The organism is Corynebacterium falsenii (assembly GCF_020099275.1).
GTDB lineage: Bacteria > Actinomycetota > Actinomycetes > Mycobacteriales > Mycobacteriaceae > Corynebacterium > Corynebacterium falsenii.
In genome coordinates this window covers 1671423-1729093 of sequence record NZ_CP083646.1, presented here as the reverse complement: position 1 = coordinate 1729093, position 57671 = coordinate 1671423, and the positions used below count along the sequence as shown (strand labels likewise).

At 63.6% G+C, this 57671-nt stretch carries 49 protein-coding genes (2 of these 49 cut by a window edge); 36 read left to right on the top strand and 13 right to left on the bottom strand.

The features are described 5' to 3' along the window. The 25 genes from pyrF to secG form a co-directional block, all read left to right on the top strand. Nucleotides 1–846 carry the 3' portion of an orotidine-5'-phosphate decarboxylase gene (gene pyrF, locus LA343_RS07600; RefSeq protein WP_025402739.1) on the top strand. Its footprint begins 105 nt before the window's first position, so only the last 846 of its 951 coding nucleotides appear in the window; its start codon lies beyond the left edge, outside the window; its stop codon occupies nucleotides 844–846. A gap of 327 nt (nucleotides 847–1173) precedes the next feature. Next, entirely contained in the window at nucleotides 1174–1494 is a 321-nt protein-coding gene (mihF, locus tag LA343_RS07595; protein ID WP_025402738.1) for an integration host factor, actinobacterial type, read from the top strand. Nucleotides 1495–1497: 3 nt separating this feature from the next. Next, entirely contained in the window at nucleotides 1498–2064 is a 567-nt protein-coding gene (gmk, locus tag LA343_RS07590; RefSeq protein ID WP_025402737.1) for a guanylate kinase, read from the top strand. Between the two features lie 80 nt (nucleotides 2065–2144). Then, entirely contained in the window at nucleotides 2145–2426 is a 282-nt protein-coding gene (gene rpoZ / locus LA343_RS07585) for a DNA-directed RNA polymerase subunit omega (RefSeq protein WP_025402736.1), read from the top strand. 19 nt (nucleotides 2427–2445) lie between these two features. Continuing rightward, on the top strand, nucleotides 2446–3726 hold the full coding sequence (gene coaBC / locus LA343_RS07580; RefSeq protein ID WP_025402735.1) for a bifunctional phosphopantothenoylcysteine decarboxylase/phosphopantothenate--cysteine ligase CoaBC: 1281 nt from the start codon (nucleotides 2446–2448) through the stop codon (nucleotides 3724–3726). Nucleotides 3727–3888: 162 nt separating this feature from the next. Continuing rightward, the gene (gene metK / locus LA343_RS07575) at nucleotides 3889–5115 is read left to right on the top strand and encodes a methionine adenosyltransferase (protein ID WP_025402734.1); all 1227 of its coding nucleotides are present in this window, start codon (nucleotides 3889–3891) and stop codon (nucleotides 5113–5115) included. 20 nt (nucleotides 5116–5135) lie between these two features. Beyond that, nucleotides 5136–7196: a primosomal protein N' gene (locus LA343_RS07570; protein ID WP_025402733.1), complete on the top strand. Its 2061-nt coding sequence runs from the start codon at nucleotides 5136–5138 to the stop codon at nucleotides 7194–7196. Between the two features lie 10 nt (nucleotides 7197–7206). Further along, nucleotides 7207–7713: a peptide deformylase gene (gene def, locus LA343_RS07565; protein ID WP_025402732.1), complete on the top strand. Its 507-nt coding sequence runs from the start codon at nucleotides 7207–7209 to the stop codon at nucleotides 7711–7713. Continuing rightward, on the top strand, nucleotides 7710–8699 hold the full coding sequence (fmt, locus tag LA343_RS07560; protein ID WP_025402731.1) for a methionyl-tRNA formyltransferase: 990 nt from the start codon (nucleotides 7710–7712) through the stop codon (nucleotides 8697–8699). Before def ends, fmt begins: the two co-directional genes overlap by 4 nt. Further along, nucleotides 8699–10276, top strand: a complete 1578-nt coding sequence (gene rsmB, locus LA343_RS07555) for a 16S rRNA (cytosine(967)-C(5))-methyltransferase RsmB (RefSeq protein ID WP_025402730.1) — start codon at nucleotides 8699–8701, stop codon at nucleotides 10274–10276. Before fmt ends, rsmB begins: the two co-directional genes overlap by 1 nt. Before the next feature lie 40 nt (nucleotides 10277–10316). Beyond that, on the top strand, nucleotides 10317–11003 hold the full coding sequence (gene rpe / locus LA343_RS07550; protein ID WP_025402729.1) for a ribulose-phosphate 3-epimerase: 687 nt from the start codon (nucleotides 10317–10319) through the stop codon (nucleotides 11001–11003). Nucleotides 11004–11017: 14 nt separating this feature from the next. Next, a complete protein-coding gene (gene ribD / locus LA343_RS07545; protein WP_025402728.1) occupies nucleotides 11018–12139 on the top strand; it encodes a bifunctional diaminohydroxyphosphoribosylaminopyrimidine deaminase/5-amino-6-(5-phosphoribosylamino)uracil reductase RibD in 1122 nt (373 codons plus the stop codon). A 112-nt stretch (nucleotides 12140–12251) separates the two neighbouring features. Further along, entirely contained in the window at nucleotides 12252–12950 is a 699-nt protein-coding gene (locus LA343_RS07540) for a riboflavin synthase (RefSeq protein ID WP_025402727.1), read from the top strand. 77 nt (nucleotides 12951–13027) lie between these two features. Further along, nucleotides 13028–14260 carry a bifunctional 3,4-dihydroxy-2-butanone-4-phosphate synthase/GTP cyclohydrolase II gene (locus LA343_RS07535; protein WP_025402726.1) on the top strand — a complete coding sequence of 411 codons (1233 nt, stop codon included), beginning with the start codon at nucleotides 13028–13030 and terminating at the stop codon, nucleotides 14258–14260. Nucleotides 14261–14319: 59 nt separating this feature from the next. Then, nucleotides 14320–14832 (top strand): 6,7-dimethyl-8-ribityllumazine synthase, encoded by a 513-nt coding sequence (gene ribH, locus LA343_RS07530; protein WP_025402725.1) that lies wholly within the window; start codon nucleotides 14320–14322, stop codon nucleotides 14830–14832. A 31-nt stretch (nucleotides 14833–14863) separates the two neighbouring features. After that, nucleotides 14864–15352, top strand: coding sequence for a PH domain-containing protein (locus LA343_RS07525; protein ID WP_374957149.1), 489 nt, complete (start codon nucleotides 14864–14866; stop codon nucleotides 15350–15352). Then, the gene (gene uvrC, locus LA343_RS07520) at nucleotides 15345–17459 is read left to right on the top strand and encodes an excinuclease ABC subunit UvrC (RefSeq protein WP_025402723.1); all 2115 of its coding nucleotides are present in this window, start codon (nucleotides 15345–15347) and stop codon (nucleotides 17457–17459) included. Before LA343_RS07525 ends, uvrC begins: the two co-directional genes overlap by 8 nt. Nucleotides 17460–17473: 14 nt before the next feature. Further along, nucleotides 17474–18373, top strand: coding sequence for an RNase adapter RapZ (rapZ, locus tag LA343_RS07515; protein ID WP_025402722.1), 900 nt, complete (start codon nucleotides 17474–17476; stop codon nucleotides 18371–18373). A 127-nt stretch (nucleotides 18374–18500) separates the two neighbouring features. Further along, nucleotides 18501–19469 (top strand): gluconeogenesis factor YvcK family protein, encoded by a 969-nt coding sequence (locus LA343_RS07510; RefSeq protein WP_025402721.1) that lies wholly within the window; start codon nucleotides 18501–18503, stop codon nucleotides 19467–19469. Next, nucleotides 19469–20449: a DNA-binding protein WhiA gene (whiA, locus tag LA343_RS07505; protein WP_025402720.1), complete on the top strand. Its 981-nt coding sequence runs from the start codon at nucleotides 19469–19471 to the stop codon at nucleotides 20447–20449. Before LA343_RS07510 ends, whiA begins: the two co-directional genes overlap by 1 nt. A gap of 207 nt (nucleotides 20450–20656) precedes the next feature. Beyond that, on the top strand, nucleotides 20657–21664 hold the full coding sequence (gene gap, locus LA343_RS07500; protein WP_025402719.1) for a type I glyceraldehyde-3-phosphate dehydrogenase: 1008 nt from the start codon (nucleotides 20657–20659) through the stop codon (nucleotides 21662–21664). A 172-nt stretch (nucleotides 21665–21836) separates the two neighbouring features. Next, complete coding sequence (locus LA343_RS07495) at nucleotides 21837–23048, top strand: phosphoglycerate kinase (RefSeq protein WP_025402718.1); 1212 nt, start codon at nucleotides 21837–21839, stop codon at nucleotides 23046–23048. Between the two features lie 85 nt (nucleotides 23049–23133). Continuing rightward, a complete protein-coding gene (gene tpiA, locus LA343_RS07490) occupies nucleotides 23134–23916 on the top strand; it encodes a triose-phosphate isomerase (protein ID WP_025402717.1) in 783 nt (260 codons plus the stop codon). A 288-nt stretch (nucleotides 23917–24204) separates the two neighbouring features. Next, nucleotides 24205–26973 (top strand): phosphoenolpyruvate carboxylase, encoded by a 2769-nt coding sequence (ppc, locus tag LA343_RS07485; RefSeq protein ID WP_025402716.1) that lies wholly within the window; start codon nucleotides 24205–24207, stop codon nucleotides 26971–26973. Nucleotides 26974–27153: 180 nt separating this feature from the next. Then, nucleotides 27154–27390, top strand: a complete 237-nt coding sequence (gene secG / locus LA343_RS07480; protein ID WP_025402715.1) for a preprotein translocase subunit SecG — start codon at nucleotides 27154–27156, stop codon at nucleotides 27388–27390. Between the two features lie 160 nt (nucleotides 27391–27550). Here the strand turns inward: secG and pgl are convergent, their stop codons facing one another. From pgl to tkt, 5 genes are all read right to left on the bottom strand, one after another. Further along, nucleotides 27551–28381 carry a 6-phosphogluconolactonase gene (pgl, locus tag LA343_RS07475; protein ID WP_025402714.1) on the bottom strand — a complete coding sequence of 277 codons (831 nt, stop codon included), beginning with the start codon at nucleotides 28379–28381 and terminating at the stop codon, nucleotides 27551–27553. Next, entirely contained in the window at nucleotides 28378–29439 is a 1062-nt protein-coding gene (locus tag LA343_RS07470) for a glucose-6-phosphate dehydrogenase assembly protein OpcA (RefSeq protein WP_025402713.1), read from the bottom strand. The genes pgl and LA343_RS07470 overlap by 4 nt, the downstream gene beginning before the upstream one ends. Before the next feature lie 90 nt (nucleotides 29440–29529). After that, a complete protein-coding gene (gene zwf, locus LA343_RS07465; protein WP_025402712.1) occupies nucleotides 29530–31092 on the bottom strand; it encodes a glucose-6-phosphate dehydrogenase in 1563 nt (520 codons plus the stop codon). 92 nt (nucleotides 31093–31184) lie between these two features. Next, a complete protein-coding gene (gene tal / locus LA343_RS07460; RefSeq protein WP_025402711.1) occupies nucleotides 31185–32300 on the bottom strand; it encodes a transaldolase in 1116 nt (371 codons plus the stop codon). Between the two features lie 44 nt (nucleotides 32301–32344). Continuing rightward, nucleotides 32345–34429 carry a transketolase gene (tkt, locus tag LA343_RS07455; protein ID WP_025402710.1) on the bottom strand — a complete coding sequence of 695 codons (2085 nt, stop codon included), beginning with the start codon at nucleotides 34427–34429 and terminating at the stop codon, nucleotides 32345–32347. Nucleotides 34430–34756: 327 nt separating this feature from the next. On the opposite strand from tkt, the gene LA343_RS07450 reads away from it, so the two are divergent. Beyond that, the gene (locus LA343_RS07450; RefSeq protein WP_052337546.1) at nucleotides 34757–35710 is read left to right on the top strand and encodes a heme o synthase; all 954 of its coding nucleotides are present in this window, start codon (nucleotides 34757–34759) and stop codon (nucleotides 35708–35710) included. A gap of 263 nt (nucleotides 35711–35973) precedes the next feature. On the opposite strand, the gene LA343_RS07445 is transcribed toward LA343_RS07450, so the two are convergent. Beyond that, nucleotides 35974–37035 (bottom strand): COX15/CtaA family protein, encoded by a 1062-nt coding sequence (locus LA343_RS07445; protein WP_025402708.1) that lies wholly within the window; start codon nucleotides 37033–37035, stop codon nucleotides 35974–35976. A 142-nt stretch (nucleotides 37036–37177) separates the two neighbouring features. Here LA343_RS07445 and LA343_RS07440 point away from each other — a divergent pair, with 142 nt between their 5' ends. Then, a complete protein-coding gene (locus LA343_RS07440; RefSeq protein WP_025402707.1) occupies nucleotides 37178–38272 on the top strand; it encodes an FUSC family protein in 1095 nt (364 codons plus the stop codon). An 81-nt stretch (nucleotides 38273–38353) separates the two neighbouring features. On the opposite strand, the gene LA343_RS07435 is transcribed toward LA343_RS07440, so the two are convergent. Genes LA343_RS07435 through mptB form a run of 3 tightly spaced genes read right to left on the bottom strand, consistent with a single transcriptional unit; the run spans nucleotide 38354 to nucleotide 41938 of the window. Further along, nucleotides 38354–39175, bottom strand: a complete 822-nt coding sequence (locus LA343_RS07435) for an ABC transporter permease (RefSeq protein WP_025402706.1) — start codon at nucleotides 39173–39175, stop codon at nucleotides 38354–38356. Further along, complete coding sequence (locus tag LA343_RS07430) at nucleotides 39175–40242, bottom strand: ABC transporter ATP-binding protein (RefSeq protein ID WP_025402705.1); 1068 nt, start codon at nucleotides 40240–40242, stop codon at nucleotides 39175–39177. Before LA343_RS07430 ends, LA343_RS07435 begins: the two co-directional genes overlap by 1 nt. Next, on the bottom strand, nucleotides 40235–41938 hold the full coding sequence (mptB, locus tag LA343_RS07425; RefSeq protein WP_025402704.1) for a polyprenol phosphomannose-dependent alpha 1,6 mannosyltransferase MptB: 1704 nt from the start codon (nucleotides 41936–41938) through the stop codon (nucleotides 40235–40237). The genes LA343_RS07430 and mptB overlap by 8 nt, the downstream gene beginning before the upstream one ends. Nucleotides 41939–42242: 304 nt before the next feature. Here mptB and LA343_RS07420 point away from each other — a divergent pair, with 304 nt between their 5' ends. From LA343_RS07420 to LA343_RS07390, 7 genes are all read left to right on the top strand, one after another. Further along, nucleotides 42243–42938, top strand: a complete 696-nt coding sequence (locus tag LA343_RS07420; protein ID WP_025402703.1) for a helix-turn-helix transcriptional regulator — start codon at nucleotides 42243–42245, stop codon at nucleotides 42936–42938. Beyond that, entirely contained in the window at nucleotides 42935–44365 is a 1431-nt protein-coding gene (sufB, locus tag LA343_RS07415) for a Fe-S cluster assembly protein SufB (RefSeq protein ID WP_025402702.1), read from the top strand. Before LA343_RS07420 ends, sufB begins: the two co-directional genes overlap by 4 nt. A gap of 5 nt (nucleotides 44366–44370) precedes the next feature. Then, the gene (gene sufD / locus LA343_RS07410; RefSeq protein ID WP_025402701.1) at nucleotides 44371–45582 is read left to right on the top strand and encodes a Fe-S cluster assembly protein SufD; all 1212 of its coding nucleotides are present in this window, start codon (nucleotides 44371–44373) and stop codon (nucleotides 45580–45582) included. Between the two features lie 92 nt (nucleotides 45583–45674). Continuing rightward, nucleotides 45675–46433 carry a Fe-S cluster assembly ATPase SufC gene (gene sufC, locus LA343_RS07405; RefSeq protein WP_025402700.1) on the top strand — a complete coding sequence of 253 codons (759 nt, stop codon included), beginning with the start codon at nucleotides 45675–45677 and terminating at the stop codon, nucleotides 46431–46433. Nucleotides 46434–46494: 61 nt separating this feature from the next. Then, nucleotides 46495–47742 (top strand): cysteine desulfurase, encoded by a 1248-nt coding sequence (locus LA343_RS07400; protein WP_025402699.1) that lies wholly within the window; start codon nucleotides 46495–46497, stop codon nucleotides 47740–47742. Nucleotides 47743–47852: 110 nt separating this feature from the next. Continuing rightward, the gene (gene sufU, locus LA343_RS07395; RefSeq protein WP_025402698.1) at nucleotides 47853–48365 is read left to right on the top strand and encodes a Fe-S cluster assembly sulfur transfer protein SufU; all 513 of its coding nucleotides are present in this window, start codon (nucleotides 47853–47855) and stop codon (nucleotides 48363–48365) included. After that, nucleotides 48362–48778 (top strand): metal-sulfur cluster assembly factor, encoded by a 417-nt coding sequence (locus LA343_RS07390; protein ID WP_025402697.1) that lies wholly within the window; start codon nucleotides 48362–48364, stop codon nucleotides 48776–48778. The genes sufU and LA343_RS07390 overlap by 4 nt, the downstream gene beginning before the upstream one ends. Here the strand turns inward: LA343_RS07390 and LA343_RS07385 are convergent. After that, entirely contained in the window at nucleotides 48775–49983 is a 1209-nt protein-coding gene (locus LA343_RS07385; protein WP_025402696.1) for a lycopene cyclase family protein, read from the bottom strand. The genes LA343_RS07390 and LA343_RS07385 overlap by 4 nt on opposite strands. Before the next feature lie 329 nt (nucleotides 49984–50312). Here LA343_RS07385 and LA343_RS07380 point away from each other — a divergent pair, with 329 nt between their 5' ends. After that, nucleotides 50313–51944: an ABC-F family ATP-binding cassette domain-containing protein gene (locus LA343_RS07380; protein WP_025402695.1), complete on the top strand. Its 1632-nt coding sequence runs from the start codon at nucleotides 50313–50315 to the stop codon at nucleotides 51942–51944. 24 nt (nucleotides 51945–51968) lie between these two features. On the opposite strand, the gene LA343_RS07375 is transcribed toward LA343_RS07380, so the two are convergent. From LA343_RS07375 to LA343_RS07365, 3 genes are all read right to left on the bottom strand, one after another. Next, nucleotides 51969–52673: an Ltp family lipoprotein gene (locus tag LA343_RS07375; RefSeq protein ID WP_081737310.1), complete on the bottom strand. Its 705-nt coding sequence runs from the start codon at nucleotides 52671–52673 to the stop codon at nucleotides 51969–51971. Between the two features lie 231 nt (nucleotides 52674–52904). Further along, nucleotides 52905–53672 carry a glutamine amidotransferase-related protein gene (locus LA343_RS07370; protein WP_025402694.1) on the bottom strand — a complete coding sequence of 256 codons (768 nt, stop codon included), beginning with the start codon at nucleotides 53670–53672 and terminating at the stop codon, nucleotides 52905–52907. 89 nt (nucleotides 53673–53761) lie between these two features. Further along, a complete protein-coding gene (locus LA343_RS07365) occupies nucleotides 53762–57343 on the bottom strand; it encodes an indolepyruvate ferredoxin oxidoreductase family protein (RefSeq protein ID WP_025402693.1) in 3582 nt (1193 codons plus the stop codon). A 296-nt stretch (nucleotides 57344–57639) separates the two neighbouring features. Between LA343_RS07365 and LA343_RS07360 the strand changes: the two genes are divergently transcribed. Further along, nucleotides 57640–57671, top strand: the start of a protein-coding gene (locus LA343_RS07360) for an Lrp/AsnC family transcriptional regulator (RefSeq protein WP_025402692.1). Its footprint extends 430 nt past the window's final position; only the first 32 of its 462 coding nucleotides appear in the window; its start codon is at nucleotides 57640–57642; its stop codon lies off the right edge, out of view.

Below are 57671 nucleotides of genomic sequence, written 5' to 3'. Positions count from 1 at the left end.
GCCGCATCGTTCGGGCCCGTGTGCGTCGGCATCGACCCGCACGCAAGCCTCCTCGAGCACTGGGGCCTGCCGGTTTCGGTCAAGGGCGTGGAAGCCTTCACCCGCACGTGCGTGGAGGCCTTCCGCGATAGCGCGTGCGTGGTCAAGCCTCAGGTCGCCTTCTACGAGGCTTTTGGCTCGGCCGGCTTCGCGATCCTCGAGCGTGCCATCGCTGATCTGCGCAGCTCAGGGGTGTTGGTCATCGCCGATGCCAAACGCGGTGACATCGGCTCCACCATGGCTGGGTACGCCCGCGCATGGCTCGATGATGAGTCTCCTTTGTGCGTCGACGCCGTTACGGTGAGCCCGTACCTCGGTGTCGGATCGTTGCAACCGGTGTTCGACTTGGCTGAGGAGACCAACAGGGGAGCGATCGTCCTTGCGGCGACGTCCAACCCAGAGGCCCCCGGCCTGCAGTTGGCGACGGTGCCCAGTGAGCCCAGTGAACCCAGTGAACCCAATGATTACGAGAACAGCGATACGGCATCCAGCGATACGCTGACCGTTGCCCAATCCGTGGTCGACGCCGTGGCGCGCACCAACGCCGGGCACGAGGGAGCTGGGAATATGGGCGTCGTCGTGGGAGCGACGGTGCAGCAACCGCCATCGTTGGCGCAGGTGAATGGCCTCATTCTCATGCCGGGCGTGGGCGCCCAAGGCGGCACGATGGCTGATGTGCGGCGCATTGCTGCAGGTGCGGAGCAGCTGGCGTGCCCGAATGTGTCTCGGAGCGTGCTGTCGCACGGCCCCGGCGTGGTTGCGCTGCGGGAGACGCTCGCCACAACAACTGCAGCAATCTTGAACTAGCAGGCAGTGCTAATGATACAATGACCGACAGTTGTTTTGCGCCCGCGCTACAGCGCCGTCTCTCGGGGAGCCTGGGGGATAGGAGTAGCGCGCATATCTTGGGCGCTGAGCTGCTGTGGCCATCAGGAGGCCATTGCTCGGCTGACCGCTGAGCAAATACCTGCCTAGGGTGTGTCGGTTGGCTTTAGCTCAACGAACACCATAGAATCCTTCGTTGCTCGTCTAAGCTTGTCGTATCAATGACAATTACGCCATGACGTGCAATGATGGCGACAACTGCATAGACTCATCCAGATAACTACACCTACGAATAAACGGAGGAACCCCGTGGCACTTCCCCAGTTGACCCCGGAGCAGCGCGCAGAAGCCCTGAAGAAGGCTGCAGAGGCACGCAAGGCTCGTGCAGAGCTTCGCGAGAAGCTGAAGCGTGGCGGCACCGACCTGAAGCAGGTCTTGAAGGACGCTGAGACCGATCCGATCCTCGGCAAGATGAAGGTTTCGGCTCTGCTGGTATCCCTGCCCAAGGTTGGCAAGGTCAAGGCTGAGGAAATCATGAACCAGCTGGAGATCGCTCCGACCCGTCGTCTGCGTGGTCTGGGCGACCGCCAGCGCCGTGCACTGCTGGAGCACTTCGGTTTCGAGGACTAAGAGTTGAGCCAGCTGGGTAACGGGCGTGTTGTTGTACTCGCGGGCCCGTCTGCGGTGGGGAAGTCCACCGTGGTTGCCCGCTTGCGGGACGAAGTTCCGCGCCTCTTTTTCAGTGTGTCGATGACCACCCGCGATCCCCGGCCCGGCGAGGTCGATGGGCGCGATTACATCTACATCACCCGCGAACAGTTCGAAGAGAACATCAATGCGGGCAAGATGCTGGAGTGGGCAGAGATCCACGGCGGCTTGCAGCTGTCGGGCACTCCGCGGGAGCCGGTGGAAAAGGCGATCGCTGAGGATCGCCCGGTTCTTATCGAGGTGGACCTCGAGGGTGCGCGCAACGTCAAGCAGTTGCTGCCGGAATCCACCACTGTGTTCTTGGCTCCTCCGTCATGGGAGGTACTGGTCGATCGTTTGACTGGGCGCGGTACTGAATCCGAAGAGGTCATTCAGCGTAGGCTGGAGACGGCTAAGACGGAGATGGAGGCAACCTCCGAGTTCGACCATGTGGTGGTCAACGAGGATGTCACCGAGGCCGTCAAGGAAATCAGCGATCTACTGCAGAGCTAACCGAGTTTTTGCTCAACTACCGCCTTACATCAACGTCGTCATTGCGACATCAATAGCTACTTCTAGAGAAGGTGCATACCGTGGATAACCAGGACGTTAACTCGAACGACTCTGTCTTCGATCCGCCCGTGGGCATCACCAATCCCCCCATCGACGAGCTGCTGACCAAGGTGTCCTCCAAGTACGCACTGGTCATCTTCGCTGCAAAGCGCGCTCGTCAGATCAACGACTACTTCCAAACCGTGGATGAGGGCGTTTTCGAGTTCGTCGGTCCGTTGGTGACCCCGGACGTTCAGGAAAAGCCCCTGTCTATCGCCCTGCGCGAGATCAATCGGGATCTGCTGGAGCACACCGAAGGGTAAACCCACTAGGCTGTCCAGTGTGACTGATCAAACCAGGGAAACCGCACACACCAAGCCGCTCCGCGTCGTTATCGGCGTAGGGGGCGGCATTGCTGCGTTTAAGGCCGCGCATCTCGTCCGCTTCTTTGCCGAGGCTGGCCACGATGTGCGCGTGATCCCCACGCGCAGCGCCCTGAACTTCGTCGGTGCCGCCACCTTCGAAGCCTTGAGCGGCAATCCGGTGTCCGCGGAAGTCTTCGACCGCATCGACGAGGTGCAGCACGTTCGGCTCGGGCAGGAAGCCGACCTTATCGTCATCGCTCCCGCCACGGCAGACCTTCTGGCGCGTTTGGCGCACGGGCGTGCCGATGATCTACTGACCTCCAGCTGCCTGGTGGCCACCTGCCCGGTGGTCGTGGCTCCGGCTATGCACACCGAGATGTGGAACCACCCCGCCACCCAGGACAACGTGGAGACGTTGCGCCGACACGGCACCGTGGTGATCGAACCGGCGCACGGGCGGCTCACGGGCAAGGATTCCGGCCCCGGTCGATTGCCCGACCCCGATCACATCGGCGAGTTGGCCCTCGCGGCGCTCGATCAGCCCGAAGCCTTCCGGCGCGACCTGGTGGGCAAGAAGGTGCTCATCAGTGCCGGTGGGACGCACGAGCCGTTGGACCCAGTGCGCTTCTTGGGTAATGCCTCGTCTGGGCGTCAAGGCTATGCACTTGCCGATGTGGCGGCACAACGTGGCGCTGAGGTGACCATCGTGTCCGGCTTCACCGAGGAACTACCGGTGCCTTCGGGTGCATCCATCGTGCGGGTCAAGACTGCGCGCGACATGCTCACGGCGATGACCGAGCAGGCCAAGGAGGCGGACGTGGTCATCATGGCGGCAGCCGTGGCGGACTACCGCCCCGCGACGGTGGCGGGTTCCAAGCTGAAGAAGGGCTCGGAGGCGGACCTTACCCGCATCGAGTTGGAGGAAAACCCGGATATCCTCAAATCCATCGTGCAGCAGCGCGAGGCCGGCGATTTGCCTGCCGAGCTGACGATCGTGGGCTTTGCCGCAGAAACCGGCGATGAGGAGCACACACCGTTGGAGCATGCGACCGTGAAGCTGGCGAAGAAGGGCTGCGATGCCCTCGTGGCCAATGCGGTGGGCCAGGACAAGGTGTTCGGGCAGAAAGTGAGTTCCGGGTGGGTGCTCCTGCCACAGGATGAGCAGCCGGAACCGCGCATCATCGAGATTCCGGAAGCATCCAAGTTGGTCGTGTCAGTGGCCATTTGGAATGCGATAGCCGATAACCTATTGAGCTAGTTCGCCCCGGGGCAACCACGCAGCTGTGCTGCAGCGTAGGCTCGCCCGGGGAAGGGGATATGACAAACATAGACAGCTTAGTCTAGTATGACCCCAGTACAATGCTCAGAGCAAACCGTCAGCGTTCCTCGTAACCGAGGTAGTCGAGAAGGATCGAAGAAGTTGTCACACCGTCTATTCACCAGTGAGTCCGTCACTGAAGGGCACCCCGATAAGATCTGCGATGCCATTTCAGACCACATCCTGGATGCGCTCCTGGCGAAGGACCCCGAGTCGCGCGTGGCCGTGGAGACCGTGGTCACCACCGGCCTTGTGCACGTGGTCGGCGAGATCCACACGTCCACCTATGTGGAGATTCGCGACATCGTGCGCTCTACGCTGCTGAAGATCGGCTTCAACAGTTCCGAGATGGGCTTCGATGGCCGCACGTGTGGCGTGTCCGTAGCAGTGGGCGACCAGTCCGAGGAGATCGCCCAGGGCGTCGACGGCTCCCTGGAGACCCGCGACAGCGCCGAGGGTGATTACGACGAGAGCGACCGGCAGGGCGCCGGCGACCAGGGCCTCATGTTCGGCTACGCCACCGACGAGACCCCGGAGTTCATGCCGATTCCCATTGCCATCGCCCACCGCCTCGCACGCCGACTCACCGAGGTTCGCAAGGAGGGCATCGTGCCCCACCTGCGCCCGGACGGCAAGACCCAGGTGACCTTCGCCTACGATGCCGACGGCAAGCCTGTCCGCCTCGACACCGTGGTAGTGTCCACCCAGCACGAAGAGGGCATCACCCAGGCATGGCTGGAGCAGCACATTCGGGAGCACGTGGTGGATTACGTGCTGTCCGAGGCCGAGCTGCCCGCCGATATCGCCACCGACGATTACACCCTGCTCGTTAATCCTTCTGGCTCGTTCACCCTGGGCGGCCCCATGGGCGATGCCGGTCTGACCGGCCGCAAGATCATCGTGGATACCTACGGTGGCATGGCCCGCCACGGCGGCGGCGCGTTCTCCGGCAAGGACCCGAGCAAGGTGGACCGCTCCGGTGCTTACGCCATGCGTTGGGTCGCCAAGAACATCGTCGCCGCCGGCCTGGCCAAGCGCGTGGAGGTGCAGGTCGCCTACGCCATCGGCCGCGCCACCCCGGTCGGCCTGTACGTGGAGACGTTCGGCACGGAGACGGTTCCGGTGGAGCGTATCCAGGACGCCGTGAGCAAGACCTTCGACCTGCGCCCCGCCGCCATCCTGCGGGATCTGGATCTCAAGCGCCCGATCTACGCGCAGACGGCCGCCTACGGTCACTTCGGCCGCACCGACCTGGATCTGCCGTGGGAGCGGACCGACCGTGCCGAGGCCTTGCGGGCCGCGGTAGGGGAAGCCACCGACGCTTCCTAGGGGTCAGTACAATCTGACGTGTGACCGAACTGCAGAATCCCATCGTGCGGGTATTGCCCCTCCTCGGGGTCCCGCATCTGGATAGGCTGTTCGACTATCGGGTATCTGAAGCCGATGATCTCGACGCCCAACCCGGGGCGAAGGTTCGCGTCCGTTTTTCGGGCCGCCTGGTGGATGCTGTCGTCATTGAGCGGCGGAAGCGCTCTGACCACACCGGGGAGCTTAAACCCATCGAGCGGGTCATCAGCCCAGAGATCGTCATGCCCCCGTCCATGTGGCAACTCGCACAACTACTCGCGGATCACTACGCGGGGGTGCGCTCGGATATTCTGCGCAGCGCGATTCCTTCCCGCCACGCCAGCGCCGAGGTCGCGGGCCTGTTCGGCGGAGGCCAACCGTGGGAGGATCTCTACGGCTCCCTGACACCCACGGAGGACCTGCAAAAAGCGAGCCTGGAGGCCGCGCGCGCAACCATGGGGGACTACGTCCATGGCCCGGCGTTTCTGTCTGCCGTACTCGATAGGAAGTCTCCGCGCGCCTCGCTCGTGGCACCTCCGGGCTCGGATGTGGCCGCTATCGCCGCCGCGGTGGCCGCCGCGACTGCGTGGAATACCTCCGGCAGCGCGCTCATCATCGTCCCGAACAAGAAAGAGGTTGACCGAGTGTGTACGGCCCTGCGGGAGTTCGTCTCGGCCGCGCAGATCATCACCCTCACCGCCGCGGAGGGGCCGAGCGCCCGCTACCGCCGCTACCTCTCGATCCTTCACGGGCAGGCCAAGATCGTGGTGGGCACCCGGTCGGCGGCCCTGGCTCCACTGAAGAATCTGCAGCTCATCGCCCTGCTCGGGGAATCCGATGACAGCCTTGTGGACCCACGGGCTCCCTATATGCACGCCCGCTTCATCGCGAAGCTGCGCAGCGAGGTGGAAGGCACCGCGTTGCTCGTCGCGGGAGTGCATCGTTCGGCCGAGGTGCAGCAGTGGATCGCCGAAGGCCACGTGCATCCTCTGCGCCCCACACTGGAGGCTCAGCACGCGGCCATGCCCTGGATCCGCGGGCTGGGGGAGACCGAGCATCAGCGGGAGGTGGAGATCCACAATCCGGGCGCGCGCATACCCTCGATCGGCTTCCAGGCCATTCGTCAAGCGCTCGACAACGGGCACCCGGCCTTGGTGCAGGTGCCTCGGCGCGGTTACGCCCCAGCGCTGGCCTGCGCGGCGTGCCGCCACCCGGCTCGCTGCCGGCACTGCAACGGCCCGCTGGAGCTGCCCGGCTCCCAGGATGCAGCCCCGCCGCGGTGCCGCTGGTGCGGCCGTTCCGCCGGACAGTTCCGCTGCTCGGAATGCGGCAACCGCACGCTGCGGATGCAGGTGATCGGCCAAGACCGCACCGTGGAGGAACTCGGTCGGGCATTCCCCGGCATACCCATCGTGGCCTCCGGTGGGCAGCGAGTGATGGCGTCAGTTCCACACAAACCCTCCGTCATCGTCGCCACCCCGGGGGCGGAACCCCACGTAGATGGTGACCTCTACGGTGCCGCATTGATCTTGGACCCGTGGATGCCACTCGGCCGAGAAGACTTGCGGAGTGGGGAACATGCCCTGCGGCAGTGGATGGAGGCCGCCGCGCTCGTGCGGCCGCGGGAGGAAGGCGGTGCGGTGGTGATCGCGGGCGATGCGAGCCTGCCGGTGATCCAGCAGCTCATCCGCTGGGACCCCACCGGCGCTGCCACCCGCGAGCTCTCCCTACGCGCCGAGGCGGAGTTCCCGCCCGCCGTCACCATGGCCGCCATCGATGGCTCCCAAGTGGCCGTCGACCAATTGCTGGAGTGCTGGGAGCGGCCCGAAGCAGCTGAGTTGCTGGGGCCGGTGGAACTGCCCGCGGGTATTCGCCTGCCCGCCGGGATGGAGAAGCTGGGGGCCCAGGAGGCTCGTCGCCAAGCCCGGCGCCTCATCGTCCGCATCCCGCATGATCAGGCGCACCTGCTGGGCCCCAGCCTCAAGCAGGCGCAATCAGTGCGTTCCACAATGAAGGGCGCTCAGCCCCTCCGGGTGGTCATTGACCCCGTGCGCATCGGTTAGTCTAGCTAGCATGACTGTTCTTTCGATGCGCTACTTCGGCGACCCCGTGCTTCGCACCGTTGCCGATGCCGTTCCCGAGGCATCCGTGGGTGACACTCACCTGCGCACCCTCGTTGCCGACATGGAAGAAACCATGGAGCACTTCGGGGGCGTGGGCCTCGCTGCCAACCAAGTGGGCGTGACCAAGCGCGTGTTCGTGTACAACTGCGATGGGGATGCCGGGCACGTCATCAACCCCGCGTGGGAGGCCATCGGCGAGGAGCAGCAGACGGGCCCAGAGGGCTGCCTGTCCATCCCGGAGATTCGCGGCGACGTCACCCGCGCCCAGCGGGTCCGCCTGCGCGGCGTCACCGTGGACGGCGATCCCGTCGACCGGGAGGTCGAGGGGCTGCTGGCCCGCTGTGTGCAGCACGAAACCGATCACCTCAACGGGGTGCTTTTCCTCACTCACCTGCCCGCCGACCAGCGCAAGCAGGCCATGCAGCAGATTCGCCAATCGGAGTGGTTCAACTCATGAAGATCCTTTTCGCCGGTACACCCGAGCCCGCAGCGGTAGCCCTGCGCCACCTCATCGCCGATGAGCGGCACGAGGTCGCCGCCGTCATCACCCAACCCGATGCCCGCCGGGGCCGGGGCCGCGCCCTGCACCCCTCGGCCGTGGCCGAGGTGGCAGCTGAGCACGGCATTGATACCTACAAATGGCCCAGTCTCAAATCCAGGACAGAATCCGGTGACGAGGCCCGGGCGGTGCTTCGGCAGCTGGCCGATGATGGCGTCGAAGCCGTGGCGGTAGTGGCCTATGGCAATCTCATTCCGGAGGATCTGCTGAATACTTTCCGACACGGCTGGATCAATCTACATTTCTCGGTGCTGCCGCGGTGGCGTGGCGCAGCACCCGTCCAAGCTGCTATCGCCGCTGGTGATCGCACGACCGGGGCCACGACCTTCCGGATCGAAAAGGGGTTGGATACCGGCCCGATGATCGGGACTATCACCCACGAGATCGGCCTCGCCGACACGGCCGATGAACTGCTCACCGCGCTGACGTACGCCGGCCGGGAGCTGCTCGCTGACTCGCTTGCCGAGCTCGCCGACGGCACCGCAACGCTTACTCCCCAGGACGATGGCGAGGCTACGCACGCGGCGAAGATCACCTCCGGAGACGCCCAGATCGACTGGTCGCTTCCCGCCGACCAGATTCAGCGCATCGCCCGCGCGCACACGCCCGCACCCGGCGCTTGGTCGATGATGGCTGGTCAACGGTACAAAATCGGACTCATGATGCCCCTGGATCCCGATTTTTGTCTCGACGCCACCACGCCCGCGCCCGGACAGGTTCTCACCGAGGCTGGCAAGGTGATCGTCGGCACGGGGAGCGCCCCGCTGGCGATCGCGAGCATTCAACCGCCCGGAAAGAAGATGATGAACGCCGCCGATTGGGCGCGCGGGCAGCAGCAGCTGCTCGCTGCCGAACCGACGTTTGACGCGAAGGAGACGCACTAATGGGAGGCTTCCGCGCCCGGTCCGAATCGGCCCGCTCTGGTTCAGACCGTCACGATTCCGGCCGCTCTAGCTCAGGCAACAAGCAGCGCACTGGCCGCCCGCGCACTGCACCCGGCCGCTCGAAGGGCTACCAGCAACGCCGCCCCGAGGAGCGCCAGATGAAGGCGAAGCAGCACGGCAGCGGCGACAAGGTCCGCGACGTGGTGCTGCACGTTCTGCGCGAGGTCACCACCGAGGATGCCTACGGCAACCTCGTGCTACCGCGCGAGATCAAGGCGGCACGGCTGAACAAGCGCGATGCGGCCTTCGCTACCGAGCTGACCTACGGCACACTGCGGGCCAGCGGCCTGCTCGACGCAGTAATTGCGAAGGCCGCGGGCCGCCCCGTGGACAAGATCGACTCGGTCGTGCTCGACATCCTGCGCCTCGGTGCCTACCAGATCCTGCGCACGCGGGTCGAAGACCACGCTGCCGTGGATACCTCCGTGAAACTCGCGAAGGCCAACGGTGCCGGCCAGGCTAGCGGGTTCGTCAATGGTGTGTTGCGCACGATCACGCGCAGCACACCCGAGCAGTGGATGGAACGGATCGCTCCGGACGATTCGCTGGCCTCCCTGGCGGTGCGCACCGCACACCCCGAGTGGATCGCCGCCGTATTCGCCGATGCACTGCAGCAGCAGGAGGCGGGCCTGGCGGCGTCGGAGTTGGAACAAGCCCTACAGGCAGACGATCAACGCCCGACGATTCACCTGGCCGCCCGCCCAGGCCAGATCAGCGCCGAAGAACTGGCGCTCGTCACCGGAGGAGAGGAAGGCCGCTGGTCGCCGTATGCCGTATACCTCGACGAGGGTTCGCCGGGGGAGCTGGAACCCATCCGCGATGGCATGGCGAGCGTGCAGGATGAAGGCAGCCAGCTCATCGCTCTGGCGATGGTGCGCGCGCCCCTGGAGCGTACCGACCGGGGCCGGTGGCTCGATCTATGCGCGGGGCCGGGCGGCAAGACGGCCTTTGTCGCGTCCTGGGCCGTGGGCGAGGAAGCGAAAGTCGATGCCGTGGAGGTCGCGGAGCACCGCGCGAAGCTGGTGAGCTCGGCCGTGCGAGACCTGCCCGTCGCCGTGCACGTCGGCGATGGCCGCAAGGTCGCCCAGATCGCTGGGATAGACATGCCAACTGGTGGCTTCGACCGAGTGCTGGTCGATGCGCCGTGCTCGGGGCTGGGCGCGCTGCGCCGGCGGCCGGAAGCACGGTGGCGCAAAGACCCCAAGGACGTACCGCCGCTGGTGGCGCTGCAAAAGGAACTGCTGCGCTCGGCGCTGTCGGTGACGGCCGAGGGCGGAGTCGTGGTGTACTCCACGTGCTCGCCCCACCCGGCCGAGACATCCGAGGTGGTGCGCGCCGTGGCCGCCGAAACGGGTGCGACGGTGCTCGACGTGCGGGAGATCCTGCCCGAGCTCGACAACGTGGGAGCCGGGCCGTTCGTGCAGCTGTGGCCGCACCGGCACGGTACGGATGCGATGTTTATCGCAGCACTGCGCCCGGCGTCGGATGCGGGCGCTGGTTCGGGTGCTGAGGCGTAGGAGTGTCTGCGAATAACCGGTGGCGAAGTACAGTAGAGGCATGACTCAACGCACGCTTATTGCTCCTTCCATCCTCGCCGCCGATTTCGCCAACCTCGCCGCGGATGTCGCACGGGCGGATAACGCCGATTGGCTGCACATCGACGTGATGGATGGCCACTTCGTGCCGAACCTGTCGTTCGGACTGCCGGTGGCGAAGTCACTGCTGCCGCACACGGATAAGCACCTGGACGTACACCTGATGATCGAGGACCCGCAGCGCTGGGCCCCGGATTACGCGGCCGATTTCGATTCCGTTACCTTCCACCTGGAAGCTGTGGAGGGTATCGACGCCGCCGTGGAGCTCGCTCAGGAGCTGCGCGCGAAGGGCACGAAGGCCGGTGTGTCGATCAAGCCAAAGACCGCCGTGGAACCGCTGCTGGATCACCTGGCTAGCTTCGATCAGATCCTCGTGATGAGCGTGGAGCCCGGCTTCGGCGGGCAGAAGTTCATGCCCGAGGTACTCGGCAAGGTCGAGGCTCTGCGTTCTCGTATCGACGCCGACGGGCTGGACACCCTCATTGAGATTGATGGTGGCATCGGCGTGGAGACCGCCGAGCAGTCGGCCGCCGCGGGCGTCGATGTGTACGTGGCTGGCTCCAGCGTCTACGGCGCGGATGACCCGGCTGCGGCCGTGGATGCAATCCGTCAGGCCGCTGAGGGGGCCACGGGAGCCACGGCCCGATAACCACAAGCGACACGATGAGTCTCAGTTCTCTCGGCTGCAACAGCAGCACCGACAGCGCCGACAGCGCCGACAGTGCCGCCCGTGCCGACAGTGCCTTCTTCGCCGAAGCGATCCGCCAGGGCTGGGAGGCCTGGGGGATCAGTTCACCCAATCCAGCAGTGGGCGCGGTCATCGTCGACGCTCACGGCACGATCGTTGGGCGCGGTAGCACCCAGGCCCCAGGGGGAAAGCACGCGGAAATCGTGGCGCTCGACGAGGCAGGGGAGCGCGCACGCGGGTCCCGCGCGTATGTGACGTTGGAACCGTGCAATCACACCGGACGCACCGGCCCCTGTGCGCAGGCGCTCATCGCCGCCGGGGTGGCTGAAGTGCACTACTTGTTCGCCGATCCCTTTCCTGCCGCCGCTGGGGGAGCCGAGACGTTGCGGGCTGCGGGTGTGCAGGTTGTCGGACCGGTCTGGCCGAGCCTCGCGGATATTCCGGCCTGGGAACCAGAAGCATCGGTGGAGCCGTGGTTGGTGTCGGTCCAGGAGGGAAGGCCGCACGTCACCGTGAAGATGGCCAGCACTCTTGACGGCCGGATTGCCGCCGCCGATGGCACGAGTCAGTGGATCACCGGCGACACCGCTCGGCGACTCGTTCACGAGGACCGCAGCTGCCGCGATGCCATCATCGTGGGAACCGGCACCGTCGCCGCCGACAATCCGCGCTTGACCGCGCGTTTCCCCGACGGAACCACGATGGCCAGTGAGCGCCAACCACTGCGGGTGGTGATGGGCAACCGAGATCTCCCCGAAGACGCCGCCATTAGGGGCACGCCGGGCCAATGGTTGCATGTGCGCTCGCACGACCCACGCGAGGTGCTGGAACAGATCGCACGCGAAACTGCCGGCAGTGCCATCTCCGTGCTCGTCGAGGGTGGCCCGTCGATCATCGCCGCCTTCCTCGCAGCCGATCTGGTGGATTCCATCCAGTTTTATGCCGCGCCGGCCGTATTGGGCAACGGCGCTGCCGCCGTGGTGGATCCAACCGGTCAGCTCGGGCGAACCATCGGTGACATCAAACGCTTCACCCCTCGATCCATCACGCCCGCGGGCCAGGACGTGCTGTGGACACTGACCCGCGGCGGGGCATGACCCGAATGATAGATCGGCCGCAAGTGTGACCTAGACTATCGTCAATACACATAGAACAGATCGCGTCCCGCCCCAGTGAGGGTTGGGGCCAACGTGGAGGCTTACGAAGTTCGTGTTTACCGGGATCATCGAAGAAGTGGGATCGGTTCGATCCATCGACCGCGAGGGCGATGCGCTCCGACTCACGGTGGAGGCATCCGCCATCCTGGATGATGTCTCGCACGGCGATTCCATTGCCGTCAACGGGGTGTGCCTCACCGTCACGGACTTCGGCACGCCATCTGAATCCGGCACTAGCAACCCTGACAACTCCAATAACTCCAGTAACTCCGGCTTCTTCACCGCCGACGTCATGCAGGTCACCCTGGACTACACCACCATCGGTGAGTTGCAGCCCGGCGATCCGGTGAATCTGGAACGTGCCATGGCGGCCGGAGGACGATTCGGCGGTCATATCGTCCAAGGCCATGTGGACGGATTCGCCACGGTCGTCAGCCGCACGCCCTCGGAACACTGGGAGGTCTTCCGCTTCACCCTTTCCGACCCGGCGCTGCGCCGCTACGTGGTGAAGAAGGGATCCATCGCCATCAACGGAACGTCCCTGACCGTCTCCGAAATGGCCGACGCTCCCGAGCCATCCGTGGGGGCGTCACCACAGCAGTCCTCGCGCGAGGACTGGTGGTTCGAGGTGTCCCTTATCCCCACCACGCTGGCCGACACCATGCTCGCCTCCCTCAGCCCCAGCGACCACGTCAACATCGAATGCGACGTCATCGCGAAATACCTCGATCGGCTCCATCCGCAGACTTAGCAGACACTCAGCCGTACCTGGCTAAACCACCGCAGCCACGCCGCCTGACGGATACCGATTGGACAACAAAGGACCCCATGACACACTCAGACAACATCCAGCTCGACTCGGTCGAACGCGCCATCGCAGACATCGCCGCGGGCAAGGCCGTTGTGGTCGTTGATGATGAAAACCGCGAGAATGAAGGTGACCTCATCTTCGCCGCCCAGCTTGCCACCCCAGAGCTCATGGCCTTCATGGTCCGCCACAGCTCCGGCTACGTCTGCGTGGGCATGGAAAACAGCGACTGCGACCGCTTGGCGCTTCCCCCCATGATGGCCCGCAACGAGGACGTCCGTGGCACCGCGTACACCGTGACGGTCGATGCTGCTGAGGGCGTCGATACGGGAATCAGCGCCACCGACCGCGCCTATACCGTGCGGCTGCTGGCCGACCCGAACTCCACCTCCACCACCTTCAACCGCCCGGGCCACGTGGTGCCGCTGCGCGCCCGCCGCGGCGGAGTGTTGGTGCGCCAGGGTCACACCGAAGCATCCGTCGATCTCGCCCGAGCAGCCGGCTTGCGCCCGGCCGGAGTGCTGTGTGAGGTCGTCAGCGAGGATCACCCCACGGAAATGGCCCGGCTGCCGGAACTGCGCCGCTTCGCGGACAAGCACGGGCTGGCCCTGATCTCCATCGAGCAGCTCGTGGAGTGGAAGCGCAACAACACGCCCACTATTCACCGAGATGTGGAAACCCGCCTGCCCACCACCCACGGTGAGTTCCAGGCCGTGGGCTACCACAGCCTCGTCGACGACCTCGACCACGTGGCGCTCGTCAAGGGAGACGTCCGGGACTGCACCGACGTGCCCGTGCGCGTGCACTCCGAGTGCCTCACCGGCGATGTGTTCGGCTCGATGCGCTGCGATTGCGGCGAGCAACTCCACGCCTCCCTTGACCTCATCAACGAACGCGGCGCGGGCGTGCTCGTCTACCTACGGGGTCAGGAAGGCCGAGGCATCGGACTGATGCCCAAGCTGCGGGCGTATGTGCTCCAAGATCAGGGCCTCGATACCGTCGACGCCAATACGGAGCAAGGCCTTCCAGTGGATACCCGGGAGTACAGTGCAGCTGCCCAGATTCTCAAGGACTTGGGCGTGGCCTCGGTCGCGTTGATTTCCAACAATCCGGCGAAGATCGATAATCTTCGCAAGTACGGCATCGAGGTCTCCCAGCGCATCCCCGTAGAGTTGGAACCCAACCCGGAAAACATCGAGTATCTGCGCACCAAGCGCGATCGCATGGGTCACCAGCTCGATTCGCTGCGCTAACGCGGTCACCCCGCCAGGCCAGTGCCCACCGCTAACTACCGATAAAAGGATCGTGAATTATGGCAGGTTCAGGCGTCGCCGATATTGCTCTGAAACCAGAAGCAGCCGCAGGCATGACAGTGGCGGTGATCAGTGCAACGTGGAATGCCGATATCACCGACCAGCTCCACGAGCGTGCCATCGCCACCGCGCAGGAGGCCGGGGCGAAGGTCGAGGCATGGCGTGTCGCCGGGGCGCTGGAGCTGCCCGTAGCCGTGGCAGCGGCGTGCCAGCGCTTCGATGCCGTGGTGGCCACCGGATGCGTCATCGAGGGGGAGACCGACCACTTCCGCGTGGTCTGCGACGCCGTGACCTATGGCCTCACCCGCATCGCGCTGGACTACGACACTCCGGTGGGTAACGGCGTGCTGACGGTCTCCACCCACGGGCAGGCCGTGGACCGGTCGGGCGTGCCGGGATCAGCCGAGGACAAGGGTGCGGATTCCGCCACAGCCGCGATCCACACGGCGCTGGTGTTGCGCGACATTCAGACGCACGACGCTCATTGGCAGGACAACCAGCGGGGCGAGTAGGGTAATTCACGTGAAGAAAACCGAGAACGGAGTGGGCGCAGTGACCGCACGTCAAGGGACAGGGCAACCGCAGGCTCAGCCGCAGTGGGAGCTGGAGGTTCACTCTCCTTTCCTGAAAAAGGTCGCCTGGATCTTGGTGGTGCTCATCATGGCCGTGCACATCTTCATGGCCATCGTCGTGAAGGTCGGCAACACGGGCGTGGCCGTGACCACCGTGGACCAGTTCGGTTTCGTGGGCATCGGCCTGGTGCTTTCCGGCGTGGCGCTGTCCCTGCTGCGCCCGCGCGTGCGAGTGAACAGGCGTGGGGTAGAGGTGCGCAACATCGTCAACGCGCAGTTCTACCCGTGGCAGATCGTGCACGGTCTGTCGTTCCCGACGGAAGCTCGCTGGGCGCGGTTGGAGTTGCCCGATTTCGAGTTCGTGCCCATGATGGCGCTGAACATCTACGACCGCGAGACCATTGCCGCCAACGTGGAGCACTTCCGCCAGCTCGAAGACCGCTACATGCCGGATGAGTAAACCGGCCCGAACCGTGTCCTACCGCCCGGAACCCGGGTCGATCCCCACGCAGCCTGGGGTGTACACGTTCCGCGATGCCTCTGATCGCGTGATCTACGTGGGCAAAGCCAAGAACCTGCGCGCGCGGCTGTCCAACTACTTCCAAGATCTCAGCCAGCTACACCCGCGCACGCGGGCCATGGTGCAGTCCGCCAACCACGTGCAGTGGACCGTGGTCTCCAGCGAGCTTGAAGCGCTCAACCTGGAGTACACCTGGATCAAGCGCTTCAACCCGCGCTTCAACGTGATGTACCGGGACGATAAGACGTACCCGATGCTGGCCATCAGCGTAAAAGAGGAGATCCCGCGCGCGTTCGTCTACCGGGGGCCACGGCGCAAGGGCGTGCGATATTTCGGCCCGTACCCGAAGGCATGGGCGATCCGCGAAACCTTGGAATCGCTCACCCGAGTGTTCCCCATCCGCACGTGCACCACGGGCGTGTATCGCCGCCACCAGGCGCTGGATCGGCCCTGCCTGCTGGGCTATATCGACCGGTGCAGTGCCCCGTGCATCGGCAAGGTCACGCCCGAGGAGCACCGCGAGCTCGTGGATCAGTTCTCGCGGTTCATGGCCGGCAATACCGATGCCGTGTTGGCGCGGGTGAAGCGCGACATGGAAGACGCCGCTGAGAACCTGGATTTCGAGCGCGCTGCGTCCCTGCGCGATCAGCTGCAGGCGATGACGAAGGCGATGGAGCGCCAGGCTGTCGTCTTCTCGGACAACACAGACGCCGACCTCATCTGCATCGTCTCCGATGATCTCGAGGCCGCCGTGCAGATCTTCCACGTGCGTGGGGGCCGCATTCATGGCCAACGCGGGTGGGTCGTGGAGCGGGAGGATTCGTCCGACGCCGCCCTCGTCTCAGATTTCATCACCCAGTTTTATGGTGAGGAGGCTGAGCTGGCCCGGGCGACGGAAACGGCGGTGGGCGGTGCGTCCAGTTCGCACGTCGACCGCGACCTCGCTCGGGCGATTAACCCCGCGGCAGCGACAGAGCTGGGCGATCTCGTAGGCGATGTGCAGGTCACGCCCGTGCCTCGCGAGGTCTTGGTCAATTCCATGCCGGCGGAGGCCGACGAACTCGCGGAGTGGCTCACCAGTTTGCGCGGATCCAACGTGTCGATCCGCGTGCCGCAGCGCGGCGATAAGCGGGCCCTCATGGAGACCGCCACAACGAACGCCACCCAGGCACTGGCCCAGCACAAGCTCAAGCGGGCGGGGGATCTCACCACCCGGTCGGCGGCACTGCAGGAGTTGCAGGAGGCGCTGTGGATGGACGAGTCTCCGCTGCGCATCGAGTGCATCGACATCTCGCATATCCAGGGCACGGACGTGGTGGCCTCGCTCGTAGTGTTCGAGGATGGGTTGCCGAAGAAGTCCGATTACCGCCGGTACAAGATCCGCGAGGCCGCGGGTGACGGGCGCTCGGACGATGTCGCCTCCATCGCCGAGGTTGTGCGGCGGCGTTTCCAGCGCTACCTCAAGGACCAGACCGCTGTTCCTGCGGGCGATGATGGCGGTGATCTGCTGGAAGGCGAGGAAGAGCTCAACGACGAGCCTGCGGCTGGGGACTCCGCTGGGGACCCGGCCAGAAGCGGCGCGAGCACGCACAAGGAGCCCCGGCGCCCGTTCGCGTATCCACCGCAGCTGTTTATCGTCGATGGTGGCCAACCCCAGGTCAATGCTGCGCAGAAGGTGCTGGACGAACTCGGCATCACCGACGTGACGTTGGTGGGCATCGCCAAGCGCCTCGAGGAATTGTGGGTGCCGGGGGAGGACTACCCGGTCATCGTTCCGCGCAATTCCCAGGCCCTGTATCTGGTGCAGTACATCCGCGACGAGGCACACCGGTTCGCCATCACGTTCCACCGGCAGCAGCGGAGCTCTCGGATGCGGCGCAGCAAGCTCGATGACATCAAGGGGCTGGGCCCGAAACGACGCAAGCAGTTGGTCAAGGCCTTCGGCTCGGTGGCTAAGGTTCGCGAGGCGAGCGTGGAGGACATTGCGGCCCTCCCCGGATTTGGGCCTAGTCTGGCTCAAGTCATCCACGACGCCTTGCAGGGCTAGGTAGGATCGAGCTCATGAGCTCCCTCGGTAGTGCGTCGCCTCCCCATCGCGATTACGTTGACCCCTCCCTGATCCTCATCACCGGCATGTCCGGCGCTGGTCGCCGGGCCACGGCCGCGGCATTGGAGGAGCTGGGGTGGTACGTGGCGGATAACCTTCCGCCGGAGCTGATCATGCGCATGGTGGAGCTGAGCTTCGAGGATGAATCTCCCATCGAGAAGCTCGCCGTGGTCACGGACGTTCGCTCCCGCGATTTCGCCGGTGACCTGTGCGAGGTGCTCGATGCGCTGCATACCCGTGGCCGCCATGCCACCGTTCTTTTTCTCGACGCCACCGATGAGGCCCTCATTGCACGCTTCGACGCGGTGCGTCGCACGCACCCGCTGCAGGGAGACGGCACGCTCATGGACGGCATCAACCGGGAGCGCGCCATGCTGCAGCGCATCCGGGATCGTTCGGACATCATCCTCGACACCACCAAGAAGAGCGTGCACGATCTGCGCCGCCAGTTGGAGGACTTCTTCGCCAGCGAGGACCAGTACGGCGTGCGGGTTAATCTTATGAGCTTCGGCTTCAAAAACGGCGCGCCGCGGGATGTGGACATGCTGCTGGACGCGCGTTTCTTGCCGAACCCGTACTGGGTGGAGGAGCTGCGCCCGTACCGGGGAACGGATCCCCAGGTCGCGGACTACGTGCTGCATCAAGAGGGCGCCACGGAGTTCCTGCGCAGCGCCGAAATGTTGCTGCATTCCACGCTTCCCGGTTTCCGACGCGAGGGCAAGTCCTTCGTCACCGTTGCGGTGGGCTGCACCGGAGGTCACCACCGCAGTGTGGCGGTCGTAGAAGAGCTCGGACGCAGGCTTGCCTCCGACCACATGAATGTGAAAGTTTCCCACCGCGACCTGGAGCGATAGAGCAATGACGACTGAACACACTGAGCTTCATTCTGATGGCGCTCATTCTGACGGCGCTCATTCTGACGGCGCTCATTCTGATGGCGCTCGTACTGACAGCACTGCGTCCATCGGCCGAGTGGCCTGCATGGGTGGTGGCCACGGGCTGTTCAACACCCTGCGGTCGGCACGGTCAGTCTCCGATCACGTCTCCGCCATCGTCACCGTCGCTGATGATGGTGGCTCGTCCGGGCGGATCCGCCGGGAACTCGGCATGCTCCCGCCCGGCGACCTGCGCATGGCGCTGGCAGCCCTGGCCCGGGATAACGAGCGGGGCCACATGTGGGAGACCGCCCTGCAGCACCGCTTCGGCGGCAATGGTGCGTTGAAGGGGCACGCGTTGGGCAATTTCCTCATCACGGGCCTCGCCCAGGTGATGGGAAGCGAGCTGGCCGCCCTCGATGAGTTGTCTAGCTTGCTTGGCGTCAAAGGGCGAGTGATCCCGATGAGCCCCGAGCCACTGGACCTGGAAGCCGAGGTCATCGGCTTGGAGCAGGATCCCCGCGAGGTCGTGAGCGTGCGCGGCCAGGTGGCTGTGGCATCGACACTGGGGGAGGTGCGCCGCGTGCGCTTGTTCCCCGATCATCCTCCGGCGTCCCCCGAAGCCGTGGAAGCCATCATGAAGGCGGATCTCGTGACGATGGGACCCGGCTCGTGGTTTTCCAGCGTGATCCCGCACGTGCTCGTGCCCGACATCGTGCAGGCACTCAATGAGACATCCGCACCCAAGGTGCTCATCCTCAACCTCGTCCCCGAACCCGGCGAGACCGAGGGCTTGTCGCTGGAGCACCACATCCACATGATCCGTCAGCACAGTCCGGAATTGAAGATCGACGACGTCATCGTGGACCTGTCCACCATGCCCAGCCACAGCACGCGGAGGCACATTGACCGGGCAGCTTCGTCCCTGGGGGCACAGGTGCTCTATCGTGATGTGCGAGAAGATGACAACCGAGGCCGCTGGACGGATCGACACAAGCCGTCCAAGCTCGCCTCCGTGTTGCAGGAAGTCGCGGCGGGAACGGACAACGCTCCCGCCCATGGGAAGGACGTGTAGTGGCGCTAACAGCCGATGTGAAGGCCGAACTGACCAAGGTGGATGTGGCTCGGTCCGACGAGAAGCTGGCAGAGGTCGCCAGCCTGTTGCGCTACACCGCCGCACTGCACCTGGTCAACGGTTCCATCGTGGTCGAGGCCGAGGTCGACTCCGAGGACACCGCGCACCGAGTCTCCACCATGATTGAGCAGCTATTCCACTTAGAGGCAGAGCTGCACGTGGTGGGTGCCGGCAACTTGCGCCGCTCACCGCGATACATCCTGCGCTGGGAGGACGGCGGACTGGAGCTGGCCCGTCGTACCGAGCTCATCGACCGCGCTGGCCGCCCAGTCCGCGGCCTTCCTCGATTCATCATCGGTGGCACGAAGGAGCAGTGTGTAGCCGCCTGGCGAGGCGCCTTCCTGGCACACGGTTATCTCACTGATCCCGGCCGATCCTCCGCACTCGAGGTCACGACCCCCTCCAACGAGGCAGCGCTGGCTCTGGTCGGAGCGGCTCGGCGCATCGACGTCGCCGCGAAAACAAAGGAGGCTCGCGGCACACACCGCGTGGTTCTCCGAGACGGCGAATCGATTGGGCGACTCCTGTTGCTCATGGGAGCGACGGACGCCCGCGAGGATTGGGAGAAGCAACGCCAGTACCGGGAAAACCGCGCAAAGGCCAACCGCTTGGCCAACTTCGACGATGCCAATCTGCGCCGCAGCGCGCGAGCAGCGGCGGCGGCAGCAATTCGGGTAAACCGAGCGCTGGACATCTTGGGTGACGACGTACCACAGCACCTCGCGGAAGCGGGTCGGTTGCGCGTGGAGCACAAGGAGGCGTCGCTGGAGGAACTCGGGCGGCTCGCTGAACCAGCCATGACCAAGGATGCGGTGGCCGGACGAATCCGGCGCCTACTGTCCATGGCTGATAAACGTGCCGAGGAGCTGGGCATCCCCGACACCCAGGAGGCAGTGAACATGGAGCTCGACGAAGGATAGCGCTGCCTTAGTGGCGCTTTACTGGTGCTCTAGTGCTGCTTTAGTGTGGCCTCGAAACACTTATACCGACAGGGGTAAATCCTTCTGCAGCCGTGCGGATTGCAGGGTAGTCTCGATTGTGTGAGCGCATGATGCGGGTTGCAGTCCCGCCTCAGGCGCTGGCCATGAAAAACGTTCGTGAACGTCTATATCTTTAGGAGATCAATCGTGACGATCCGTGTTGGCATCAACGGCTTCGGCCGTATCGGCCGCAACTTCTTCCGCGCTGTCAAGGAGCAGGGCGCGGATATCGAAATTGTCGGCATCAATGACCTCACCGACAACAAGACTCTGTCCGTGCTTCTGCAGAACGACTCCGTGATGGGTCACCTCGACGCGAAAGTTGAGTACGACGATGAGTCCATAACGGTTGATGGCCACCGCATCGCCGTCTCTGCTGAGCGCGATCCGAAGAACCTCAAGTGGGGCGAGCTCGGTGCGGACATCGTCATCGAGTCCACCGGCTTCTTCACCGACGCTAACGACGCCAAGGCTCACATCGACGCCGGCGCCAAGAAGGTCATCATCTCCGCCCCCGGCAAGAACGAGGACGCGACCTTCGTGATGGGTGTGAACCACACCGATTACGATCCCGAGAACCACAACATCATCTCCAACGCATCCTGCACCACCAACTGCCTGGCTCCGCTGGCCAAGGTGCTCGATGATGAGTTCGGCATCGTGCGTGGCCTCATGACCACCGTTCACGCATACACCGGCGATCAGCGCCTGCACGACGCACCGCACAAGGATCTGCGCCGCGCCCGCGCCGCTGCCGTGAACCTGGTTCCCACCTCCACCGGTGCAGCCAAGGCCGTGTCCCTGGTGCTCCCGCAGCTCAAGGGCAAGCTGGATGGCTACGCTGTCCGCGTTCCCGTTATCACCGGCTCCCTGACTGACCTGACCTTCGAGGCTGAGAAGCCCGTCACCGTCGAGTCCGTCAACGCCGCTCTGAAGAAGGCTGCCGAGGGTGAGCTGAAGGGCATCGCCAAGTACTCCGACGATGCTCCGCTGGTTTCCACCGACATCGTGGGCGACCCGCACTCCTCCATCTTCGACTCCGGCCTGACCAAGGTCATCGACAACCAGGTCAAGGTTGTTTCCTGGTACGACAACGAGTGGGGCTACTCCAGCCGCCTCGTCGACCTCACCACCTACGTGGGAGAGCGCCTCTAAGCGTGTGACCCCATGAACACCATGCGAACCGAGCACAGCAGCGTTTCCTGCTGTCTCGGTTCGACGTGTACCTAGGGGCCCTGGGACCGACCTGGTTAATGGGACCGACCCAATTAATGCTCGATATCTACCTTCTCAACACCAACGAATTTGCGAACAGGATTTGATGACCATGGCAGTGAAAACCGTCCAAGATCTGATCAATGAAGGCGTCGAAGGCCGCCACGTTCTCGTGCGCGCGGACCTCAACGTCCCGCTCTCCGACGGAGAAATTACCGACCCCGGCCGCATCGACGCGTCTGTGCCCACCCTCAAGAAGCTCATCGAGGCTGGTGCCCGCGTAATCGTCTCCGCTCACCTCGGCCGCCCCAAGGGTGAGGTCAAGGACGAGTTCTCCCTCGCACCCGTTGCTGAGGCCCTCTCCGAGCGCCTGGATCAGTGGGTTCCGCTGGCATCGGACGTGACCGGCGAAGATGCCCACGAGCGCGCCAACGGCCTCAATGATGGCGACATCCTGCTGCTGGAAAATGTGCGCTTCGACCCCCGCGAGACCTCCAAGGACGAGGCCGAGCGCGCCGAGTTCGCCAGTGAGCTGGCGGCGCTGACCGGTGACAATGGAGCTTTCGTCTCCGACGGTTTCGGTGTTGTGCACCGCAAGCAGGCCTCCGTCTACGACGTTGCCAAGAAGCTCCCGCACTACGCCGGTGGCCTCGTTGAGACCGAGCTCGAAGTTCTGCGCAAGATCTCCGACAACCCCGAGCACCCCTACGCCGTGGTTCTCGGTGGATCCAAGGTGTCCGACAAGCTCGGTGTGATTGAGGCACTCGCCCCCAAGGTAGACAACCTCATCATCGGTGGCGGCATGTGCTTCACCTTCCTCGCGGCCCAGGGCTACGAGGTCGGCGGCTCCCTGCTGCAGGAAGACATGATCGACACCTGCAAGGATTTGCTCGACCGCTTCGGTGACGTCATCGTGCTTCCGACCGACGTGGAGGTCGCCGAGCGCTTCGACAAGGAAGCCGACCACCGCACCGTTGACCTCAAGTCCATCCCCGCAGGTTGGATGGGCCTGGATGTGGGACCGGAGTCCGTCAAGGCATTCTCTGAGATCCTCAACAAGTCCAAGACCATCTTCTGGAACGGCCCCATGGGCGTGTTCGAGTTCCCGAACTTCGCCGCAGGCACCAAGGGTGTCGCCGAAGCCATCATCGCTGCCACCAGTGATGGCGCCTACTCCGTGGTCGGCGGTGGCGATTCCGCCGCTGCCGTGCGCACCCTCGGCCTCAACGAAGACGGTTTCACCCACATCTCCACGGGTGGCGGTGCCTCCCTCGAGTTCCTCGAGGGCAAGGAACTGCCGGGCGTTGCAGTCCTCGAAGACTGAGAAGACGCGAAAAGACTGAAAAGAGTCGCGAAGACTCACCAGCCCCAACCCATCCACGCTCGACCCTAGAAAGGCCTATCAACACATGGCTGCACGCACACCGCTTATCGCTGGCAACTGGAAGATGAACCTCAACCACCTCGAGGCCCTCCAGGTAGTCCAGAAGTTCGCCTTCGCCCTGCCCAAGGACTACTACGACAAGGTAGACGTAGCGTTTATCCCGCCGTTCACCGACATCCGCTCTGTCCAAACCCTGGTGGACGGCGACAAGCTCCAGATCACCTACGGTGCTCAGGACGTCTCCGAGCACGAGTCCGGCGCCTACACCGGTGAGGTCTCCGGCCCCATGCTCGCCAAGCTGGGCTGCACCTGGGTAGTCGTGGGACACTCCGAGCGCCGCGAGTACCACAACGAGGACAACCAAACGGTCGCCAACAAGGCCAAGGCCGCACTGGCTCACGATATGAAGCCCATCGTGTGCGTCGGTGAGCCCCTCGAAGTTCGTGAGGCTGGCGAGCACGTGGACTACGTAGTCACCCAGACTCGCGAGTCCCTGGCGGGCATCGACGCCGCCGAGCTGTCCAACGTGGTCATCGCCTACGAACCGGTCTGGGCCATCGGCACCGGCAAGACCGCCTCGGCGGAGGATGCCCAAGAGGTCTGCGCGGCCATCCGCAAGCTCGTGGCCGAGCTCAGCGGAGAGGACGTCGCGGCTGGTCTGCGCATCCTCTACGGTGGCTCCGTGAAGACAGACTCCGTTGCCGAGATCGTCTCCCAGCCCGACGTTGACGGTGGACTCGTCGGCGGCGCCTCCCTGGACGGCGAAGACTTCGCCCGCCTTGTCGCGGCAGCGGCAAACGCGTCCTAGGTGGCGTCGAGACGAAAAGAAGCGACCCGAGACCAGGGGAGCACCGGCAGTGTTCGCTGAAACTTAACATTGCCGGGTCACCGCAGGTAGTGGGCGCAAAATTAAAGAGGAACTAGCGGGCACTCTGCGCACAAACGCGGAGTGCTCGCTACTCTTGTGTCTATGACTATCGCAGGTGAACACAACAAGGACCTGAAACAGGGCGCAGCGCACAAGGAGCAGCTGCGGACGAAGACGGTGGAAGGGACGGCCATCCCCATCCTGCCGCCCGAAACACCCCACGCCGATATCCACCCCACCGTGCGCGACGACACGCGCTACCTCGGCACCATCCTGGGCGACGTCATCCGCGAACAGGAAGGTGAGTACACGTTCAACCTCATCGAGAACGCGCGTGCGGCGGCCTTCGACCTGCGTTACGGTGAGCTGCGCGTCGCCGACCTCGCCGAGCAGATCAAGGCCGTGCCGACGGATAAGGCGCTGCCCGTAATTCGCGCGTTCTCGCACTTCGCCCTCATGGCGAACCTGGCCGAGGACCTCCACGCGGAACGGCTGCGCGAAAAGGCGGCCGACGAGGGCGAGGCCGCGCAGCCCTCGACCCTCGAGTACACGTGGAAGGCCCTGGATGACAACGGCGTTTCGGCCGAGGCCGTGGCGGCGACGATGGAAAAAGCCATGGTCGCGCCCGTGCTCACCGCGCACCCCACCGAAACGCGGCGAAGGACCGTCTTCGACGTGCAGAAGGACATCATGAAGATGATGCGCCGACGCGGGGAGATCCTCAACGCCCCCAACAACGCTCGCACACAGCAGCGACTCGAAGCCATTGACCTCGTTATTCGACGCCGCATGACGCTGCTCTGGCAGACGGCACTGATCCGTAGCGTGCGACCCCGCATCGAGGATGAAATCAAGGTGGGCCTGCGCTACTACGGCATCAGCCTGCTCACCGAGATCCCGGCGATCAACCGGCGTGTGAATGAGCACATGTGCCAACGCTACGGCGACGCAGTAAAGCGCACCCCGATGGTGCGCCCTGGATCGTGGATCGGCGGCGACCACGACGGCAATCCGTTCGTCACCGCGGAGACGGTGGAGCTGGCCACGAGTTCCGCGGCGCGGACGATCTTCGAGTACTACGTGGACACGCTGTATTACCTCGAGCACGAGCTGAGCTTGTCCTCGCGGCTGACGGAAGTCACCGATGAGCTCGCCGACCTGGCAGATCGCGGGCACAACGACATTCCCTCGCGGGCTGACGAACCGTACCGACGGGCGCTGCACGGAATGCGCGGACGGGTGGCGGCCACGGCGAAGCAGTCGCTGGGGGAGCCGGTCGTGGCCGGTGGTGTGCACAAGGGGCACAAGCCGTACACCGGTCCCGAGGAGTTGCTGGCCGACATTCACGTGGTCGATGCCTCGCTGCGCAACTCCATGGACGAGCTGTTGGCCGACCACACCCTGGCGGACCTCCGCGAGGCCGTGGAGACCTTTGGGTTCCACCTCTCGGCGCTGGATCTGCGCCAGAACTCCGAGAGCTTCGAGGAGGTCCTCACGGAGATTTTCGCGCACGCCGCCGTGCACGATGATTACGCACAGCTGGACGAGGACGCCAAGATCGAGCTGTTGCTCCGCGAACTGCAGAGCCCCCGTCCGCTCGTTGATCCAGAGGCGGAGTTCAGCGATAACACGGCTAAGGAGCTCGGCATCTTCCGAGCCGCTGCTGCCGCAGCGCGGAAGTTTGGCCCGCAGGTGATCCCGCACTGCATCATCTCCATGGCGGAATCCGTCTCCGACATCCTAGAGCCCATGATTCTGCTCAAGGAGGTGGGACTCATTCGGGCGCACCGGGATGCCCCCACCGGCTCGGTGGATGTCATCCCCTTGTTCGAGACCATCGACGACCTCGCCGGTGGTGCTGAGATCATGCGCAAGCTCTGGAAGCTGCCGCTGTACCGCAACTACGTGCAGCAGCGCGGGGACCGGCAGGAGATCATGCTGGGATACTCGGACTCCAACAAGGACGGCGGGTACTTCGCGGCCAACTGGGCACTGTATGACGCCGAGCTGGCGTTGGTGTCCGCCGCCAGCGATGCGGACATCTCGCTGCGCCTGTTCCACGGCCGTGGTGGCACGGTGGGTCGCGGTGGCGGCCCGTCCTACGAGGCGATCCTCGCCCAGCCCGAGGGCGCGGTGCAGGGCGCCGTGCGCATCACGGAGCAGGGCGAGATCATCTCCGCGAAGTACGGCGACCGGGTCAATGCCCGGCACAATCTCGAGGCGCTGGTAGCGGCCACGTTGGAAGCCAGCCTGTTGCCCGTCGACGAGATCGAGAATCCGGAACCGGCTTACGAGACGATGCGGGAGCTCTCCGCGCTGTCGCAGAAAGCCTACGCTGCGCTCATGCACGAGGACCCCGGATTCATCCAGTACTTCACGTCCTCCACGCCGCTGCACGAGATCGGGAGCCTCAACATCGGCTCGCGTCCGTCCTCGCGCAAGGAGACGAAGAACATCTCCGATCTCCGCGCTATCCCGTGGGTGCTGAGCTGGTCGCAATCGCGCATCATGCTGCCCGGTTGGTTCGGCGTGGGCTCAGCTCTGGAGCAGTGGTTGGCCGATGGCCAGTCGATCTCGGGGAGCGAGAAAGAACGCCTGAACTACCTTCGCGAATTGCACAAGCGTTGGCCGTTCTTCGACTCCGTGCTGTCCAACATGGCGCAGGTGATGTCAAAGGCGGACATGGCCATTGCGGAGCTATACAGCCACTTGGTGCCGGATCAGGACGACGCCAAGCGTATCTTCTCCATCATCGAGAAGGAATACCGGCTCACCGTGGAGATGTACCTCAAGATCACCGGCCGCGAATCGCTGCTGACGGATAACCCAGAGCTCGCCAATTCGGTGCGCAACCGGTTCCCATATCTGGTTCCGCTCAACCTGTTGCAGGTGGAGCTGCTGCGCCGCTACCGCGCCGGCGACGATTCTCGGAAGGTGCGATCCGGAATCCAGTTGACGATGAACGGTCTGGCCACGGCACTGCGCAACTCTGGCTAGGTGCTCGACGCAGAGGGCGCAGTGGACACAGCGAACACAGTGGGCGTGGTGGATTGCATCGGCCCCGACGGGACAGGTAGATTTGTACCTTGGATTACAAGCAACTATTGTCGTGCGGTCATGTGTGCTCGCTCGCACATGTGTGCGCACGGCGTTAACGAGAAGTGTAAAGGTAGGACATTGATCCTCACTCTGCAGATCATCTTGGTCATCACCAGCCTGCTCATGGGGCTTTCCGTGCTGCTCCACAAGGGTAAGGGCGGTGGCCTGTCCAGCCTGTTCGGCGGCGGTATGCAGTCTAACCTTTCCGGCTCCACGGTGGCGGAGAAGAACCTCGATCGTCTGACGATCACCACCGCCGTCATCTGGCTCATCGCCCTCATGGCGCTGAACCTGGTGCTGCACTACAACCTCTAGAAAACGAGCTGAGCTGAACCTCTGGGCATTTTCATTGCTCGGAGGTTCTTTGGTTCTTTGCAACGGAAAAGGGGCTAGCCAAGCGCGTTACTACACGCCTTGGCTAGCCCCCTCCGGTGTATGAGAGGCCGCTAGGGTCGCAGACCCACGACCGCTTGCGTTAACCCTGTGGGTTCGCTGACTCATCAACCCACAGCACGGTGGATTCCACCCCGTGGACACCTGCTGCCGGCCACTCGGCAGCGTCGCCGCCGGTAAAGACCTGCTCTGCGGCCTCCTTCTTCGCCTCACCGCACACGAGTAGCCACACGTGGCGGGACGAATTGACTGCGTCCAGGGTTAGACTCATGCGCTCCGGCGGGGGCTTGGGGCAATCCCGCACGGCCACCACGGACCCTTGCGCCTCAAGCAGCTCCTTGGTGTGGGGGAATAGCGAGTTGATGTGCCCCTCGGGTCCCATGCCGAGCAAGTGAATATCGAACCCATCCGGTGCGACGGAGTCGATGAACTTCTCGTAGAACTCGGCACCCTCGTCGAGTGCCGAGCCGCTCGGGTCCTGTCCTTCTTGCACTGCGGGGTAGCGGTACACATTGAGGTTCGGAATGTCGATGTGACGCAGCAGCGCATCATGCGCCTGCTTGTCATTGCGCTCGGGATCCCCGGCGGGCACGAACCTCTCGTCGCCGAAGAATAGGTACACGCGCGACCAATCGATGGATGCGATGGGGAAGTCTTCCGCAGTCTGGCGCGAGGCGTGATCCAGCGCAGCGATCTCCGCCAGCGTGGCAATGCCTGCGCCACCGCCGGTGAGAACTACTCGCACCATGCCGTCATCGGTCACGGTATCGCCGGAGCGCTGCAACGCGGCCACGGTAGAGACGAATTCGCGGGCCACTGAGGAGGCCAATGCTGCCTGCGATGCTCGAACACGAAGTTCCACGCCTGAATCGGGGTTAATCGTCGGTTCGGTGGTGCGCGGTGGGTTTTTCATCGGCGGGACTCCTGCTCAGCAAAGTGGTCATCGGCGACGGATGCACTCCACCGGTCGGGAGCCTCATCCGGGATCGATGCGCCACGGTAGTTCGGCAGCCGGTTAGTGCGCTCGGGTCGGTTGACTCGGACTAGTCCTCGCAACGCATGCCCGAACGCGTAGTCGGGGTCGAGGTGCCGCAGCTCCTCGGCGAGGCAGTCGGCCAGTGGGCGGCGCCCGAGCGTCACCAGCGACTCTTTGTCTCCGACCTTCATCGACACCGTCTCGGAGTCGACAACGGTCACCTCAACCGTAGCTGATTCGCGGTGCAGAACAGCCTTTTCGATAGAAATTGTTTTGTTGCCCTTATCGTCGCGGGGGATGGCATCTGTTCCGCTGTTGTGCCTGGTCACCGGAACCTGGAGCTTCTCCGCGAGCCACCCCGCGGCGATATCCGTCGAGGGATCATCAGCGGGGCCTGTCAGCTCTACGGAATCGATGGGTTCGTAGGGCGGCTGATCGAGGGATGATGCGAGCAGGCCGCGCCACAGGGTGATCCGGCTCCACGCCATGTCAGAGTCGCCGCGGGTGTATGTCATCCGCCGCCGGAACAGGGCGTCCGTATCGTCGTCGTGCAAAGAATCCGTGATGCGGCGGGTCGCGAGCATGCCAATAGCATCGGCCGCGGGGTTGCGGGGTCCGTTCGTCGGCCACCAGGCCACGATGGGTGTGTCGGGCAGCAGCAGGGGAGTAACCACCGAGGCGCGATGAGCCACCAGCTCGCCGTGGTTGTGCATCACGATGATCTCGGACGCACCCGCGTCGCCACCGAGACGGATCTCCGCGTCGAGGTGCACCTCGTCGGACTTGCGGTGGTTGACGAGGATGAGCACGCGCGCGGGGTGCTCGCGCGAGGCCTCGTGCGTGGCGTCGATGATGCGGGGCAGGTCGTCCTCGCTGGATGCCACGACAATGAGCGTGAGCACGCGGCCGGTGGCCACCTCGCCGCGCTCCTCGCGTAGGGCGCTGAGTTTTTGGCTAATGATGTGGGTGCTGGTGTTCGGTAGGTCGATAATCATTGTGGCGGGTGCTCCTCAGTTGTCGATGCTGTCATCATCGCTGCTGTCAATGTCGCTGTGGGCAACATCTGTGGTCGATCTAGGGACGATCTATGGTCGACGCCACACGCGTCCCGAACGCTCAAGCATCTTGTCGGCACCGGCGGGGCCCCATGTTCCGGCGGGGTAGTCCTCGGGGCGACCGTGCAGTGCCCAGTGCTCGAGGATCGGATCGAGGATCCGCCACGATAGTTCGACCTCCTCGTTGCTGGGGAACAGGCTGGCCTGGTCCAGCAGTGCGTCGAGGATGAGGCGCTCGTAGGCTTCCGGCGACTCTTCGGTGAAGGCCTCGGAGTAGCTGAAGTCCATGTTGACGTCGCGCACTTCCATTGCTGATCCGGGCACCTTGGAGCCGAAACGCATGAGCACGCCTTCGTCCGGCTGCACGCGGATGACCAGCATGTTGCTGCCCTGCGCGGTGGTTTGACCAGCGCCGAAGGGAAGGTGGGGTGCTTCCTTGAAGACCAAGGCGATCTCCGTGACTCGGCGGCCCAGTCGCTTGCCGGTGCGCAGGTAGAACGGCACGCCGGCCCAGCGGCGCGAGGAGATCTCGAAGGTCGCCGCGGCGAAGGTCTCTGTGGTGGATTCGGGGTCGAAGCCCTCCTCCTGGCGCAGCCCTCGGACGCGCTCAGAGCCCTGCCAGCCGGAGGTGTATTGGCCGCGGGCGGTGGTTTGTGCGAAGGGCCCTACCGGGCGGGTGGCCCGCAGAATCTTCACCTTTTCGGCCTGCAGTTCCACGGGGTTGAAGTCCACGGGCTCTTCCATGGCAATGAGCGCCAGCAGCTGGAGTAGGTGATTCTGGATCACGTCGCGGGCGGCGCCGATGCCGTCGTAGTAGCCCGCGCGCCCGCCCAGGCCGATGTCCTCGGCCATGGTGATCTGCACGTGATCGATGTAGTGGGAGTTGAACAGCGGGTCGAACAGCTGGTTCGCGAAGCGCAGCGCCAGGATGTTTTGCACCGTCTCCTTGCCCAGGTAGTGGTCGATGCGGAACACGCTGGATTCGGGGAACACCTTATTGACGATGTCGTTGAGTTCCCGAGCGGATTCCTCATCGTGGCCGAAGGGCTTTTCGATGACAACGCGCCGCCAGCCGTTGTGCTCCGGTCCGAGTTCCGGATCGGCCTTCGCCAGCCCGGAGCGTTCCAGCTGATCGCACACGTTCGCGAAGTAGTCCGGGGGCACGGAAAGGTAGTAAGCCCAGTTGCCTGCGGTGCCGCGCGTCTTGTCGAGCTCTTGGGTCTTTTTCGCCAGGGCGTCGAAGGCTTCGTCGGTAGTGAAGTCGCCCTTGACGAAGAACAGCCCCTCCGCCAAGCGATCCCACACGCTCTGCCGCCACGGGGTGCGTGCGCGGTCCTTCACGGCATCGAGAACTTGGTTCTCGAACTCTTCCTTGGACCAGTCGCGTCGGCCGTAGCCGATGAGGCTGAATCCCGGCGGGAGCAGGCCGCGGTTGGCCAAGTCGTAGATCGCGGGCAGCAGCTTCTTCCGCGCGAGGTCACCGGTCACGCCGAAGATCACAAGGCCACACGGCCCTGCGATCCGTGGCAGCCTCTTATCCAGTTCGTCACGCAGCGGGTTGTTCGACCCGTAGCCGATTTCAGTGGTGGACATAGCAGGCAATTGTTCCTTCAATCCTTAACTCAGTGGCCTGTTCGGCGGTAGTGGCTGGCACGTGGCTGGCACAAGGCAACGCGGGGGAGCGGTTACTCGTGGGCGTCGAGCTGTTCGCTCAGGGTGTCGAGCAGCTCGTTCCAGGAATCCACGAACTTCTCCACGCCCTCGGTTTCCAGGACCTTCCACACATCACCGAGGTCGATGCCGATGGAATCCAGCGCCGCAAACACCTCGTGGGCGGATTCCTCGGTTCCCTCCAGTGCATCGCCGCTGACGGTGCCGTGATCGATCGTGGCATCCAGGGTCTCTTCCGGCATGGTGTTGACCGTGTTGGGACCAGCGAGGTTCGTCACGTACATGGTGTCCGGGTACTCAGGGTTCTTCACCGAGGTCGACGCCCACAGCGGGCGCTGCACATGGGCACCCTGGGTCTCAAGATCCTTCCACTCGGGGTTGTCGAGCAGTGCTTCCTTGAAGGCGGCGTAGGCCAGCTGTGCGTTGGCAACTCCGGCCTTGCCCTTGAGCGCCTTGGCTTCCTCCGTGCCGATGGCGTCCAGTCGCTTGTCGATTTCCGTGTCCACGCGGGAGACGAAGAAGCTGGCGACGGAGTGGATCTTGGTGAGATCGTGGCCGTTATCCTTGGCGAGCTTCATGCCTTCGATGAAGGCATCCATGACCTGGCGGTAGCGCGCCACGGAGAAGATTAGCGTGACGTTGACGCTCACACCGGAGCCAAGCACGTCAGTGATGGCGGGCAGGCACTCTTCGGTGGCCGGGATCTTGATGAGAAGGTTCTCGCGATCCACGGTGCGGGCCAGTTCCCGAGCCTGGGTGACGGTGGCCTCGCGCTCGTTGGCCAGGCGCGGGTCGACTTCGAGGGACACGCGGCCGTCAACTCCGTCGGTGGCTTCGTAGATGGGGGCGAAGACGTCGCAGGCTTCGCGCACGTCGTCGGCAGCCATGTCGAACACTGCGGAGTGTGCTGGGGTTCCCTTATCCGCGAGCTCGCGGAGCTGGTCGTTGTAGGCGTCACCTGCGGACATCGCCTTGGCGAAGATGGCGGGGTTGGTGGTCACACCGACTACGCCCTTGTTGTCGATGACGTCTTTCAGGTTGCCGCTGCGCAGACGATCACGCGAGAGGTCATCCAACCAAACGGAGGTTCCAGCCTGTGACAGCGCACTGATGTTATCGGGAGTGCTCATAATGTCGATCAATCCTTATGCGGTGGTTGGTTGTGGGCCCGCGGCTACTTGCCGAGGGTCTGCTTGGCTGCATCCACCACGGCGTCGGCGGTGATGCCGAATTCGCGGTAGAGGGTCTTGTAGTCGGCCGACGCGCCGTAGTGCTCGAGGGAGATGTTGCGGCCCTTGAAGCCGGTGAACTCGTGCCACGGCATGGCGATTCCGGCTTCGACGGAGACGCGTGCTTCCACAGAGGAAGGCAGAACCGACTCGCGGTAGTCCTCGTCCTGTTCCTTGAACCACTCCATGCACGGCATGGAGACCACGCGGGTGCCGATGCCGTCCTTCTCAAGGGTCTCAGCTGCCTCCACAGCGAGCTGAACCTCGGAGCCGGTGGCGATGAGGATGACCTCTGGGGTGTCGGTGGAGGACTCGACGAGAACGTAGGCGCCGCGGGCAACGCCGTTGGCAGCCTTTTCCTTGGTGCCCTCGAGAACCGGGACGTTCTGGCGGGTGAGAATGAGAGCCTTGGGGCCCTCGGGAGCCTTGAGGGCTTCAACCCACGCCACGGCGGTCTCGTTGGCATCCGCTGGGCGGATCACAGAGAGGTGGGGGATGGCGCGCAGTGCGGCCAAGTGCTCCACCGGCTGGTGAGTCGGGCCGTCTTCACCGAGGCCGATGGAATCGTGGGTCCAGACGTAGTAGACGTCGGACTCCATGAGGGCGCCCAAGCGAACGGCACCGCGAGCGTAATCGGAGAACTGCAGGAAGGTCGCACCGTAGGGGCGGGTGGGGCCGTGCAGTGCGATGCCGTTGAGGATGGCGGTCATGCCGTGCTCACGGATGCCGAAGTGCAGGTTGCGGCCACCGGGCTCGGCGGAGAACTGACGAGTCGAGATGGCTTCGGGGCCGAAGGACGGGGAATCCTTAATGATGGTGTTCGTGGAACCAGCAAGGTCGGCAGAACCGCCCCACAGCTCCGGCAGGGTCTTGCCTAGCGCTTGGAGGGTTGCTTCGGAGGCCTTGCGGGTTGCCAGGGAATCGCCGGCATCCCATGCCGGCAGCTCGGCGTCGAAGCCCTCGGGGAGCTGGCGGGAGTACAGGCGGTCGTAGAGCTTCTTGCCCTCAGGGTTCTTCTCTGCCCAGGCGTCGAAGTCCTTGGTCCACTGTTCGTGGGCCTTAGAGCCACGATCGACGAGCTTGCGGGTGTGCTCAACGACGTAGTCCTCCACGGGGAAGGGCTCGTCGGGGAAGTCCAGTTCAGCCTTGATCCCCTTGATCTCGTCGGCGCCGAGGGCAGAGCCGTGAGAAGCACCGGTGTTCATCTTGTTCGGTGCGGGGTAAGCGATGACGGAACGGAGGCGGATGAAGGTCGGACGGTTGATCTCGGCCTTAGCCTTGGAGATTGCGTCCTCGATACCTTCCACGTCCTCGCCGGTGACCTCGAGGGTCTGCCAACCGTAGGCCTCGTATCGAGCCACGACGTCTTCGGTGAAGGCGATTTCCGTCTGGTCCTCAATGGAGATGCGGTTGTCATCCCAGAAAACGATGAGGTTGCCCAGCTGTTGGGTGCCTGCCAGGGAGGAAGCCTCGCTGGTCACACCCTCCTGGATATCGCCATCGGAAGCGATGACGTAGATGTAGTGATCGAAGGGGGACTCGCCGAGTGGAGTCTCTGGGTCGAACAGCGCGCGCTCGCGGCGGGAGGCCATGGCCATGCCCACGGAGGATGCCAGACCCTGGCCCAGAGGGCCGGTGGTGATCTCTACGCCATCGGTGTGGTGCACTTCGGGGTGGCCCGGGGTTTTGGAACCCCACGTGCGCAAAGCCTTGATGTCATCGAGCTCGAGGCCGAATCCGCCCAGGTACAGCTGGATGTACTGGGTGAGTGACGAGTGGCCGGCGGAGAGCACGAAGCGGTCGCGGCCGACCCACTTGGTGTCCTTGGGGTCGTGGCGCAGGACGCGCTGGTAGAGGGTGTACGCCAGGGGAGCCAGGCTCATGGCGGTGCCGGGGTGGCCGGAGCCAACGTTCTCCACGGCATCGGCGGCGAGAACGCGTGCCAGATCGACCGCCCGGGTGTCCGTATCACTCCAGTCCTCGGGGTAGTTTCGCACGGTCAGCGCGGCCAAATCGGGTGGAAGAGTCACGTTTTCTGCCTTTCTACGGTTCGCTTCACATATCGCTTCAGAGTATTGAGCGCAGTTATATTCGGATACGGCTACCCATAGTAATGCCGTTTGAGACCTTTGTGTTCCACCGACCGGTCATTCCGGATATTGAGGCGAGTCCGATCCGCAGCAGCAGCGGACAAGCGCGTAGAGTTGAAGCCTGTTGAAAAGGTGCCGAGCCACAATCGTGGTCGGCACTGTTGTAGGGGCGTGCCCTTTTTCGGACTATTGCGGTAGCTCAGGTAGCGTAGATGAGACGTTCCGGTGAGGAAGCACGCAAGAAAACGCGAGAAATACGCGAGGACAATGGAGGCGAGTCATCCGGTGAAGACATTCGCTGAGACGGCCAAGGCTTACTTAGCTCTGACCAAACCACGGGTCATTGAGCTACTGCTGGTGGCCACCATTCCTGCCATGCTGCAGGCAGCTCGAGGCGAAGTGCAGATCGGGCTGATTCTCCTCACCCTCGTCGGCGGTTGGATGGGCGCTGGTGCGGCCAACACGTTCAACAACGTGGTCGACCATGATATCGACCAGCTCATGCGCCGCACCCGCCGACGCCCCCTGGCGAAGGACACCGTCTCTGTGCAGCAGGCCCGCATCTTCGCGTGGGTCCTCATGATTGGTTCGGTGCTCTGGCTCGGACTGCTCTGCCACTCGTGGTTGGCCGCAGGCTTCATCCTGCTGACGATCTGGTTCTACGTGTACGTGTACACGAAGTGGCTCAAGCGCCGGACCTGGCAGAACGTGATCTGGGGTGGAGCCGCGGGCTGCATGCCGGTCATCGTGGGCTGGGCCGTGGTCACCGACAACCACGGTGGTGCATTCCACGCAGGATGGTCCTCGTGGATTCAGGCCATCATCCTGTTCATGATCATTTTCTTCTGGACGCCACCGCACACTTGGGCTCTGGGCATGCGCTACCGGGAAGACTACGAGGCAGCCGGTGTGCCGATGATGCCCGTCGTGAAGCCCCCCCTGGAGGTCACTCGGCAGATCTTGGCTTACACCTGGGCCACGGTCATCACGTCACTGTTGCTCGTGCCAGCGGCCAGCTGGATCTACCTGGCTGCTGCAGTGGCATCCGGCGCTTGGTTCATCATCATGGCGCATCGCTTGCACTCGGGCGTGAAGAACGGCACCCCGGTGAAGCCCATGCAGTTGTTCTTCCTCTCGAACAACTACCTCAGCATCCTGTTCGTCGCATTGTCCATCGACGCGGTGCTGGGCTGGTCCACTATCGCATCGCTGTTCTCCTAAGCTTCACTAGAGCTTTCCTAGAGCCCTCCTAGAGAGCTCTTCTGGCCTCTCTCGATCGCGTGCAGAATCTCGCAGGATCCTTCCAATCAACAGCCCCTGGAACATTCTTCACAGAGGTTTCAGGGGCTTCAACGTGCGTGAAAAGCCCTTTCGCTGCCCGAAAGGGGTCGAAAGGGCTCGGATCTACTTGGTGGCGTGCGAGGTTAGTTTGGGTGACACGACCTCGTCTCAGTTATCCGCGCACGCGCGGTTATCGAGCACCGCTAGGCAGTCAGCACAGCCTCACGCTGGCGGTCAGCCTCAGTCGAGCCAGTTAGCTGGGCATTGCCTCCCATGTAACGGGCCTTCAGCGACCACAGGAAGCCCGTGGCGGCCGTGACGATGCCCGAACCAATCACGTGCATTGGAACGGACCAGCGCGGCACGCCCAGCCAGTACTGCATGATGCCCACGGCTGCCTGCAATAGGCAGGCCCCAATGACCCAATACGCGGCCGTCTTAATGCGGTGATCGAGGTTCATAGCGAACACACCTGCCAGTAGACCGATGGTGACTCCCAGGTACAGGTACATGAAACCCGCGTGGATGTGGGCCATGTCGATCAGCGGAACCTGCAAGCGATTTTCAGGCAAGATGGCGGCATCTCCGGCGTGCGGGCCAGCGCCCGTGACCAATGTGCCGGTGAACAGAACGATGGCCAGAGAGGCAGCAGAACCGTTGGTGAGCAGCTGCAGCGGGCGAGGCATCAACGGCTGCATGGAGCCGTCATCCGGCTCGCCGATGCGCACCACCAGTCGTGCGGCAAGGAAGACCAAAAGCATGGATGGCAGGAAGTGCATGGCGACCGTCCACCACATAAGGTCCATGTGCACCGAGATCCCGCCGAGGACAGCTTGGATGATGATGCCGATGCCCTGGAAGAAAGCCAGCCCCAAAATTGCGGGGCGGCGAGCTGCACGGATCACAGCGATAAACACCACCACAGCAGCAGCGGCGACGACAAATGTCAGCAGGCGGTTGCCGAACTCAATGAGTTGGTGGATCCACGGGATCGTACCTGCAGTGGGGAAGAGAGAGCCGGGCTGGCACTGCGGCCAGGTATTACAACCCAGGCCAGAACCGGTCACGCGCACGAGCGAACCGGTAAACGTAATGCCCGTCTGACACGCCAGCAGGATGATGGCAAAGAGTCGCTGCTTCTTCATCGACGGGGCGGTGACGGGGCGGGGGAGGCCGAATTTCGCATCCATCCGGTGCACCCACGCGAAGAATCTCAGGAACACCCGGATGAAGATGTTTTGCTCTTGATCGGCACGCTGAGTCATTTCCTGCAACACAAGTTCCAGCCTAGTGGACAGGGCAACTGAGACGGTAACGGGTTTGCTTGACTGCACAGCAGCGATAAACTCGTAGGGTTGGTCACAGCCAGCCGGACACATTTTCATAGAGCTTTACCTAAGGGGACCCATGACGACCGCGAGTACATGGCGCCGGCTACTCGATGTTCTCGAGAGCGACGTAGGAACGATCCGATCCAGGATTGACAACGCAGAGAACTTTCGGCAGAAACTGCCGATCATCGGTGGGTTGCTCCTCAAGGCGATCGTCACGCTAATCTTCTGCGCAACGTTCGTGCTGGCCTTTGTGCTGCTACTTGGCCAAGAAAACGCCATCGTCGGCGTGGTGGTGCTGCTGGCCGTCATGACGTTCCAGAAGGTGCATTTCGGCTACCAGCAATCCCATGCCGCAGCGTCCATGCTGGTTATCTTCCTCATTTACGCCTTCATCCCGCCCCTGGCGAGCCACGCAGCCCCCGTGGTCGGGGCGTTGTTAATCGCGGCGTCTCTGGGCGTCATCTTATGGCTGGGATGCGATCAGGTGGCTTTCCAGAACCACATAGTGTTGGTTCTGTCCTTCCTACTGCTTTACGGCTACCCCGTCTCGCCGGAAGGCTATTGGCAGCGGGTAGTGGGACTGCTCATCGGTGGCGTGTGGGCGGCCTCAATCCTTTACCGTAAGAACAAGCACCACAGCCTGGACCGCACGCTCGGCGATGTGATCCGAGATGCCGTGCGGTGGAGCCCGGAAAACGAATGGCGGCTCAAGCTCATGATTACCGTGCCGCTGGCTATCTTGTGCGGCCAACTCCTCGGCCTGGACCGGCCGATGTGGATCGGCATCGCTGCGATGTCGGTATTGAGCCCCGATACGGATGTGCGCCCTCGCAAGATGGTCGAAAGGTTTGTGGGCACGGTTATCGGCACGGTGATCTTCTTCGTGGTGATCTCGCTCGTGCCCATCCCGGGCCCGATTCTCGGGATGATCGGTGGTTTCCTCGTGGGCCTCACCACGTCGTATCGCTACCAGACCATCTTCAACAGCCTCGGCGCCCTCAGCGTGGCCCTGGCATTGTTCGGCCCCGTGGGATCGGCCACGGCCCGCATCGCGGATAACGCTTTCGGCATTGTGGCCACGTTCGTGGTGGTGTTCCTCATCGACCGTCTCATCTCGTGGAGCCACACGCTGCGGTCAACGCGGGACACCTCACAGGGCACTGCGTAGGTCGCTGCCCACCCCAAAACCCCACCATTAGGCAGCACAGCACATAGCGAGTAACCGCCGAACGAGAACTCTTATCGGAATTTAGTCGCTATCCATCGTGAAGGAGAAGAACTTCAGCGCCAGCGCCGTGCCCAGCACTGCCCACGCCGCGAGGATCACGATGGCCAAAAGGTTAAACGTCCCGGCCGTCAGCGCCGAGTACAGCGCTTGGGTCAGCGCCACCGAGGGCAACAGCAGCAGCCAGTTGTTCACCACCACGCTCGATTCCGAGGCCATCGTGGCAAATACCGCCGCCCCCATCAGGATGAACCAGATCGTGTTGCTCAGCGCGAGAACCATTTCCGAGCTCAACGTGCCGCCCAGCAGCAGCCCCAAGCTGGTGAACGTCGCCACGCCAATGACCACCACGAGCAGGGCGATGGGAAGCCCAATGCCCTCCGGTCGCCATCCGAGGATCACCGCCGCGATGGATAGGATTGCGATCTGCACGATCACCACCACGCCGACCGCAGCGATCTTTCCGCCGATGAGCGCCCATGTCGGCACACCGGAGGCACCGATGCGCTTCAGTGCTCCGTAGCGGCGATCAAAGGCCACCGCAATGGCCTGGCCGGTGAAACCGGCGCCCATCAGGGCGATAGCCAGGGCCATCGGGAAGATCTGGTTGATGTCCTGGTGCATCCCGCCGAACGGCACCAACGTCAGTGCCACGAGCAAGCCCAGCGGAATCACGAGCGACAGTAGCTGCTGCTCGCCGTGCCGCAGGAACAGCGTGGACTCGATCTTCGCCTGTGCGGCGAGGATCTTGCCACCGGAGGCCAGCTTCGGCCGGGGCGTGAACGTGCCGGGTTCGAAACGATTGCTTGAGGTATTGGACCTTGAAGTGTTGGACACAGAATTCATTAGCGGATCTCCCGTCCGGTGATGGAAAGGAATACGTCCTCCAGCGATTGGCGATCAACGTCGAGCGAGCGCAGCAGTACATCCTGCTCCGCCAACGCCGCAGTGATCTGTGCGATCAGGGTGGGGGTCAGGGTCGACGCCTCCACGGCGTACACCCGCTCCCGGTCCGTGTCGGTAATACTCACGGAATCAGAGCCCATCGATGCGGACCACCGGGCGAGATCCACTGGAGAGGCCGTCGCTACGGTCATGTGGTGCGGGCTGGGGGTTGGCGTCGCCGATGACGAGACCTCCGAGGTATCGGAACCAGACACAGAGGCGCTGGCCTGCGACGGATCGGAGTTCGGGACCTCGATGGTGGCGTTGCCTGAGGTCATTTCCTCGGGCGTTCCGGAGGCGACGAGCGAGCCGCGGTCGATGATGTAGACGTGATCGGCAAGCGCTTCGGCCTCGTCCATGAGGTGCGTGGTGAGCACAACGGCCACGCCATCGCGGCGCAGTGCCGAGACGAGATCCCAGACCGCGAGGCGCGATTGGGCGTCCAGCCCGGCTGTGGGCTCGTCGAGGAACACCAGCTCCGGCCGTCCCACGAGTGTACAGGCGAGGCTCAGGCGCTGCTGCTGACCACCCGAGAGGCGGCGGTAGGGGGTCTTGATGTGCTCGGAGAGCCCGACGGTACGCAGTAGCCAGTCAACGTCCAGTGGCTTTTCTGAATACGACGCCACCAGACGCAGCATCTCGCCCACCCGGACTCCGGGGTAGGCACCGCCGCCCTGCAACATCACGCCGATGCGGGAACGCACCTGATCGGAGTTCTCCACGGGATCCATTCCGAACACGCGGACGGTTCCGGAATCCGGCTTCTGGAAGCCCTCGCACATCTCCACCGTGGTGGTCTTGCCAGCCCCGTTGGGGCCCAGCACCGCGACCACTTCACCAGCGTGAACGGCCAAGCTCAGACCGTTAACGGCGGTCTTGGGGCCAAAGGTCTTGACCACGTTTTCGAGCTGCAACACGATGGGGGCAGCCGGTGGTGTGGGCGATGAAGCGGGAGTTGAATCAGTCACGAATACCCAGTTTAGTTCTTCTCAGCGTTTCGCTGCGGATCGCCTCTGCGAAGTTGGGATGGGTGCGTGCGTAGCGCCAGACTCCCACCATGACGACGGCGAAGATCGCGGCGGCCATGGCGTAGATGTAGAGCACCGTCGACGGCGGCAGCGCAAGCCCCCTGGGGAGGATGAAGAAGCTAAACAAGACTGAGTAGGTCACGGCGGCTACGTGGAAGCCGCGGCGGTTGGCCCACGCGGCGAGGGGAACGATGGCCCACAATAGGTACCAGGGGTGCACGACGGGGAAGAAGATGACGAGGATGAGCATCGCCACACCCAGTGCGCCAACCGGGTGGATGCGGCCTCGGAAGGATGCCCACAGCATGCGCACCACCCAGAACATACCGACAAGCAGGCCGAGTCCCTGGAAGAGGGTCAGGGTGGTGGCCTGATGATCGCCCAGCCCCAGCAGCATGCCCAACGATGCCGAGGCCAGGCCGCTGAGGGTGGCGATGGACATCCACGAGACAATGTCCGCGGCGCCGCCCTGTGAAGAAATCCAGCCGAGCCCAACGCCGGTGAGTAGGGACAAGGCACCGGACGTCACAACGGCCACGGCTCCGGCGAGGGCCGCTGCCTTGCACAGATCCCACAGTGAGCCGCCGAACCAGCGAGCCACGGCCACTCCGGCGAAGCCGAGCCCCATGAAGGCGGTCACCTTAACCAGCCCCGCTCCGGAGATGACCATGAGGCCAACGATGATGAGGAACCATCGGCTGGCCGTGGGGCGCTCGAGGGAATCGGTGCCGCGGAGGACGAGCTCCATGCCGGCGAGGAGGAGGCCAAGCATGATGGCCTCGTTGTGAATGCCGCCGACAAGGTGAAGGATCGCCAGGGGATTGAGCACGCCCAACCACAAAGCGGAGGTGGGGCGCACGCCGCAGCGGCGCGACAGTCGCACGAGAGCCCAGCCGACGAGTGACAGCCCGATGATGGCCACCACGCGGTGGGCGAACACGCCCCAGACGATGGAGTTATTGGTGATCACCGAAATAAGCTCGCCATAGCCCAAGGCCACCGGACCGTAGGGCGCAGGGGAGTGCGCCCACATGAGGGGAACCGACATGGCTAGGGGATCCTCGATACCCAGCAGGTCGACTGGGCCGGCGCTGTAGGGGTCCCACCCGCGGGCGGCGATGGCACCCTGGGCCAGGTAGGAATAAATGTCCTGGGTAAACAGGGGAGGAGTGAACAGGAAGGGGATCACCCAGAGGACATAGACGCGCCACAGGGTTCGTTCGGGGAGCACGCGGTGGTTACCGGCCGAGGAGGGTGCGCACAGCCGCATGAGCAGCAGCCACCCGCATACGAGGAATCCGATGCCCACGAACACTGCCACGCTGGTGGTGTGCAGCATGCGCGCCAGCACGTTCACGCCAGGGACATCCCACAGGGGGTTGTTCACCACGGGGAATGCTCCTGCCCCCACGCCGCCGATCATGATGAGAAGCGAGCCCAGGGTGCCGGAAAACACCGCGATGCGCAGCCGCAGCAGCTGTACCGCGGAAAAGGGCGGTACGGCGGCTGAGCTGAGGGGTCTGTCCTGGTGGAGCAGTGCCGACCGGGATCCCGCTAGCCCGAGGCGCGGCAGCTGGTCCGTGATCGAGGTGAAGAGTCTCGCTCGGCCGCGCCGCGGTGATGGCTGGGTGGTCATGAGAAGGAATTCTATCGTCTCGGATCCTGCGACTGGTACAGGGACAGGCGATGGCGACGGGATTGCGGAACGGAGTGCCGACGGGAATTCAGCGTAGCCTTAGTGGACAAGCGGAATTATTTAAGACACACTCGTGTTGTCTAATCATTGAGGCGCACGCCACAGTGGTGCGTCGCATGCACGACCGTGCAGGGGACTGCAGGAGACTGCAGGAGACTGCAAGAACATGCACGACCGTGCACGACCGTGCACGACCATGCACGACATTGACCTAACGCACACCAGCACAATCCCGGAGGTGACCATGAACGCGCGCACATCGAGTGAACGCGACACGCGGCGCCGGATTTTGCTGCACGTGCTGCGCCACGGCCCCATCAGTGCCACCGATATCAGCGAAGAATTTGGTTTGAGTGCAGCGGGTGTCCGCCGGCACTTGGACAACATCGTCGCGGATGGGCTGGCGGAGGTTGTGGAGGCACCTCGTTCGGGGCAGCGCGGCCGCCCGGCCAAGCTGTTCCGCTTGACCGACGAGGGGCGCGCCCAGTTCGGCCATGATTACGACACGTTAGCCCTGTTGGCGCTGCGCGCCCTGCGCAGCACCGGCGGTGAAGCGGCGGTGGAAGACTTCGCTTCCCAACGCATCCATGACCTGTTGTCCGATCTCCCGCAGGCGGAGGCGGATTTTGAGGATGGGGATGCTGAGGACGTCGAACAAAGAGCCCAAGCAATTGCGGAGGCTCTGACGAAGCGCGGTTACGCTGCCACCGTGGATAACGCCGCTGGCGGCGTGCAGATTTGCCGCCACCATTGCCCAATCCAGGAAGTCGCGCACGAATTCCCCGAACTCTGTGCGGCGGAACACCGGGTGGTTGCGGAGCTGCTCGGTCAACACACCCAACCGTTGGCTACTATTGCCGACGGTAACGGGATTTGCACCACCCACATTCCGCTAACAACTATTCACCCTTCCCCCACGAAGGAAAGCGAAAACTCATGACTCAAGCTGCACAAACACCGCAAACCGATGAGGAGATCATTAACTCCATCGGCGCGTACGGCTACGGCTGGCACGATTCCGACACCGCCGGCGCCTCTGCTCGCCGTGGACTCAGCGAAGATGTCGTCCGCGATATCTCCGCGAAGAAGAACGAGCCGGAATGGATGCTCAAGCGTCGACTCAAGGCCCTCGACATCTTCGATAAGAAGCCTCTGCCCACCTGGGGCGCGAACCTGTCGGACATTGATTTCGACAACATCAAGTACTTCGTCCGCTCCACCGAACAGCAGGCTCAGACGTGGGATGACCTCCCCGAGGACATCAAGAACACGTATGACAAGCTGGGCATCCCGGAGGCTGAGCGTCAGCGCCTCGTCGCCGGTGTTGCTGCCCAGTACGAGTCTGAGGTCGTGTACCACCAGATCCGCGAAGACCTGGAGAGCCAGGGCGTAATCTTCGTCGATACCGACACCGGACTGCGCGAATACCCCGAGTTGTTCGAAGAGTACTTCGGCACGGTGATTCCCGCCGGCGATAACAAGTTCTCCGCCCTCAACACCGCGGTGTGGTCAGGTGGCTCCTTCATCTACGTGCCGAAGGGCGTGCACGTGGACATCCCGCTGCAGGCGTACTTCCGCATCAACACGGAGAACATGGGTCAGTTCGAGCGCACCCTCATCATCGTGGACGAGGATGCCTACGTGCACTACGTCGAGGGCTGCACCGCCCCGATCTACAAGACGGACTCCCTGCACTCCGCCGTGGTGGAGATCATCGTGAAGAAGGGTGGTCGCTGCCGCTACACGACCATTCAGAACTGGTCGAACAACGTCTACAACCTGGTCACCAAGCGCACCAAGTGTGAAGAGGGCGCCACCATGGAATGGGTCGATGGCAACATCGGTTCCAAGGTCACCATGAAGTACCCGGCCGTGTGGATGACCGGCCCGTACGCCAAGGGCGAGGTGCTCTCCGTGGCGTTCGCAGGCGAGGGTCAGTTCCAGGACACCGGCGCGAAGATGGTGCACATGGCGCCGCACACGAGCTCCAACATCGTGTCCAAGTCCGTGGCCCGCTCCGGTGGCCGTGCTGCGTATCGCGGCCTGGTGCAGATCAACAAGGATGCTCACCACTCCGCTTCGAATGTGGAGTGTGACGCCCTGCTGGTCGACTCGATCTCGCGCTCCGATACGTACCCGTACAACGACATCCGCAACGACCATGTGACCTTGGGTCACGAGGCCACTGTTTCTCAGGTGTCCGAGGATCAGCTGTTCTACCTCATGTCGCGCGGCATTGCGGAGGACGAGGCTATGGCCATGATCGTGCGCGGTTTCGTGGAGCCCATCGCCAAGGAGTTGCCGATGGAGTACGCACTTGAGTTGAACCGCCTCATTGAACTGCAGATGGAAGGATCGGTGGGCTAAACCAGATGACCACCCCGCTTACTGAAACCGAAGCCACGATCACGCCGGTGAAGGCCGGAACGGATCATCAGACCAAGGGTGACCGTTTCTCATCCTTCAAGGTCGAGGACTTCTCCGTGCCCCGTGGTAAGGATGAGGATTGGCGATTCACCCCGCTGCGCTCCCTGCGCGGCCTCCACGATGGCTCTGCTCAGCCGGGCCAGCGTGCCGATGTTTCGGTCAATGTTTCTGAATCCGACGCCGCCAGCGTCAGCGTCTCGACGCTCGAGAAGGGTGACGACCGTCTGGGCCGTGCCGGAGCTCCTGTGGATCGCGCTGCCGCCCAGGCATGGGAAGGCACCGAGTCTGCCGACTACGTGCTGGTCAAGAAGGACGCAGTGCTCGAGGACGCGGTCACCATCACCGTGACCGGCCCGGGCGAGGACAAGGTCTCCTACGGCACCCTGGTTGTCGAGCTGGAGGCTCACGCCGAGGCTGTGGTGTTCGTGCGCTACGAGGGTTCGGGTGCACATTCCGACAACGTTGAGTTCATCCTGGGCGATGGCTCCAAGCTGACCACGGTGGTGTTCGAGGACTGGAACCGCGACGCGGTTCACCTGTCCAACTCCCACATTCAGGTCGGCCGCGATGCCACGGTGCGCCACACCTACGCCTGCTTCGGCGGCGAGATTGTGCGCTCTGTTCCGCACGTGCGCTACACGGCTCCCGGCGGCGACGCCGAACTGCTGGGCCTGTACTTCGCCGATGCCGGCCAGTACTTCGAGCAGCGTTTGCTGGTGGATCACTCCATCAACAACTGCCGCTCTAACGTCTTGTACAAGGGTGCTTTGCAGGGCGAACCCACGAAGGGTTCGTCGGCTCGCGACGCGCGTACGGCGTGGATCGGCGACGTGCTGATCCGCCCGGAGGCTACCGGCACTGACACGTACGAGAAGAACAACAACCTGCTGCTGACCTCTGGGGCTCGCGCTGATTCCGTGCCCAACTTGGAGATCCAGACCGGCGAAATCGTCGGCGCTGGCCACGCTGCCACGGTTGGTCGTTTCGACGATGAGCAGATGTTCTACCTGCAGTCTCGCGGTATTTCCCGCGCGGAGGCCAAGATGCTCATCGTTCGCGGCTTCTTTACCGACGTCATCCGCCGCATCCCCCTGGAGCGAATCCGGGAGCAGTTGGAAAACAAGGTGGAAGAGGAACTCTCCAACACCGTGCTGTAGCAGCTCGGCTGGAGCAGCACGCTGGCACGCATCATCCCCGCTTGCCCCACGTCACTTTTTGATTAGTAGCTATTAGAGGAAAGTAGCAACACATGAGCACTCTTGAGATTAAGAACCTGCACGCACAGGTTGTTCCCGCAGACGAGAACGAAGAGCCCAAGCCGATCCTGCACGGTGTGAACCTCACCGTGAAGTCCGGCGAGACTCACGCCATCATGGGCCCTAACGGTTCCGGCAAGTCCACCTTGTCCTACGCAATCGCCGGCCACCCCCGCTACGAGGTCACCGAGGGCGAGGTCCTCCTCGACGGTGAGAACCTGCTGGATATGGACGTTGACGAGCGTGCCCGCGCCGGCCTGTTCCTGGCCATGCAGTACCCGACCGAGGTTCCCGGCGTGTCCATGGCGAACTTCCTGCGTTCCGCAGCATCGGCTGTCCGCGGCGAAGCTCCGAAGATCCGCGATTGGGTCAAGGAAGCCCGCGGCGCTATGGAGGAACTGTCCATCGACCCGTCCTTCTCCGAGCGTTCGGTAAACGAGGGCTTCTCCGGTGGTGAGAAGAAGCGCCACGAGGTGCTGCAGCTGGGCATCCTCAAGCCGAAGTTCGCTGTGCTGGACGAGACGGACTCCGGCCTGGACGTCGATGCACTGCGCATCGTCTCCGAGGGCATTAACCGCTACAAGGAGCGCGAGAACGGCGGCATCATCATGATCACCCACTACCAGCGCATCCTGAACTACGTGAAGCCCGACTTCGTGCATGTCTTCTCCGCTGGTCGCGTCGTCGCCTCCGGTGGCCCGGAGCTGGCCGAGCAGCTTGAGTCCGAGGGCTACGAGAAGTTCGTCAAGTAAGCCGGCACGCACGAGCGTGATCGGCACAGTTAACCGCACTATTCAAGGAGATTTGTCCCGTATGAGCACATCATTGGACACCGCTGCGATCAGGAAGGATTTCCCCATCCTGTCCCGCACAGTCCGAGATGGCCGCCCCCTGGTCTACCTGGACTCCGGAGCGACCTCCCAGCGCCCGGTCCACGTCCTCGACGCAGAACGGGACTTCCTGACGAAGCACAACGCGCCCGTGCACCGCGGTGCATACCAGTTGGCCGAGGAGGCCACGGATGCGTACGAGGATGCCCGCGCGGCGATCGCTGCGTTCGTCGGTGCGAACGATCCGGAGATCGTTTTCACGAAGAACGCCACCGAGGCACTGAACGAGGTTGCCTACATTTTGGGCGACGATCGCGCAGGGGAGCTGCAGGTCACGGCAGGCGACGAGATTGTCGTCTCCGAGTTGGAGCACCACGCAAACCTCGTGCCGTGGCAGGAGCTGGCGCGTCGCACCGGTGCCACGCTGAAGTGGTACACGTCCACCGAGGACGGTCGCATTGACCTCGATAGTCTCGAATTGTCGGACAAGACCAAGGTCGTCGCGTTGACCCACCAGTCCAACGTGACCGGTGCCGTTCTCGACGTCCCCGAGGCCGTGCGGCGAGCCCGCGCGGTCGGGGCGACGTTCGTAATGGACGCCTGCCAGTCTGTTCCGCACATGCCCGTGGATTTCCACGAGCTCGACGTTGACTTCGCGGCCTTTTCCGGCCACAAGATGTTGGGTCCGAACGGCGTGGGCGTGCTCTACGGAAAGAGCGCGTTGCTGGATGCACTCCCGCCATTCCTCACCGGTGGATCCATGGTTCAGAAGGTGACTATGGAGGGCACAACGTTCACCGAGGCGCCGCAGCGCTTTGAGGCGGGCACCCAAATGACCTCTCAGGTGGTCGGCCTCGGCGCTGCTGTGAAGTACCTCAACGATCTGGGCATGGACAATGTCAAGGCACATGAGAACGAGCTGACCGCCTACGCTCTCGATCAGCTCAGCGAGATCGAGGGGCTGCGCATCATTGGGCCCACGACAGCTGACGACCGCGGTGCATCGGTGAGCTTCGTGGTGGATGGGATCCACCCCCACGATCTGGGCCAGGTCGTTGACGACGAAGGCGTGTGCATTCGAGTGGGGCACCACTGCGCATGGCCCGTGCACACCTGCATGGGAGTGCAGGCCACGGCTAGGGCCAGCTTCTACGTATACAACGAGCCCGCCGAGGTCGATGCCCTCGTGGCCGCAATTAAGAAGGCGAAGGAGTTCTTCGGCGTGGATTAGGGCGTGACTTACCGCTGGTAGCAGCCGAAAGCGCTCCTGCGTAGCTGCAACCAGTACCAGCCAATCCGCGGCCGGCATGGCCGAACGCGCCAGAGAGAAGAGAAAAACCAATGAGACTTGAACAGATGTACCAGGAAGTGATCCTGGACCACTACAAGCACCCTCAGCACGCCGGCCTGCGAGACCCCTTTGAAGCCGAGGTGCATCACGTCAATACCTCCTGCGGCGACGAGCTCACGCTCCGCGTGCACCTCAGCGACGATAGGAAGACAGTCGAGGACGTGTCCTACGACGCCGTGGGCTGTTCTATCAGCCAGGCCTCCACGTCCGTCATGGCTGAGGAAATCGTTGGCCTTCCCGTGGATGAGGCCTTCGCCAAGCTCGCCGAGTTTGAGCGGATGGTGACCTCCCGCGGGGAAGTCGAGGGCGATGACGAAATCATCGGCGACGGCGTGGCTTTCGCGGGCGTGTCCAAGTACCCCGCCCGCGTGAAGTGCGCGCTGCTCGGGTGGAAAGCCTTCGAAGCCGCTGCTTACGATGCCGGGGCTGAACCCATGCACGGGTCTGCTGACACCGCCAACAACACCGACACCAGCTCCACGACGGGAGACAACAACTCATGACCGAACCCCAAGACGCCACCAATCCCACCAGCCCAGAGCTGGATCCCTCGCCCCTCAACGAGGTTCCCGAACCTCCAAAGGAGCGTTCTCAGCAGGACGTTGAACTCGCCGGCAAGGTAGAGGAATGCCTGCTCGATGTCATCGACCCCGAGCTGGGCATCAACGTTGTTGACCTCGGTTTGGTATACGACGTCTGGATCGAGGGCTCCACCGCCGTTATCAACATGACGCTGACCTCCCCGGCCTGCCCGCTCCAGGACATGCTGGAGGACCAGGCCCAGGGCGCAGTTGTGGGTACCTTGGACGAGATCTCCGAGCTCACCATCAACTGGGTCTGGACCCCGCCGTGGGGCCCCCACATGATCAACGAAGAGGGCCGCGAGCAGCTTCGCTACCTCGGCTTCTCCGTCTAGCGGCGCGCTCTCATCCGCTTCCACACAGCCCTGGCCACCGGCCAGGGCTGTGTCCATAATGGGCGCAAGAACTCGTGGCGAAAGCCCGTATGCGCCCGCAACTGCCACATCGCCTTGGCCACTGCCACGCCATCGTGACCCGTGAGGTACGCGAGCTGAACCGGAGCTGGCAGCCGGAAGAAGCATTCGAAGAATGATCGCAGCGTTTCCTGGTCAGCCCGGGCGATGAGTTCGCCGCCGACCTGACGCAGCACGTACGCTAGCCACCGATTGGTTCGCGCGCACAGACGATTCGCGCACATCAACCCTTCCCGGCGCCCATGCCCGGAAGTGCCGTGGGTGCGCTCGATCATGTCTAGAACGTCATCTGCACCAGTCAAGCTCGCGCCCAAGGAATATCCCGTTGCGGGATGGATCAATCCTCCGGCAGCACCGAAAAAGTCAGGCAGCGCTCCGCGCCTCGTGCCCATGGGAATGCTGACCGCCTCCGTACGCAGCTGGATCCACGGCCCCAAGGCGCGTACCTCTGAGCTGTCCAGTCTCTCGGCCAACCGAGCACGCAGCATATCGACGAGGCGCTGTTGCTCACTGGCGTCCGCAGGGCAATGCGCCGCAAGGATCGTTTCCTCAAACAACCAGCCATCATCGACCTGCTGGACGTAGAGAAAGCTCGGGGGATGGTGGTCGGCACGGCCTCGCCAGTCCATGAAGATGGGTTCGGGGGTGGGATGGCTGGTAGCGTCGGACAAGGAAACAACGACCCCCGCGGCGATCTGCCAGAGTGCAGCGTCCGTGCGCGGGGCGCCGGAGCACGTCACGGTGACGGACGTGCGCGACGAAGCTGGGGCGGGGGAGCGGCGGACCGGAATGTTGGCGCGGCAGAAGGCATTGCGCAGCGCTTCCTTGTTGAGCATCCGGTAGCGAAAACCCAGTTCGCGACGGGTTTCCGCGATAACGGTGAGGGGAGCGGGTGAGTCGAAGAACTCTGCGGCCCATGGCGGGATGTCGGGGTCGACGGCGCCGTAGGTGGCGGGCCAGGGAGGGAGGACGTCGCCATCGGCGATGGCGGGGTCATGGCAAGTCACGTCCCACCCGCGCTCGACGGCTCGTAACGCAAGGCCCACACCGGCGGGCCCCAAACCCGCGATGGCGAGGCGAACGGGGGTGGTCGACGAGGCGCGGGCGGGCTGACGAGGCTCTGGCATAACGCTTTGATTTTACCCCCGAACCTACAGAAGTGTTATTCCGGCTGAGATGGTTTCCGAGGACAACGTTTAGCTGCGAAAATGCTGATAGTTTCCTTAAAGCCTTGGTTAGTACGGGGACTCTATTTACCCCATCTCGACGGAAGTGCACCGCGCTTGAGCTGCGGTGAAGGAGTTTCTTGTTTAACGTCTGTGGTGTCCGTAACAATAGGCGGACAATCGGTGGGATTGCCCGCCACGAGGATGGCAGCGGAGCAGCGGAGGATTCAAGGAGCCCGTTGAGACAGTGGCAACGAGCGGGGGGAATCCACCTGATAGGGTGGATCGTTGTGATTGTGACAAACGACCTTGAAGTGCGTGTGGGGGCACGTACGCTCCTCAACGCTCCGGGCCAGCACCTCAGGGTGCAGCCCGGCGATCGCATTGGATTGGTGGGGCGCAACGGCGCCGGAAAAACTACTACCATGCGCATCCTCGCCGGCGAAGGGGAGCCCTACGGTGGAAGCGTGACCCGCAGTGGAGACATCGGCTATCTGCCGCAGGACTCTAAGGAAGGCGATATCGAGCAGACCGCCCGGGATCGCGTGCTCTCGGCTAGGGGGCTGGATCAGCTGCGCCGCACCATGGATCGCCAGCAGGAGATCATGGAAACCAGCGAAGATGACCGCAAGCGCGATGCCGCGATTATGAAGTACTCGCGGATGGAGGAGAAGTACCACGCGCTTGGTGGATATGAGGCCGACAGTGAGGCGGCCCGCATCTGTAACGCCCTGGGTCTGCCGGATCGCGTGTTGGATCAGCAGCTCAAAACGCTCTCCGGCGGTCAGCGCCGCCGCGTGGAGCTGGCGCAGATCCTCTTTGCCGCAACCGCTGGGTCGGGCCGGTCACAGACCACGCTGTTGCTCGATGAGCCGACGAACCACCTGGATGCCGACTCGATCACGTGGCTGCGGGACTTTCTGAGCAAGCACGATGGTGGCCTGATCATGATCAGCCACGACGTTGAACTGCTCGATGCGGTGTGCAATAAGGTCTGGTTCCTCGACGCCGTGCGTGGCGAGGCCGATGTGTACAACATGGGCTGGAAGAAGTACCTGGACGCCCGGGCCACGGATGAGGCTCGGCGCCGCCGGGAAAAGGCCAATGCGGAGAAGAAGGCCAGCGCGCTGCGGCAGCAGGCCGACAAGCTGGGTGCCAAGGCAACAAAGGCGCGGGCGGCGAAGCAGATGGCGGCCCGTGCCGACCGGATGCTCAACGAGCTCGATGAGGTACGCCAGGAAGATCGCGTGGCGCACATTTCCTTCCCAGAACCGGCTCCGTGTGGCAAGACCCCCATGAACGCCAAGGGTTTGACGAAGATGTACGGCTCTCTGGAAGTCTTTGCTGGTGTGGACTTGGCGATCGACAAGGGGTCGCGCGTGGTGGTTCTGGGCTTCAACGGCGCGGGTAAGACCACGCTACTGAAGCTGTTGGCTGGCGTGGAGCGCACCGATGGCGAAGGCGGCATCGTTACAGGCTACGGCCTCAAGGTGGGATACTTCGCCCAGGAGCACGACACCATTGACGGCGACAAGTCGGTGTGGGAGAACGCCATCTCGGCGTGCCCGGATGCGGGGGAGCAGGACCTGCGCGGTCTCCTGGGCGCGTTCATGTTCTCCGGCGAGCAGCTTAACCAGCCGGCCGGTACTCTCTCCGGTGGCGAGAAAACCCGTCTGGCCTTGGCGACACTGGTCAGTTCCCGGGCCAACGTGCTGCTGCTCGACGAGCCCACGAACAACCTTGATCCGCAATCGCGCGAGCAAGTCCTGGATGCGCTGCGGACCTACACCGGGGCGGTCGTGCTCGTCACGCACGACCCGGGTGCGGTGAAGGCTCTCGAACCGGAGCGAGTCATCGTGTTGCCGGACGGCACCGAGGACCTGTGGAGCGACGACTACATGGAGATCGTCGAGCTGGCCTAGAGGACTCAGAGGGGCCAGAGGGGCCTAGAGGTGGTCCACTCCATATTGGGCCTGTTCCGGCGTGAATCCATCGAAGATCAACTGATCGTAAAGGGCAGCATCGGACATTCCCATGAGTTCGTCGTATTGACGAGCCTTCTTCACGGCCTGCTCGTTCCAGTCAACGGAGATGTTGTTCATCGCGTAGTCGATGGCCTCTTGCGGGTAGCCATCGAAAGCGAGCTGATCGCGCAGCCCCTTATCGGAGAAAGGCATGACGGACAGATAGTTGTTGGCGCTTTCCACGGCGTTGCGCTGTTGGCGACCTGCAGATCCTGATCCGCCGCCCTGGTTAGATGCACCGCCTCGCCCGGATTGAGCCTGGGGATCGTTGAGCATCGGAGCAGTCATGTCCACGGTGGGCTCGGCCTTGCGAATGCCCGGGGTTGGGGAACCATCGCTGGCATCTTCCATCACCCGCTCCCGCGTTGTTGTTGCAGCCGCGGAGGACAGCGTTGCAGACGATGCAGGGGAAGTCGATGCCGACGTAGAGGCCGATGACGCAGTGTCTGCCTTGTCGTTGCCGCCATCGCCTCCGCCGACGATTCCGGCGATGACGAACAGCAGTAGAATTGCGCCTGCTGCGGCGAGGATGATCGTCTTCTTGCTGCGCTTGTTCTGCTGACCGGGCGCTCCCTGGCCGTTGGGCATTCCCTGTCCGTAGGGATTCTGATTGTGAGGTGAAGTCATGGGGTCATGTCCTATCGTGAAAGCTCCTCCCGCCTCCGAGAGGATTGTCAGTAGTGATCCCGCGCTCCATACGTCAACGACAATGGCCGGTGCCGGTCGGCGCCGGTCGGTGCCGTATGAATGCGGTGCCCTTACCGTATTCAGGACATGAGACAACGCGATCCCCGTGTTCGAATTTTTAGTTCGACATCGCGTGCTGATGAGGGACAATAACTGACCCCAGGCCGATCGCTACCCAGCAGCGCGGTCGATCAGCGCTTCCTCCCGGCCAGCGCTGTGCGCCCGGCAGAACTCCACGAACTTACGCGGCAACCCGTTGACAGGGGAGGTGTCGTGACCGTTAAACGCCGCGTACGTCTCCGCCAGCTCATCGGCGCGGCAGTACCCGTCATCCTCGTAGAAGCTCAACCTGCGCTTGATGCGTTCGCCATCCATCTCTGGGTGGAATTGGGTCACCCACACGGTCTGGCCCAGCCGGTAGACCTGCACCGGGCACGTCGGGCCGGTGGCCAGCAGCGTTGCTCCCGCCGGCAACTCCACAACTGAATCCTTGTGCCCCGTCATCACCTTGCTGATCTCCGGCAGATCCCGGGTGAGCTCATCGACCCGCCCCTCGTCCGTCAGCGACATGGTGCTCACACTCGCGCTTTCGGAGAAGGTGGTATCCACCCGTCCACCCAAGTGGTGGGCCAGCATCGACGCTCCGTAGCAGGTGCTAAACACGGGGATTCCACCGTCGACTTGCGAGGCGACGAAATCAACGAGCCGGCGAGTCACCGCATCCTGCCATTCGGGGTCAACGGGCTGGGTGATGGTGAACGGTGAGCCGCCGATGAACACGCCCTTGACGCCGTCGAAAGAACCGATCTCGGCGTCGGGCGTGGACAGCGGCCGCTGATCTAGCTCCTCAGGGGCTAGGCCGCTGAAGTGCAGGAAGTCGTCGTACTCCGCTGCCAATACGTCATCCCCGCGGCGGGGGCACAATAGTACGAAGCTCACACAAACCAACTTAGCAGACCGCTTGGTCTATATTGAAAATTCGCCGGATTTGCCCGGGGCGTGTCGCTCACTCCACCGCCACACCGTCACTACACCGCCACGCCGCCAGCGGCACCCAGCTTCGCCAGCATCTCGCGCCCGCTGCTGAGCTTCTTCTCCTCGAAACCGCGCACACCATCGGCAGCCGCCGCCAGCTCGGTCAACTCGGCCAACCGCTCCTGGCTAGTCATCCGCTTCGCCTGGCTCAGCAACACCGCCCGGTACTGACGCTTCAACTCGCGCTCCAGCACCCGCACCTCGGCGGCGCCGAAGATATCGAGCTTGGTCCCGCGCAACCGCTTCATCTTCGCCAAGCTCCGCAGCGCCGGCTCGGACCACTTGCCGAGACCAATCTTGCGGTTCAGACCCATAGCGCGGAGCAAGGGTGGCTGCAGCATCACCTTCAACCGGGCGGCGACATCCTCGCCGTAGTCCCGGGCCACCTGCGTGGCGAAGCCCTCGTCGAGGGCCAACCGCGCAACCTCATACTCGTCCTTGTACGTGCTCACCTTGTGCAGACCAATCGCGAACTCCCTGGTCAAAGCCACGGAACCGGGCCGCACGCGCCGCTCCTGGCGGTACATCGTGCACACATCGTCGAGGTAGTGGCGGGCATCCTTGGCCGATCCCCACCGCTGCACCTCGTCCATGCGCACGGCAACGAGGTCCACCAGCTCCTCGAATCCAGCCACGTCCGCCGTCGCGCCCGCCGGGCGGTGCTCGCTCTCCAGCGCCGCCGTTACGGTCGCCACGGTGTCCTCCCGTGCAACAATCTCAAGGTCGGAGCCGACTTCTGGCGTCGACGACACAACACCATCAACGAGCTCCGGCGTGGCCACGAGGGCACGACCCCACCGGAATGCCTGAATGTTCTCCGCCACCTTGCGACCATTGGCCTCCAGGGCTTGCTCGATGGCCTCGGCGGAGACGGGCAGCGCACCGGCCTGCACGCTCACGCCGAGCAGGATCATGGTCTGGTACGTCGTCTCGCCGAAAATGGCCTGTGCCAGGCGAATCGCGTCGGTGATCACGGCTCGCCGGGCGTGTTTGCCCAGCGTTCCCGCAATTTCGACGCCACCAGGCCGCGATGCCTTCACGTCCGTACACATCACACCCGTAGGGGTGTCGGCGCTGGATAGGACCGCGGTGGTGCGCTCCGCACTGATCGTCGACGTCGTGGCCGACTCCGCAGCCGTGATTCCGTCCATGGCGATGACCAGATCCGCCCCCGCAGCCGGAACCGCACCGGGCTCGTCGGTCGGGGTCGCGGCGATGCGCACGTCGGAGACTACCGACCCGCCCTTTTGCGCCAGGCCAGTCATGTCATTGCCGCGCACGTAGCGGCCGTCCAGCTGGGCGGCGGTGGCGATCACCGCGGCGAGTGTGAGTACGCCGGTGCCACCTACGCCGGAGATGCGCACGTTCCAACTCTGCGCGCTGGTCAGCTCCGGAAGGGTGACCGGCGGGAGATCCTCGGTGCTCAGTGTGGGAACCTCCCGGTGCGCCGCGCTGGAGGTGTCGTGCAGTTCCACGGTGGTAAACGCCGGGCAATCGCCCTTGAGGCACGTAAAGTCCGAGTTGCACGTGGACTGGTCGATGCGGGTCTTGCGGCCGAACTGCGTGTCCACCGGTTGGACGGAGAGGCAGCCGGACTTCTCGCCACAGTCACCGCAGCCTTCGCAGATGCGCTCGTTGATGATCACGCGGGTAGCACTCCGCTGGGTCTTGCCGCGACTGATGGCACGCCGCTTCTCGGCCGCGCAGTGCTGGTCGTGGATGAGCACGGTCACGCCTTCGGTGGTAGCCAGATCCTTTTGGATTTCGGCAAGCTGGTCGCGGTCTATCACCTCGACGCCACCACCGCGCACCTCGCGCAGAATCTTCTTGGTGCGGGCAACATCATCGGTCGTCACGACGATCCGGGCGGGGTTTTCCGCCTGGACCATGTCCACAAGCCCTGCGAGGCTGGGCTGGCCGACGGGGTCCTGGCCGCCGGTCATAGCGACTGTCCCGTTGTGCAGCAGCTTCACCGTGACGTTGGCGTTGGCTGCCACTAGGGCGCGCAGCGCGAGGCTGCCGGAGTGGAGGAAGGTGCCATCGCCCATGTTCTGCACGAAGTGCTTTTCCTTGATGAACGGGCTCATGCCGAGCCAGTGGTTGCCCTCGCCGCCCATTTGTGCGGTGCCGAGGATGGTGCCAACGCGCTGCGGATCCATGAGCATGACCATCGCGTGGCAACCGATGCCAGCGCCCACGAGGGTGTCCGGGGTGGTGCGGGTGGAGGCATTGTGTGGGCAGCCGGAGCAGAAGTGGGGAACGCGGGATTCCACGGACAGGGGCAGGGCGATGCGCTGGGGCTCACGCTGGGGGAGAGTCACTTCGATGCCCAGCTTCGATAGTTCCGAGCCGAGCCGCTGGGTGGCGGTGCCGTTGATGGGGCTGATGTGACGCAGTGCGGGACGATTCTCGCAATCGTAGAGAGTGGTCTTCACGGTTTCGAAGAGGTGATTGCCCAGCTCTTCGGCCACGATGACCGTCTCCAACCCGGTGGCAAACTTATTGAGCTCGCGCGGGTCGAGCGGCCACGTCATACCGAGGCGCAACACGCGCACCTTACTGGGAGCGGACCCATTCGGGGCGAGGGTGCGCAGGGCTTCCTCCATCTCCAGCGCGGTGTTGCCGGCGCAGATGATTCCTACCGTATCCTCGCCACTGCCGTGGGTGAGGCGGTTGAGGTGGTGCTTGCGGGCATAGTCCATCGCACGCTGGAGCCGCACGCCGGTGCGGGTGCGGTCGAGATCGAGCAGGCGCTGACCCAGCAAGCGCGCATCCGGTTGGTGCTTGTCGTTGGCCACATCGGGCGCCACAAGTGGCCCGTCGAGGGTAACCGTGGATGAGCCATCGGCAACCGGGGTGGTCACGCGCAGCGCGACCCACAGGCCAGAGTAACGGGACATCCACGCAGCGTGCGTTCCCAGAGATAAGATGTCTGCGGAATCGGCCGGTACGAGCATCGGCATGCCGAGATCTGCGATAAGACGGCTGGAATTGGAGGGCACGGTAGAGGACTTGGCCGTGGGGTCGTCGCCGACGATGGCTACGGCTCCGCCGTATCCGCTGGCGCCTGTGACGTTGGCGTGGCGGATGGCATCGGCGGAGCGATCCAGGCCTGGGGCTTTGCCGTACCAGTAGCCGACCACGCCGTCGATACCGTCGTTGAGCGTGGCCCCGGCCGTGAGCTGGGACCCCGCCACGGCTGTGGCACCGAGTTCCTCGTTGACGGCGGGCTTGTGCACGATCGTGTGCTCGCCCAAGATCTTCGAGCGCTTCGCGAGTTCGAGGTCGTAGCCGCCGAGCGGGGAGCCCTCGTAGCCAGAGACGAAGCTTGCGGTGTTCAGACCGCGCGCACGATCCGCGATGGCGCGATCGCGAATCATGCGCACGAGAGCCTGAATGCCGGTGAGGTGCACGGAGCCGCGGTCGGCGATGTAGCGATCGTCGATGACGGTGCTCGACACGGTGGGGCTGGTGGGGCCGGTGGTGCGCTCTGCCGTGGTACCGCGGTCTGCCGACCGGTCGGCGGGGTCTCCGGCCGAGCTGGAGTTCGATGCGGGAATGATGGTGGAAGTCATGGGGATCACCTGTCCTTGCTCCACCCCGCACGCGGTGTGCGGGGCAGCGCACGTGTGGCATGTGCGGTCGCGAATATGTGTTGCGGATCACACTATGGTGCGAACGGGTCAATAAGGAAGCGATTCTTCTGAGCATTTCCGCAGGTCGCACACTTGGTGCAATCGGGGTGAGCATTTTGGCCCCAAAACTATGCCAATGGCTTAGAGTGAGTTCTACCCCGCACAGCAACCCACCAAAGAATTAGCTGTGTGTTTAGCCATATGTCACGAACACCCCACGGCAACGGGAGACCCCCATGAAGCCCCTCGACACCCTTGATGTCCAGCT

Coding starts and splice junctions, on each gene's coding strand:
- tal (WP_025402711.1), bottom strand. CDS start 32,300: ATGAGCACTCCCGATAACATCAGTGCGCTGTCACAGGCTGGAACCTCC.
- tpiA (WP_025402717.1), top strand. CDS start 23,134: ATGGCTGCACGCACACCGCTTATCGCTGGCAACTGGAAGATGAACCTC.
- zwf (WP_025402712.1), bottom strand. CDS start 31,092: ATGTCCACCACTGAAATCGGCTACGGGTCGAACAACCCGCTGCGTGAC.
- LA343_RS07445 (WP_025402708.1), bottom strand. CDS start 37,035: ATGACTCAGCGTGCCGATCAAGAGCAAAACATCTTCATCCGGGTGTTC.
- LA343_RS07450 (WP_052337546.1), top strand. CDS start 34,757: ATGGAGGCGAGTCATCCGGTGAAGACATTCGCTGAGACGGCCAAGGCT.
- LA343_RS07400 (WP_025402699.1), top strand. CDS start 46,495: ATGAGCACATCATTGGACACCGCTGCGATCAGGAAGGATTTCCCCATC.
- rapZ (WP_025402722.1), top strand. CDS start 17,474: ATGAGCTCCCTCGGTAGTGCGTCGCCTCCCCATCGCGATTACGTTGAC.
- LA343_RS07470 (WP_025402713.1), bottom strand. CDS start 29,439: ATGATTATCGACCTACCGAACACCAGCACCCACATCATTAGCCAAAAA.
- LA343_RS07440 (WP_025402707.1), top strand. CDS start 37,178: ATGACGACCGCGAGTACATGGCGCCGGCTACTCGATGTTCTCGAGAGC.
- uvrC (WP_025402723.1), top strand. CDS start 15,345: ATGAGTAAACCGGCCCGAACCGTGTCCTACCGCCCGGAACCCGGGTCG.
- LA343_RS07435 (WP_025402706.1), bottom strand. CDS start 39,175: ATGAATTCTGTGTCCAACACTTCAAGGTCCAATACCTCAAGCAATCGT.
- LA343_RS07510 (WP_025402721.1), top strand. CDS start 18,501: ATGGGTGGTGGCCACGGGCTGTTCAACACCCTGCGGTCGGCACGGTCA.
- rsmB (WP_025402730.1), top strand. CDS start 8,699: ATGGGAGGCTTCCGCGCCCGGTCCGAATCGGCCCGCTCTGGTTCAGAC.
- LA343_RS07390 (WP_025402697.1), top strand. CDS start 48,362: ATGACCGAACCCCAAGACGCCACCAATCCCACCAGCCCAGAGCTGGAT.
- LA343_RS07535 (WP_025402726.1), top strand. CDS start 13,028: ATGACACACTCAGACAACATCCAGCTCGACTCGGTCGAACGCGCCATC.
- pgl (WP_025402714.1), bottom strand. CDS start 28,381: ATGAAAAACCCACCGCGCACCACCGAACCGACGATTAACCCCGATTCA.
- LA343_RS07365 (WP_025402693.1), bottom strand. CDS start 57,343: ATGACTTCCACCATCATTCCCGCATCGAACTCCAGCTCGGCCGGAGAC.
- def (WP_025402732.1), top strand. CDS start 7,207: ATGACTGTTCTTTCGATGCGCTACTTCGGCGACCCCGTGCTTCGCACC.
- mptB (WP_025402704.1), bottom strand. CDS start 41,938: ATGACCACCCAGCCATCACCGCGGCGCGGCCGAGCGAGACTCTTCACC.
- fmt (WP_025402731.1), top strand. CDS start 7,710: ATGAAGATCCTTTTCGCCGGTACACCCGAGCCCGCAGCGGTAGCCCTG.
- ribD (WP_025402728.1), top strand. CDS start 11,018: ATGAGTCTCAGTTCTCTCGGCTGCAACAGCAGCACCGACAGCGCCGAC.
- ribH (WP_025402725.1), top strand. CDS start 14,320: ATGGCAGGTTCAGGCGTCGCCGATATTGCTCTGAAACCAGAAGCAGCC.
- sufU (WP_025402698.1), top strand. CDS start 47,853: ATGAGACTTGAACAGATGTACCAGGAAGTGATCCTGGACCACTACAAG.
- sufC (WP_025402700.1), top strand. CDS start 45,675: ATGAGCACTCTTGAGATTAAGAACCTGCACGCACAGGTTGTTCCCGCA.
- LA343_RS07495 (WP_025402718.1), top strand. CDS start 21,837: ATGGCAGTGAAAACCGTCCAAGATCTGATCAATGAAGGCGTCGAAGGC.
- LA343_RS07385 (WP_025402696.1), bottom strand. CDS start 49,983: ATGCCAGAGCCTCGTCAGCCCGCCCGCGCCTCGTCGACCACCCCCGTT.
- LA343_RS07375 (WP_081737310.1), bottom strand. CDS start 52,673: ATGACTTCACCTCACAATCAGAATCCCTACGGACAGGGAATGCCCAAC.
- LA343_RS07420 (WP_025402703.1), top strand. CDS start 42,243: ATGAACGCGCGCACATCGAGTGAACGCGACACGCGGCGCCGGATTTTG.
- sufB (WP_025402702.1), top strand. CDS start 42,935: ATGACTCAAGCTGCACAAACACCGCAAACCGATGAGGAGATCATTAAC.
- sufD (WP_025402701.1), top strand. CDS start 44,371: ATGACCACCCCGCTTACTGAAACCGAAGCCACGATCACGCCGGTGAAG.
- rpe (WP_025402729.1), top strand. CDS start 10,317: ATGACTCAACGCACGCTTATTGCTCCTTCCATCCTCGCCGCCGATTTC.